Annotated in this window: 41 protein-coding genes and 1 pseudogene; 28 read left to right on the top strand and 14 right to left on the bottom strand. The window is 45.2% G+C overall.

Annotated elements, in window-relative coordinates:
* Positions 1-4 precede the first annotated feature (4 nt).
* The 13 genes and pseudogenes from P8O70_02830 to P8O70_02770 all read left to right on the top strand — a co-directional run bounded on the left by P8O70_02830 (position 5) and on the right by P8O70_02770 (position 14445).
* Positions 5-1390, top strand: a pseudogene (locus P8O70_02830) (DASS family sodium-coupled anion symporter).
* A 94-nt stretch (positions 1391-1484) separates the two neighbouring features.
* On the top strand, positions 1485-2924 hold the full coding sequence (proS, locus tag P8O70_02825; GenBank protein MDG2195819.1) for a proline--tRNA ligase: 1440 nt from the start codon (positions 1485-1487) through the stop codon (positions 2922-2924).
* 74 nt (positions 2925-2998) lie between these two features.
* A complete protein-coding gene (locus P8O70_02820; GenBank protein MDG2195818.1) occupies positions 2999-4495 on the top strand; it encodes a Do family serine endopeptidase in 1497 nt (498 codons plus the stop codon).
* 73 nt (positions 4496-4568) lie between these two features.
* Positions 4569-5807 (top strand): ribose-phosphate pyrophosphokinase, encoded by a 1239-nt coding sequence (locus P8O70_02815; protein ID MDG2195817.1) that lies wholly within the window; start codon positions 4569-4571, stop codon positions 5805-5807.
* 4 nt (positions 5808-5811) lie between these two features.
* Positions 5812-7194 (top strand): Trk system potassium transporter TrkA, encoded by a 1383-nt coding sequence (trkA, locus tag P8O70_02810; GenBank protein ID MDG2195816.1) that lies wholly within the window; start codon positions 5812-5814, stop codon positions 7192-7194.
* On the top strand, positions 7191-7520 hold the full coding sequence (locus tag P8O70_02805) for a hypothetical protein (protein MDG2195815.1): 330 nt from the start codon (positions 7191-7193) through the stop codon (positions 7518-7520). The genes trkA and P8O70_02805 overlap by 4 nt, the downstream gene beginning before the upstream one ends.
* A gap of 197 nt (positions 7521-7717) precedes the next feature.
* Positions 7718-8956 (top strand): cell division protein FtsA, encoded by a 1239-nt coding sequence (ftsA, locus tag P8O70_02800; GenBank protein MDG2195814.1) that lies wholly within the window; start codon positions 7718-7720, stop codon positions 8954-8956.
* A gap of 52 nt (positions 8957-9008) precedes the next feature.
* Positions 9009-10955 carry a cell division protein FtsZ gene (gene ftsZ, locus P8O70_02795; GenBank protein MDG2195813.1) on the top strand — a complete coding sequence of 649 codons (1947 nt, stop codon included), beginning with the start codon at positions 9009-9011 and terminating at the stop codon, positions 10953-10955.
* A 113-nt stretch (positions 10956-11068) separates the two neighbouring features.
* Positions 11069-11935, top strand: a complete 867-nt coding sequence (locus tag P8O70_02790) for an FHA domain-containing protein (protein ID MDG2195812.1) — start codon at positions 11069-11071, stop codon at positions 11933-11935.
* Positions 11936-11937: 2 nt separating this feature from the next.
* Entirely contained in the window at positions 11938-12885 is a 948-nt protein-coding gene (locus P8O70_02785) for an FHA domain-containing protein (protein ID MDG2195811.1), read from the top strand.
* Positions 12882-13361, top strand: coding sequence for a low molecular weight phosphotyrosine protein phosphatase (locus tag P8O70_02780; protein MDG2195810.1), 480 nt, complete (start codon positions 12882-12884; stop codon positions 13359-13361). Before P8O70_02785 ends, P8O70_02780 begins: the two co-directional genes overlap by 4 nt.
* Positions 13358-14212, top strand: a complete 855-nt coding sequence (locus P8O70_02775) for a fructosamine kinase family protein (GenBank protein MDG2195809.1) — start codon at positions 13358-13360, stop codon at positions 14210-14212. The genes P8O70_02780 and P8O70_02775 overlap by 4 nt, the downstream gene beginning before the upstream one ends.
* A 35-nt stretch (positions 14213-14247) precedes the next feature.
* Positions 14248-14445 carry a hypothetical protein gene (locus tag P8O70_02770; GenBank protein ID MDG2195808.1) on the top strand — a complete coding sequence of 66 codons (198 nt, stop codon included), beginning with the start codon at positions 14248-14250 and terminating at the stop codon, positions 14443-14445.
* Here P8O70_02770 and P8O70_02765 read toward each other — a convergent pair.
* On the bottom strand, positions 14442-15899 hold the full coding sequence (locus tag P8O70_02765) for a glycogen synthase (GenBank protein MDG2195807.1): 1458 nt from the start codon (positions 15897-15899) through the stop codon (positions 14442-14444). The genes P8O70_02770 and P8O70_02765 overlap by 4 nt on opposite strands.
* A 2-nt stretch (positions 15900-15901) precedes the next feature.
* Positions 15902-17131 (bottom strand): glucose-1-phosphate adenylyltransferase, encoded by a 1230-nt coding sequence (glgC, locus tag P8O70_02760; GenBank protein ID MDG2195806.1) that lies wholly within the window; start codon positions 17129-17131, stop codon positions 15902-15904.
* A gap of 185 nt (positions 17132-17316) precedes the next feature.
* On the opposite strand from glgC, the gene P8O70_02755 reads away from it, so the two are divergent.
* The gene (locus tag P8O70_02755; protein MDG2195805.1) at positions 17317-18690 is read left to right on the top strand and encodes an ATP-dependent 6-phosphofructokinase; all 1374 of its coding nucleotides are present in this window, start codon (positions 17317-17319) and stop codon (positions 18688-18690) included.
* Here P8O70_02755 and P8O70_02750 read toward each other — a convergent pair.
* The 3 genes from P8O70_02750 to aroC all read right to left on the bottom strand — a co-directional run bounded on the left by P8O70_02750 (position 18667) and on the right by aroC (position 21028).
* Positions 18667-19623, bottom strand: a complete 957-nt coding sequence (locus P8O70_02750; protein ID MDG2195804.1) for a DHH family phosphoesterase — start codon at positions 19621-19623, stop codon at positions 18667-18669. The two genes, P8O70_02755 and P8O70_02750, sit on opposite strands and share 24 nt — an antisense overlap.
* A gap of 6 nt (positions 19624-19629) precedes the next feature.
* A complete protein-coding gene (locus P8O70_02745; protein ID MDG2195803.1) occupies positions 19630-19818 on the bottom strand; it encodes a hypothetical protein in 189 nt (62 codons plus the stop codon).
* Between the two features lie 115 nt (positions 19819-19933).
* Positions 19934-21028, bottom strand: a complete 1095-nt coding sequence (aroC, locus tag P8O70_02740; GenBank protein MDG2195802.1) for a chorismate synthase — start codon at positions 21026-21028, stop codon at positions 19934-19936.
* Between the two features lie 86 nt (positions 21029-21114).
* Here aroC and P8O70_02735 point away from each other — a divergent pair, with 86 nt between their 5' ends.
* Positions 21115-21429, top strand: coding sequence for a BolA/IbaG family iron-sulfur metabolism protein (locus P8O70_02735; GenBank protein ID MDG2195801.1), 315 nt, complete (start codon positions 21115-21117; stop codon positions 21427-21429).
* Here P8O70_02735 and secA read toward each other — a convergent pair.
* Together secA and panC are read right to left on the bottom strand one after the other, a co-directional pair.
* Positions 21426-24176 carry a preprotein translocase subunit SecA gene (gene secA / locus P8O70_02730; GenBank protein ID MDG2195800.1) on the bottom strand — a complete coding sequence of 917 codons (2751 nt, stop codon included), beginning with the start codon at positions 24174-24176 and terminating at the stop codon, positions 21426-21428. The two genes, P8O70_02735 and secA, sit on opposite strands and share 4 nt — an antisense overlap.
* Before the next feature lie 78 nt (positions 24177-24254).
* The gene (gene panC / locus P8O70_02725) at positions 24255-25115 is read right to left on the bottom strand and encodes a pantoate--beta-alanine ligase (GenBank protein MDG2195799.1); all 861 of its coding nucleotides are present in this window, start codon (positions 25113-25115) and stop codon (positions 24255-24257) included.
* 246 nt (positions 25116-25361) lie between these two features.
* Between panC and P8O70_02720 the strand changes: the two genes are divergently transcribed.
* The 10 genes from P8O70_02720 to P8O70_02675 all read left to right on the top strand — a co-directional run bounded on the left by P8O70_02720 (position 25362) and on the right by P8O70_02675 (position 37721).
* A complete protein-coding gene (locus P8O70_02720; GenBank protein MDG2195798.1) occupies positions 25362-25874 on the top strand; it encodes a response regulator in 513 nt (170 codons plus the stop codon).
* Between the two features lie 35 nt (positions 25875-25909).
* The gene (locus P8O70_02715; protein MDG2195797.1) at positions 25910-26398 is read left to right on the top strand and encodes a response regulator; all 489 of its coding nucleotides are present in this window, start codon (positions 25910-25912) and stop codon (positions 26396-26398) included.
* A 57-nt stretch (positions 26399-26455) separates the two neighbouring features.
* On the top strand, positions 26456-27805 hold the full coding sequence (locus P8O70_02710) for an adenylate/guanylate cyclase domain-containing protein (GenBank protein MDG2195796.1): 1350 nt from the start codon (positions 26456-26458) through the stop codon (positions 27803-27805).
* Positions 27806-27840: 35 nt separating this feature from the next.
* Positions 27841-29844, top strand: a complete 2004-nt coding sequence (locus P8O70_02705; GenBank protein ID MDG2195795.1) for an ATP-binding protein — start codon at positions 27841-27843, stop codon at positions 29842-29844.
* A gap of 66 nt (positions 29845-29910) precedes the next feature.
* Entirely contained in the window at positions 29911-32109 is a 2199-nt protein-coding gene (locus P8O70_02700; protein MDG2195794.1) for a chemotaxis protein CheA, read from the top strand.
* A 28-nt stretch (positions 32110-32137) separates the two neighbouring features.
* Positions 32138-32623: a chemotaxis protein CheW gene (locus P8O70_02695; protein MDG2195793.1), complete on the top strand. Its 486-nt coding sequence runs from the start codon at positions 32138-32140 to the stop codon at positions 32621-32623.
* The gene (locus P8O70_02690; protein MDG2195792.1) at positions 32620-34029 is read left to right on the top strand and encodes a methyl-accepting chemotaxis protein; all 1410 of its coding nucleotides are present in this window, start codon (positions 32620-32622) and stop codon (positions 34027-34029) included. Before P8O70_02695 ends, P8O70_02690 begins: the two co-directional genes overlap by 4 nt.
* Positions 34030-34094: 65 nt before the next feature.
* Entirely contained in the window at positions 34095-35801 is a 1707-nt protein-coding gene (locus P8O70_02685) for a methyl-accepting chemotaxis protein (GenBank protein MDG2195791.1), read from the top strand.
* Between the two features lie 9 nt (positions 35802-35810).
* A complete protein-coding gene (locus P8O70_02680; protein MDG2195790.1) occupies positions 35811-36629 on the top strand; it encodes a protein-glutamate O-methyltransferase CheR in 819 nt (272 codons plus the stop codon).
* A gap of 45 nt (positions 36630-36674) precedes the next feature.
* Positions 36675-37721 (top strand): chemotaxis response regulator protein-glutamate methylesterase, encoded by a 1047-nt coding sequence (locus tag P8O70_02675; protein ID MDG2195789.1) that lies wholly within the window; start codon positions 36675-36677, stop codon positions 37719-37721.
* A 15-nt stretch (positions 37722-37736) separates the two neighbouring features.
* On the opposite strand, the gene P8O70_02670 is transcribed toward P8O70_02675, so the two are convergent.
* From P8O70_02670 to P8O70_02645, 6 genes are read right to left on the bottom strand one after another with little or no spacing between them, the layout of a single operon-like run.
* Positions 37737-39986 (bottom strand): ATP-binding protein, encoded by a 2250-nt coding sequence (locus P8O70_02670; GenBank protein ID MDG2195788.1) that lies wholly within the window; start codon positions 39984-39986, stop codon positions 37737-37739.
* Between the two features lie 6 nt (positions 39987-39992).
* Positions 39993-40427, bottom strand: a complete 435-nt coding sequence (gene ccmE / locus P8O70_02665) for a cytochrome c maturation protein CcmE (GenBank protein MDG2195787.1) — start codon at positions 40425-40427, stop codon at positions 39993-39995.
* Positions 40424-40567 (bottom strand): hypothetical protein, encoded by a 144-nt coding sequence (locus P8O70_02660; GenBank protein ID MDG2195786.1) that lies wholly within the window; start codon positions 40565-40567, stop codon positions 40424-40426. The genes ccmE and P8O70_02660 overlap by 4 nt, the downstream gene beginning before the upstream one ends.
* Positions 40567-41265, bottom strand: coding sequence for a cytochrome c biogenesis protein CcsA (gene ccsA / locus P8O70_02655; GenBank protein ID MDG2195785.1), 699 nt, complete (start codon positions 41263-41265; stop codon positions 40567-40569). The genes P8O70_02660 and ccsA overlap by 1 nt, the downstream gene beginning before the upstream one ends.
* Positions 41258-42688, bottom strand: a complete 1431-nt coding sequence (gene gatB, locus P8O70_02650; protein ID MDG2195784.1) for an Asp-tRNA(Asn)/Glu-tRNA(Gln) amidotransferase subunit GatB — start codon at positions 42686-42688, stop codon at positions 41258-41260. Before gatB ends, ccsA begins: the two co-directional genes overlap by 8 nt.
* 42 nt (positions 42689-42730) lie before the next feature.
* The gene (locus tag P8O70_02645) at positions 42731-43273 is read right to left on the bottom strand and encodes a polyhydroxyalkanoate synthesis regulator DNA-binding domain-containing protein (GenBank protein MDG2195783.1); all 543 of its coding nucleotides are present in this window, start codon (positions 43271-43273) and stop codon (positions 42731-42733) included.
* A 151-nt stretch (positions 43274-43424) separates the two neighbouring features.
* Between P8O70_02645 and P8O70_02640 the strand changes: the two genes are divergently transcribed.
* The 3 genes from P8O70_02640 to rpoD all read left to right on the top strand — a co-directional run bounded on the left by P8O70_02640 (position 43425) and on the right by rpoD (position 47775).
* Positions 43425-44384, top strand: coding sequence for a tRNA-dihydrouridine synthase family protein (locus P8O70_02640; GenBank protein ID MDG2195782.1), 960 nt, complete (start codon positions 43425-43427; stop codon positions 44382-44384).
* 172 nt (positions 44385-44556) lie between these two features.
* A complete protein-coding gene (locus P8O70_02635) occupies positions 44557-45573 on the top strand; it encodes an NAD-dependent epimerase (GenBank protein ID MDG2195781.1) in 1017 nt (338 codons plus the stop codon).
* A 414-nt stretch (positions 45574-45987) separates the two neighbouring features.
* Positions 45988-47775, top strand: a complete 1788-nt coding sequence (rpoD, locus tag P8O70_02630; protein MDG2195780.1) for an RNA polymerase sigma factor RpoD — start codon at positions 45988-45990, stop codon at positions 47773-47775.
* Between the two features lie 122 nt (positions 47776-47897).
* Here the strand turns inward: rpoD and P8O70_02625 are convergent.
* On the bottom strand, positions 47898-48624 hold a 727-nt coding region (locus P8O70_02625; protein MDG2195779.1), incomplete at its 5' end, for an alpha/beta fold hydrolase.

Here is a 48624-nt window from a genome sequence, read left to right as displayed (position 1 = left end):
AGCGCTGATCTTTGTGGCAGTGCCTCTCTTGGTACTCTGGTTACCCATGGAAATGCTTTAAGGAATTGACGTGGTACAAGTAAGAATGCCAGCTATCTTCATCCTGGCAGTTCTCTGCTGGGTACTTGAGCCTATCCCAATCTTTGCGACTTCTGTTTTATTGATCGGACTAGAATTATTGTTGATTTGCAACAAAGGGCCGATCTGTTTTAGGGACCCAAGTAGAATTGAGGAGATGGGAAAGTTACTTCCCTACTAAGATATACTCACAACATTTGCCTCTCCCATCATCATGCTTTTTTTGGGAGGCTTCTTTTTGGCGATGGCTGCGACAAAGTATCATCTGGGCGTAAATCTCGCTCTGGTATTCCTCAGGCCTTTTGGTGAATCTCCAAAATTTGTCATGCTTGGAATAATGATCATTACAGCGGTTTTTTCGATGTTCATGAGCAACACGGCGACCACAGCTTTGATGATCACGATCGTAACTCCTGTTCTCCGACTGTTCCCAAATGATGACTTGGGTAGACAGTGCTAGTTCTGTGCATACCCTTAGCCGCAAACATTGGAGGAATTGGAACACCTATCGGTTCGCCACCTAATGCGGTTGCCATGAAGTATCTGGTAGGTGAGCAAGCGATAAGTTTTGGTGAATGGATGGCTTTTGGGGTGCCCTTTTCAATCTGCTTACTTACAATTGCTTGGACCCTGTTAGTGGCCCTACTACCATCTAAACAAGATCGGATTAAGTTAGTAATTGAGAGTGAGTTTCGCCGAACTTCGCACGCGAGTCGTATACATTTGTTTTGCTCTGACCATCCTGCTCTGGCTTACAGGTTCCTTGCATGGGATGAACTCTTACGTGGTCGCGATGATTCCCGTAGCTGTTTTTCTGGTCAGCGGAGTAATCGGGGAGCAAGACCTCAAAAATTTGAGTTGGGATGTCTTATGGCTGATTTCTGGAGGAATCGCACTGGGGCTTGGTCTGGAGTCAACAGGACTCAGCCAAACTCTCGTCACCAATATTCCTTTCGCTGAATTGCCTCCACTGATGATCGTAGTGATGGCAACAGTGATGGGACTATTGATGTCGACTTTTATCTCCAATACTGCAACAGCAAATTTACTACTGCCGATCATGGCAACTCTTGGGGAAACAGTGAGCATCCTTGGCGAAATTGGCGGTTCAAAGTTGCTAGTTCTTCTGGTCACTTTTTCTTGTTCACCCGCGATGGCGTTACCAGTAAGCACAACTCCTAATGCGATGGCTTATGCAACAGGACTACTCGAAAATCGACAAATTCTGCAAATTGGTGCGTTGATCAGTGGGATTGGTTTGGTGGCCTCCTATCTATTGGCAATGCTGCTTTGGCAAATTGGATTCTTCTAACATTTTTCCTAGTTGTGCTTGTTAGTCTTCTGTAGATGCGGTACTTAAGGTTTTCAAAAAAGATTTGTAAATAAAGTGATAGAGAAATCATCTCATGGCCAAGAATATTACCCCACGAAGTGAAAACTACTCCCAGTGGTATCTAGATGTTATCAAAGCAGGTCAGCTGGCTGATTACGCTCCTGTCAAGGGATGCATGGTAATTCGCCCGAGCGGATTTGCGATCTGGGAAGCAATGCAGGCTCGGCTGGACAGAATGTTCAAAGAAACGGGACATGTAAATGCATATTTCCCGCTGTTGATTCCTCAAGAGTTCCTGAATCGAGAAGCTGAGCATGTTGAGGGATTCAGCCCAGAGTGTGTGGTGGTGACGATTGGTGGAGGTAAAGAGTTGGAAGAACCATTGGTCATTCGTCCGACTTCTGAAACAGTGATCGGGCACATGTATGCGCAGTGGATCAATAGCTACCGAGATTTGCCGGTTTTGATCAACCAGTGGGCTAATGTGATGCGTTGGGAAAAGCGAACCCGACTTTTTCTGAGGACTTCTGAATTCCTTTGGCAAGAGGGACACACCGCCCATGAAACTTACGAGGAAGCTCAGGAAGAGACACTCAAGATGCTGGAGGTGTATCGAAGCTTTCAGGAGGACGATCTGGCGATTCCTGTAATTCCTGGCAAGAAATCAGAGGCAGAGAAGTTTCCTGGTGCTCTATCTACTTACACTGTGGAAGCGATGATGCAGGATGGTAAAGCTCTTCAGAGTGCGACGTCCCATAATCTGGGGCAAAATTTTGCCAAGGCTTTCGAAATTCAGTTCTTGGATCGAAACAACCAGCAATCACTGGCTTGGACTACTAGTTGGGGGAGTTCCGCACGTATGATTGGGGGACTGATCATGACCCACTCTGATGATGATGGACTTATCCTACCACCACGTATTGCCCCGGTGCCAGTTGCTCTAGTACCCATCTTTTCAAACGATCAGGAACGGAGCCAGACGCTTGAATTTGCTGAGAAGATCAAGCAACGTTTAGCAGAACATTTGGATCACTTGAGAATTCAAATTGATGATCGAGACAATCTTCGACCTGGAGATAAGTTCTTCCATTGGATTCAGCAAGGAGTGCCAGTGAGAGTGGAAATTGGTCCAAGAGATGTCAAGCAGCAGTCTGCAATGGTTGCACGAAGAGATGTGCGTGATAAAAAGTTGATACCCTTAGATGAGATTGCAGATCACGTGATGATGCTGTTGCAGCAGATCCAGCAGGATCTTTATCAGCGAGCTCTTGATTTCCGTGAGGCAAATACCCGAACAGCCAAGAGTTATGGAGAATTCAAAGAGATTCTCGAGCAGGAAGGTGGGTTTATCAGGGCTCACTGGAATGGTTCGAGAGAAGTCGAGGATCAGATCAAAAATGAGACCAAGGCAACGATTCGATGCATCCCTATGAACGATCAGCCTGGAGCTGGTAAGTGCATGTTGACTGGGGAACCCTCCAAGCAAGAAGTAATTTTTGCAATTGCCTACTGACAACCGAAGAGAAGCAGTTACAATATTTGGGTGTCATGAAAATCATTCTATCTGCATCCAATTTGAGGTCGTTAATGATTAGCTACTCCCATCCGAAACTGTTTCCATCCTCCCCCATTTCGCTTCCTAAGACTTTCTTACTCTTACTCATCATTGCTGTTACAGCTGCTGTTACAGTAGGGTTTGTGCATGCTCAGTCAAAAGATGACCTGCAAGCTTTGATTCGGGCTTCGAAGACCCGAGCTGCTCTTGTACAGAATGTTAAGCAAGCTGTTGTGCACATCAAGGTTGAGAAGGAGATTGCAAACACTGGCAGAAATACTCCGAATAATCCTCGTGATCTTTACAATGATGAATTTTTTGAGCGTTTCTTTCCAGGTATGCGACCCCCAAGAGGTCGAGGCAATGACCGATTCCGTCAGGAAGGAATGGGATCTGGTTCAATTGTCCGTTCGGATGGCTTTATTCTCACCAATCACCATGTTGTTGGAGAAGCGGACAAGATCACTGTTCAATTGTTTGATGGCAGGGAACTTGAGGCCAAGTTAATTGGTACTGATCCCGAGTCTGACATCTCAGTTATTAAAGTTGATGAGGAAGGAATGCCCACACTGGTGATGGGAGACTCAAAAGAAATTTTGGTAGGAGAGTCCGTCATAGCTGTAGGAAATCCATTTGGTCTCACACAGACGGTGACTTTTGGAATTGTCAGTGCCAAGGGCCGCACCGGAATAGGAATTACTGAATACGAAGATTTCATTCAAACAGATGCTGCGATCAATCCCGGAAATAGTGGTGGTCCCTTGATTAACTTGGAGGGCAAAATTGTCGGAGTGAATACAGCGATCTTCACCAGAAGCGGAGGCTATCAAGGTATTGGCTTTGCGGTTCCGATTAACATGGCTCGCCGAATTATGAATGACCTGATTGATGAGGGTCGAGTTTCCAGGGGATGGTTGGGTGTTGGGATTCAAGATGTTACCCCTGAGCTAGCCAAGGCCTTCCGACTGAAGGATAACAAAGGGACACTGATCACGGGGGTTATGCCCGGGACACCCGCCGAAAAAGCAGGTCTTCAAAAGGGAGACGTGGTTCTGAAACTCAACGGTGAAGTTGTTGAGAACAGCAATGCCCTCAGAAACGAGATCGCTGACGCCCGAGCAGATGCAACTGTTGAATTAGAATTGGTTCGCGATGGTACCCCAATGCGAATGATGGTGACTTTGGATGAGCGTCCCAAGCAGCCATCAAGAATGGCAATTCCTCAGGAACCACCTACACCAACTCCACAACTTGGTTTCTCAGTTCAAGAATTGACTCCAGAGATGGCAGAACGCCTGGGCTATACACAGCTACAAGGCGGTGTTGTAATTACTGAAGTAGAACCAGATTCTTCGGCCTCTGAAGCAGGGCTGAGGGCTGGAATGCTTGTGGTGGAAATGGACCGCCAGAATATAGACAATCTAGCTGATTTTCGGCGTGTGGGCAGTGAACGTTCCCTGCAAGATGGAATCTTGCTGCTGGTGAGAACTCAACAAGGTTCTCAATATATCTTTTTGCAGGGGGACTGACCACGTTCTTCAACTTTTAGCCTGCCTTGATCTGTGAGGGATCAGGCAGGTACTTCTGCGAGCAAGAACTTTGATGGATCATCACAGCAATTATCTGCTTGTCTCAAATGTGAGTGACGCCTCATTTGCAATCGGTGTCGCCCACGCCCGCTCTCAAAAAATCGATATCTCTGATATTGTTGGCCTAAAAACCTTCGTCAACAGCGAGTTTTGTCCTCGTTTCCTGCTGGATGATCCTACTGAGGAGAATCTTGGCTTTGGGCTTCAAGGCAAGTCTGTATATATCCTCTCCACCAGTTCCGCACACTACACTCGCAATGAGTTGGCGATGCGCAATTGTCTACTCGCTTCAGCTGCCAAAGAAAATGGGGCTGAGTTCGTTGCCTTGGTCGAACCAGATCTTTTCTATTCAGCCCAAGACCGAGGACCAAGAACTCGTAACCATCCACAAGCTTTAGATTTTACTTCCAAGGTGAAATTTGTTGGGCAACCTTGTTCTGCAGAACTCTACGCACGGATGCTAAAGGCTGCTGGAGTTGATTTAGTGATGACTGTTCACAATCACAAGCCAGAGGTAGTGAAAGAGATTTATCAAAATGTTTTTGCAGGTGAGCAATCAACCGGGAAACCACGTTATATTAATTTGGATATCGCTCATATTGTTGCAAATTATGTGTTGAGATCCGGATTGGTTCGGCTGTGGAATTACGGTGAGCATGTTGGCTTTGTTGCCCCAGATGATGGAGCTGTTGATTTTGTGAGGAAGGTTCAGGAATTTTCTGGATTGCGAAACTCTTTACTTGTCACGATGAAGAAGACACGCCATGGTCAACGAGATGTGGAGATTGATGCTTCTAATGATGTGAGCCTTCTCAAAAATCGGGATGTCTTCATTCTAGATGATATGGTCCGTACTGGAGGCACCATTGCAGCCAGTGTGAAAATGTTGGCCGAAAATCCATCATGTGCCCCAGAGAAAATATTCTTCTACAGCACCCACACCTACATCTGTCCAGAGGCACGAGAGAATCTCAATTCTCCCTACCTGACACAATTCATCACAACCAACACTATTCCAAATGTTCTCAACCGGGACGATCAAGGTCGACTGCGCAAAAAGACTGTTGTACTGAAATTGGAACCCTGGATTGGGCATGCTGTTCAACATTGCCTGGAGTATGGAGAAAACCCAGATGAAATCTATGATGCTTCTAGTGTTGGGCATGCGGATGGATTCTATGCAGTAGACATTTCTTCCAAGAATCCGATTTCCGACCGCTCTCAACTTGGTCAATATGAGATGATGATCTGACATCATGGAAAATGAAAACGTCCTAATTCTTGGGCTAGGTGGGGTTGGCATGCATCTGACCAAAAGATTGAGTAACGAAGGACATGCTGTCACAGTGATTGAAACAGATCCCCATCTGCTCCGTCAAGCCAGTGAACAACTGGATGTTCGGATTGTCTCGGGCAACTCCATGCAATTGCAACTTTGGGAGCATGCTCGGGCGAAGCAAATGGATTTGATGCTAGCTGTCACAAATGATGACGCCACAAACATGATGGCTGGGCTGATTGCGGATAAGTACGGAATCAGAAGGAAGATTGCTCGGGTACGTTCGCTGGATTTTGAAAAAGGAAGCCTACTGCCGGCAGAAGAACTCAAGATTGATCTGATGGTTCACCCAGAGGAACTGGTCGCGAAGGAAATCGAGCGATTAGTATTGAGGGCTGCTGGAAATGACATGATTGATGTCTGCGAGGGACGAATGAAAGTGCTTGGTCTACGTGTGACCGAGCAAACTCCCATCGTTTGGAAAACTCCCAGAGAACTAGCTGCTGTTTATCCTTTCTCATTTCGCTTGGTTGCAATCGCTAGGGGCATCACTACGATGATTCCTGGAGCCAATGAGGTCGTGAGACCTTTTGACCAGGTCTTCTTGTTTGCTCTTGAACAAGACATCCCCCGCATCATGCGTGAGATGGGAGTGCAGCAGCGGACTCTTCAAAGAGTGATGATTCTAGGTGGTGGCCGGATCGGTCGTCGTGTGGCCCAACTGCTAGAAGGTTCAATGAGTGTGGTGCTGGTTGAAAAAGATATTCATACAGCAGAAGAATTGGCAGGGCTGCTGAGGAATACTCAGGTGATTCACGGGGATGGTACAGACGCCAATACATTGATCACCGCCAATCTTGATGAAATGGACACTTTCATTGCGACAACCGGAGAGAATGAGACCAACATCATCAGTTGTCTTCTATCCAAGCACCTTATGAATAAGCAGAATCGGGATCCAAACGGAAGTGTGGGGAAAACAATTGCGCTAGTCAATAAGGAGGATTACCTCGTGCTAGCCTCTACAATTGGTTTGGACATCGCACTGAATACCAAAATTTCTGCGGCTAATGAAATCTTAAAATTCATACGCCGGAGTGAATTGTTGTCAGTGGCACACTTGCATGGAGTGGATGCTGAAGTTGTAGAGTTGCTCGCCCCATCCGGTTCCTTGATTACTAAAAAACCTCTCCGAAAATTAGCGAATTACATGCAGGATCATAAAATCCTAGTTGGAGGTGTTGAATCAGGTGGTGAGTGGCAGGTGGCCGTTGGTGATACCCACATTCAACCAGGAGATCGGGTGATTGCGGTATGTCCATCGCTGAATTTGAACGATGTCCGTAGACTGTTTCAATGAAACAACTGGTGGTCGTCCTCGTGTTGGTAGCTTCAAGCTTAGCTGCATGTGCATCAGATTCGTACTATGTCTATCCTTCCGACTACTCAAATGAGCTAGAACACGTCTGTTTGCATGTGATGCAACGGGGCACTCGTCGGTTCATGGTCAATGATCAGCATGCGGTAATTCCATTGCAGGCTGCGGGAAGTAGCGTCTTGCCAGAAGTGCAGACAGATCTGGCACCTGGAGGGTATTTCTGTGGAGCCTTTGATGACAGGCAAGTCCCTTGCTCGAAAGGAAAAACCAGTAACTTAAATGGGACTACCTGTGCCTTTGCTCGATAATTTTGTAATGAACTCAAATTTTGAGTGGGCTTCACATCATTTTGGCTTCTCAAATGAAAGGTTTTAGAACTTTTCACGGTTTTTGCACTATTCTACGGTACACTTTGAGCTTCATGGAAGAAGACTGAGTGAGTAGTGGCTGTTTACACAGCTTGTCACCTTATCTACACTACCGGTCCCCCCGGAGAGGAGCATGGATGCCATCTAAGAGCAAAAGCACTAATCTGGTTGTTGGTTTAGATATCGGCACTACCAAGATTTGCGCAATTGCTGTCGATGCCAATAGTAAAGAACAATTACATGTTGTCGGTGTAGGAACTGCCAAATCAGAAGGTTTGCGCAAGGGCGTCGTCGTTAACATTGAAAAGACTGTCAATTCGATCAAGAAAGCTATCGAAGAGTGCGAATTGATGTGCGGTCAGCAGATCAATTCTGTCTATGCTGGAATTGCTGGGCATCACATCAAGGGACAAAATAGCCGGGGAATGGTTACGGTACACAATCGTACTGTCTCTGAAGAAGATATTCGAAGAGTGATTGATGCGGCACAAGTCTTGATTCCAAACGATCGCGAAGTTCTCCATATTTTGCCGCAAGAGTTCATTGTTGACGAACAAGATGGGGTTCAAAATCCCCTTGAAATGGCAGCAGCCCTACTTGAAGTAAAAGTCCATATTGTCACGGGATCTGTTACTTCAGCTCAAAATATCGTAAAATGCTGTAATCAGGCTGGTTTGGAAGTTGATGATATTGTGCTAGAGCCCTTGGCTTCCAGTCAGGCTGTCCTGAGTCCAGATGAGCAGGAAGTTGGGGTCGTTTTGGTAGACATAGGGGGTGGCACAACCGATATCACAATCTATTCGGAAGGCAGTATCGTCCATACAGCCGTGCTAGCCTTAGGAGGAAACCATCTCACCCATGACATTGCAATAGGCTTAAGTACACCTCTAGCTGAAGCAGAAGAGATCAAACATGAGCATGGAGTTGCCATGGTTGATCTTGTAGGGAGTGAAGAAACAATCCATGTCCCGAGTGTTGGGGGACGAAACAACCGTAGCGTTCAAAAGCAGGTCTTGGCTGAAATCATTGAAGCCCGTTTCCGTGAGATCTTCGAATTCATCGCCCAAGAGATTGAGAAATCAGAATATCGCAGTGTGATGGCATCTGGCGTCGTGATAACAGGTGGAACCTGCATCATGCCCGGGGCAGATGGCCTAGCTTCACAAGTCCTAAATCTTCCAGTAAGGGTGGGATTCCCAGAGAATGTTGCAGGTCTACAGGAACTAATCTACTCTCCAAAATATGCTACCAGTGTCGGCCTGGTGCGCTATGGAATCAATAGTAATCAAGGAAAACTGAACTTCAGTGGTGACGACACAAATATGTTCCACAAAGTCGCCCGAAGAATGAAGGAATGGTTGCATGAATTTTTCTAAACAAATTACCTCACCTATCTAGGGTGATTGAAAAGATCAGAAGGAGCATACGGTGCTTGATTTAGGATTTGCTAACATCCAACCGGTGCAAAGCGACACTCCAAACATCAAGGTAATTGGAATTGGTGGTGGGGGTGGAAATGCTATAAATCGAATGGTTGATGCAGGGGTAAGCGGTATCGAATTCATCGCTGCTAATACAGATTTGCAGGATCTTAATAAGTCCAAGGCGACTTTCAAACTGCAACTTGGGCGTTCCAGTACAAGGGGACTTGGTGCGGGTGCGAAGCCGGAGGTGGGTCGTGCAGCTGCGATGGAAAGCGAAGCCCAGATCCGTGAGAGTATTGATGGAGCGGATATGGTCTTCATCACTGCTGGGATGGGGGGGGGGACTGGAACTGGTGGAGCCCCAGTCATCTCAAGGATAGCCCGGGAATCACGCGCACTGACAGTTGGTGTCGTTACACTCCCATTCAATTTTGAAGCGAGTAAACGTCGTCGTTTAGCAGAAGAAGGCATTGAAGAACTGCAAAAGCACGTCGATACGCTGATTATCATTCCCAATAATAATCTGTTGGGAATAATTGATCAACGTACCTCCTTGATGGAAGCGTTCAGTTTTGCTGATGATGTCCTTCGGCAAGGTATTCAAGGAATTTCAGATCTGATCACGTTAGACGGCATTGTCAATCTGGACTTTGCTGATGTCCGTACAGTCATGGAAAACAAGGGCAAGGCGGTGATGGGGACAGGCCGAGCCTCCGGTGACAAGCGTGCTAGAAGAGCAGCAGAACGAGCCATACAAAGTCCACTTCTAAGTGATTGCAATATTAGAGGGGCTCGAGGCATTCTGATGAATGTTGTCGGCAGCGAAACCATGACACTACATGAAGTTCATGAGGCGTCATCATTTATTGAAGAACAAGGTCATGAAGATGCTGTGATCATTTGGGGTGCTTCCATTAATCCAAGCTTGGGTGATGAGATTTTGATTACGGTGATTGCAACAGGATTTGATAATCAACCATCTGTTTCAACGAAAAGTTCTGCTGAAGAAATTATCAAAGAGGTTCCAGAGTCGCCAATTGCCGAGGAGCAAATACCGGATATAAAAGAGGTAGAAATTGAGCCGGAGAGGATGGTTGGATTTGAGCCTTCAGAACCCACGATCGCTTTAGTGACTGAAGAAGAGGAAGAAGTAGAGGTAGAGGAAGTAAATGAATCAAATACCCCAGCGATCGTTTTCACCCTAGAACCAGAAGTGATTGAAGAAGAGGAATCATCATTTGCACCAGAGGAAGAGCCTAGAATCAGCTTCGTAGCCGAAACCGACCAGGCTGAGCATCTAATTGAAAAGAATGAAATTCAACCAGAACCGATTCCTACTCTAAGTCTAGATGCAGTAGAGGAAGGAATCCCAGAGGTTGCAGATGATGAATCGAAAGAACCTCCTTTTTATTCTCTAGGCGGAAGTGAAGTTGGTGATGAAGAGGTTGAACCTGTGATATATGTTGCCGCACCAACAAATCACTTTCTAGAGGAAAGGGTTCCGCTAGAGGAACCAGACGAAGCAGTAGGCCAGGTTGAAGCAATTCCAACAATCCAAAAAACAAATGCTCCACCGGATAGAAATGAAGACTCTGTTATCGTAGAAACTGTGGAACCAGTAATTGCAGTGGCAACTGCTTCAGGTGCAAGGATAAGGCGACCAGAAGTAGTAGAAACTGAGACAACCCCAAAGGAAATTTTTAACTCGTCTGCAGCTAAGAAGTTGACGGATGCTCATAAGCGGCGATCTCAAGAACTCAAAGAGATGTCCAGAACTACTGAAAGCATTGTAAATAATGTTGATGTGACGGGGAAGACTACGATCTCGACTGCTAATCCAACTCTAACTGCGCAACCGACCATTCGGGGGTTTCAGAACCGCAGGGACTTTCACAAAAATTTAGACATTCCGACTTTCATTCGTAAAAAACTCTCACCGCCAAGTAACTGATCCTAAGAAATTGACAACCGAAGAAATCTTTTGCAGTTTTTTTTGAACAAGGTGATGCTCCTCCCCTCAGTGCATCCCTGAAAGTCAATTTTCCTCAGCGTTTCAATCCTGCAATGAGACATTTATATCTGCCAAGTGTATTGAGTCTTGGGCTGCTTGGTAGCCTGTTAGCTTGGCTAGTGGCGCAATTTGTTTCAATTGTCGCTGAGAGCCTTCTTAGTTTGCCGGAGACGATACTTCCATTATTACATCACATTTTGGAAGGAGCATTACTTGGAGCTGGCTTGGGGATGGCACTCCAAATCCGTGAGATCTACTTTCAAGGATGTGAAATTGAATCCTTGGTAAAACAAGGAGTAAAAGGTTTATTTGATGGATTGTTACTAGGCTTAGGTGTGACTCTACTCTCTGTGACATTTTCTGAAAGATTTCCACAGTACCAATTTGGAACACTGCTCTATGCGGTTTTATTGGGAGGTGGCATCGGAATTCTAACTTCGAGAGGATGTAATGCTTGGAAGGTCCGCCTACAACTTGGGCTCTTAGCGGCTATCGGTGGCGGTGGAGCTCTCTATATTTTATCAACATTGCAGTCGGTTTTTCTGATTCAAGGATTTGCTAGTTGGATTCCGCTGTTGTCAATAGGTTTTGGTATTTCCCTGTTATTGGGACTGCCAGAAGCACTGTCTAATCGTTCCCGATTACATCTACTAACCGGGGAGCGTGAAGGACATGTTTACTGGCTCCATCCGTTTTATAGTTCACTAGGGTATAGCCTTCAAAACAATCTGATCCTACATCCCTTTCGAGAAGTACGTGGAGAACAAGCTTGTATCGAGCGAGATCGGGGTCAAATTTTGTTAACGAACTACGGTGATTCCCAAGAAGTACTGTTGAATTACAGGCCTGTTGTGCAGCAAGAACTCCAATCAGGAGACCTTATCAAAATCGGAACGGCGCTGCTGCAGTTCAACAAATAGCAATGCCTGATTCAATTCGTAACTGGCAACGACTTCTCATAGGAGTGTTGCTAGTGATGGGGCTGGCGCCAATGCATGCCAATGCGGACACGCAATCCCCAAGTTTACAATTTGTTCTGCACGAACCCACCTCATCTTCTGTTGATCTCCACAAAATTGCGCCCCCGCTTGAACCAATAGATCCCTTACAATTTGGAATCCTGATCGGTTTAATGTTGACCTTAGTTGGTTGCCTTTTCTGGTTTTGGCGATCGCGCAGCCAACCTGTACGCAAAACCGAAGTGGAGCTTGGTTTTGAAATCATTACTCCCGGAGAGAATAATCGATTTCTGCCCTTGGAGCTAAAGAACTACACCTTGGATTATCTGAACGATATTGAAACAAAAAATAAGCTCAGATTGTCTGCGAATTTAGAGAAGGTCGCATTGACTCCAAAACAGAATTCATTTTACTTGGAAGACCGGAATAGTAAGAACGCCTTGCTGGTGAATCGTCGGCGCATGAACAAAGTTTTGCTGCAAAACGAGGACGTGCTAGATATCGGTGAGTTAACTCTGCTTTTCAGAAATCGATTACCCGCCTTCGTGCTTCCCTCTGCTGAAGAAGGGAACCCCTTACTCTATCCAAGACGATCGTTATCTCCGAAAGGCCCCTTACCATCTTCAACGGCTTCTTTGCGCTTTCTCGGTAACCGTCAGGATTTTCCATTAGTACGAAACATCATGATACTAGGTAGATCTGAGACTTGTGACATGGTACTTGAGGATTCTAGTGTTCACCTCAGACATGCACGTATCTTTCGGTCGGGGACAGTTTACAAGCTCCAAAACCTAAGTACAGAAGGGACTTATCTTAATTCAAGACGTGTTGAGCAAAAAGAACTTCATGATGGAGATGAAATCGCTGTGGGACGTTATGTGTTCATTTTCCAAAGTGGAAAGAAACGATGAAGAAGCAGTCGCGGTTGCTTTTTGTGTGCATGGGCAATATTTGTCGTTCCCCAACAGCTGAGGGAATTATGCTCCACCTGATCAGGAAAAATGGGCTAGAAAATTTGATTGAATGTGATTCCGCCGGGACGCACGAATATCACGTTGGAGAGCCAGTTGATTGGAGAATGCTTAAGCATGCTCAGATACGAGGATATGATTTACCTAGCCGTTCCCGCAAAATTCATCCAGCGAGTGACTTTCCTTACTATGACTGGATTCTGGTTATGGATGATCGCAACTACCAGGATGTAATGGATTTGGACTCTTCTCGAGAATATGCGTCTAAAATCCGAAGGATCACTGATTTCTGCAAAATGATGAAGGCGAATAAAGTCCCAGATCCTTACTATAGTGGAGATGCAGGCTTTGAACTAGTGATTGATATTTTGGAAGATGCTTGTGTGGGATTGATGGAGAGATTAAAAGCTCAATGAATGTTGGCTTCCGTGAAAGTCTACAAGCGGTTCTGAGCCGACCAATTCAGAGCTTATTGCTGGTAACGGGTGGATGTATTAGTGATGCATGGCAAGTCAGAACAGCGGAGAAAACTGTATTCGTTAAGTTGTCAAAGGGCTTATTGCCAGGAATGCTTGCAGCAGAGGCAGGGGGGCTCCATGAGCTAGCAAAATCAGGTGAGATCCGTGTTCCTGAAGTCATCAGGCTGACGGAAGATTTTCTCATTCTAGAATTTATACCCACAGCCATTAATCCCCCTACAGATTTTTGGTCCAAGTTGGGTTGGCAGTTGGCTAATTTACATGCTTATTCCCAGAAAATTCCTGGATTCCATAAAGATAATTTCATTGGCCGGAGTCCACAGAAAAGTCACTGCACAGGAAGTTGGAAAGAGTTTTTCTGGCAAAGAAGGCTGTTACCCCAATGGGAAATGGCATTACTGCGTGGCATCCCAAACACAATAAAACTACATTGGCAGCAGTTGGAGATCCTTTGGCCAGCACCGTTGGAGGGCTCATCACTGTTGGCTTCTTTGCTTCACGGAGATCTGTGGAGCGGCAATGTTTTGGTATGCAACAATGGTGAGCCAGTTGTTATTGACCCAGCTGTCTATTATGGTGATGCAGAAGCAGATTTGTCGTTGACTTATCTTTTCGGAGGATTTCCCACCTCATTCTATCAAGCCTATCACGAAATACGGCCAAAGTGCGAAGGCTTTGCCCGAAGACAAAAAGTCTATCAACTTTATCACCTACTGAATCACTTCAATCTCTTCGGTAACAGTTATACGCAGTCAGTCGAATCCTGCCTTAGAGAGATCACCCGTTAATGATTCTTTGAAGTCACAGTAACTGAGTACACTCAATGGAAGTAGAACTCCTAAAAGCACTTTTACAAGCTGTACAGGAAAACAATTCAGAACTGAAAGCTATTCGCCGTTTGCTAGAATCTCAAAATCGAGAAGGTTTGGTGATGCCGGATAGTCCAAATCCACCAAATTCACATGAAACGGAGTCATGGAACAATGAGGTGGATCACTTGTTTCGTGGGGAGTTGGATTAATTGATAGGATTTTTCAGAGCTTTAGTATAGATGTATTCATATTGGGTAGCTGTGTTTTCCCAGGAAAATCTTTGACGCATTCCCAAGTTCATTCTGTTTTGGAATGAAGCAGGGTCATTGGTAAAACAATCAATCCCTCTCTTTATCGCCGCAAGAGTATCATCCGCATTGGGCTCTGTAAATACGAACCCAGTTCCATCTTCACCCAATGTGTCTTTCTCCCAAACCGTATCTCGGAGGCCACCCACGGATCTAACGATCGGAAGCGTGCCATAGCGAAGACTATACATCTGATTGAGTCCACAAGGTTCATAGAGCGACGGCATCAGGAAAAAGTCACTTCCGGCTTCAATGCGATGAGCTAAGGCCTCATTATAACCATCATAAAACTGCAATTTTTCTGGATTCATCTCACTCAATCTATCGATTTCCTCAAAAATCCAGCGCTCTCCACTACCTAGAATTGCAAACTGAACTTTCTCACTCAGGACTTTAGCAATCGCTGGTAAAGAGAAATCAAATCCCTTTTGTCCTGTCAACCTGCTAACAATACCAATCAAAGGAACTTCGGGAGCTACTGGTAGTCCCATCTCAGCTTGCAATGCCGATTTACATTCAAATTTTCCTGATAAATTCCCTAGATCATAGTTGGAAGTTAGATAGGGATCGTTTGCAGGATTCCATACCTCGTATTCACAGCCATTTAAAATTCCACTGAAAATATCTTTGCGTGCCTCGTAAGACTCATGTAGACCATGTCCTCCTAGTGGAGTTTTTAGTTCTTCAGCATAACCAACACTCACTGCATTCAATTGATCTGCAGCCCTCAACCCGCCTTTCAAAAAATTGATTTGTCCATGATCTTCAAATCCTGCTGAATGAAACCAATCATCTCCAATCTCCAGAAATGATCTTGCATAAGCAGAGCAATGTCCCTGATAGCCGCCATTGTGAATGGTCAGCAGAGAGCGTGTCTTAGCAAATTCAGGATAGGTTGTACGATACTTGTGCAGATAGAGGCAGGTTAACGCTCCTTGCCAGTCGTTAACATGAATGATGTCTGGAATGAAGCTTTCAGCTAGACAGAGTTGAAGCGCAGCTTTGCAAAAGAAACCAAAGCGTTCTCCGTTATCTGGATGGGGATTGCCAGCTACATCTTCGTAGGGATGACTACGTAAGAAAAAATCATTGTATTCAATGAGATAAACAGGTAATCGCTCTAGCTCTGTCTGTTGAACTGCGCAGAAAAGTTCTGTGTCTCCCATTGGAACTCCCAGTGAGGAGACTGCAGTTGAGTAGTTTTTGGTTCTTGCTATGGAGAGATAATTGGGAAGAACAAGTCTTACGTCATGGCCTTTCTGACGAAGTGCCAGGGGGAGAGCTCGAGCAACATCAGCCAAGCCGCCAGTCTTGATGAGTCCGGTAGCTTCAGAGGACAAGAAGAGAATTTTCATACTTAGTTGATTGTAGAACCTTTCGGAATTACCACAATCCCAGAGTCAGTCACATGGTAGCGCTGGTGATCAGCTTCTAAATCATAGCCAAGCACAGTATCTGGGCCAATCTTGACCTGCTTGTCGATGATAGCCCGCTTAATTCGACAATTTCTGGCAATATCAACGTCATTCATGATGACAGATTCACTAATGTGGGAGTAGCTATGAATTCGGACGTTATATCCCAAAACACTATTTATCACTAAGGCGCCACTGATGATGGATCCAGCAGAAATAATTGCATTGATCGCATGGCCCATACGCAGATCGCTGAAGTGCACAAATTTTGCGGGAGGCAAAGGAGGAGTGTGGCTTCGAACTGGCCACTTCTGGTTGTAGAGGTCGAATTCTGGTTTGATACCGACCAGATCCATGTTTGATTCCCAATAAGCGTCCAAGGTTCCTACGTCACGCCAGTAGCCAACCTCTTCTTCGACAGCACCAGGAACTCTATTTTGAGAAAAGTCATACACAAAGACTTGGCCCCGTGGGAACATTCTTGGGATGATATTTTTTCCAAAATCATGATCGGAGTCAGCGAACTGAGCATCCAAGATGAGTTCATTAACCAAGGCATTTCGTTCAAACACGTAATTGCCCATCGAGGCAAGTACATGGTGAGGATCATTTGGCATCGGCTTTGGAGGGATGATAGGCTTTTCCACAAAGCCTGTCATCCGCCATTTATCATCAACCTCAATGATCCCAAAATGTTTTGCTTCGTGAAGCGGCACGGGAATAGCTGCCACTGTTAATTCAGCATGACGCTTGGTGTGGAAGTGTAACATTTGGCTGATTTCCATCTTATAGATGTGATCTCCTCCAAAGACACAGACCAGATCAGGATCACTGTCATAAATCAGATTCAGGTTCTGGTAAATCGCATCGGCTGTTCCTTCATACCACTTCATACCAGTTTGCATCTGGGCGGGAATCGGATCAATAAAGACATTCGGAATACCCGAAATCCTCCAGCCTTGCCGCAGGTGTTCCATCAGCGAGTGAGATTTGAACTGCGTTAATACAAAAACCTGCATCAGTCCAGAATTGATGAAGTTGCTCAGTACAAAATCAATGATTCTATAGTTTCCACCAAAAGGTACGGAGGGCTTTGCGCGCACAGCTGTCAAAGGATGTAATCGAGTTCCCTCTCCGCCAGCTAGTATCATGGACAGGACATTGGTACTCATGGTGTAATCTCAGAAAAAGTCAGTTTTTTAAGGACTGTTTAGCAAGCCTGATAATTATGAAAAGTAAGTTAAACAAACAAGCGTAGTCTTGGAGGATCTGAAATTTCTAATAATTTTGCGTAATCGTTCATAAACTGATAGGCATGAATGGCCAAAACTTTTACAGGATCACCAAAAGGAAAGAAATGAATGAGCAGTTTGTTGTCCCTAGTCTGGGTAATTGTCGCATCCAATCACCTTTACCACTTAGTACAAGCTCCCAGGAGGACAACTTTCGATTTGTTGAGGATTCCCAGAGGGTTCTATATCAAGCTACTTTTAATAATCTTAATCAACATGAATTATTTGGAGGAGAGTCTCCCGTAAGCTTTGAAGCTGCTGGTCCAAGAGCGATGACTTTTTTTGATGCATCCAAGGTCAGGGCGGGCATTGTTACTTGTGGAGGGCTATGCCCTGGAATCAATAATGTGATCAGAGCTCTGGTAATGCAGATGTATCACAACTATAGTGTGCGTAAAATCTACGGATTCCGCTATGGTTTTCAGGGATTTATTCCAAAATATCGACATGATATTATGGAATTGATGCCAGACTCAGTTGTGAACATCCATCACCAAGGAGGCAGTATACTCTCAAGCTCAAGAGGGCCTCAAGATATCGGAGAGATTGTAGACTGCCTGGATCGGCACACAATTAAAATCCTGTTTTGTATTGGTGGGGACGGAACTCTCAGAGGAGCGCATGCCATTGCCCAGGAAGTCAAAGCTAGAGATCTCAAGATTGCTGTAATTGGCGTGCCAAAGACGATCGACAATGACATTTCTTACTGCTCAAAAACCTTTGGATTTGAAACTGCTTTTTCTAAGGCAGTAGAAGCCGTGCAATCAGCACATGTCGAAGCTTATGGGGCTGACCATGGAGTCGTTGTGATCAAGTTGATGGGTCGTGATTCTGGGTTTATTGCAGCAAATACCTCTTTGGCCTGTCCTGATGTGAATTTTGTGCTGATCCCAGAAGTTCGCTTTGACCTGCATGGCCCGGAAGGAATGATGGCGGCCATGAAAAATAGTTTTGATGAGAAACAGAAGAAAGGACAGCATCCGCATTCGGTGATCGTCGTTGCAGAGGGTGCTGGTCAATACTTGATGTCGAACAGAGTAGAAAAGAGAGATCCCTCAGGCAATATTCGTTATAGTGATATTGGCTTATTCCTAAAAGAGAGTATTCAGAAGCATTTTGAAGGGAAGGCCCCTGTTAGCGTTCGACTGATCGAACCAAGCTATTTAATTCGATCTTTACCTGCCAATCCACATGATGCAATTTTCTGTTATCACCTTGCAGATCATGCTGTACACGCAGGGATGGCTGGTCGTACAGACGTTATGATTGGTTACTGGAACAGTCATTTCACCCATGTTCCGCTGGAAGCTGTGGTGCAGCAGAAAAAACGGATTGATCCTAATGGAGATTTCTGGAGACAGGTGCTGTTTTCGACTGGACAGCCAAATCGGATGTGTCACGAGTTCTCTGAAGAATCAGACGCAAAATCGCTGGATTAAAGCCTGCTTAAAATCCTCAAATTTTGCCAATGGCAGGTCATTGATTCCAGCAGCGGCTGGTCTGCCACCACCTTCAAACAGAAGACAAATCTCATCAGCTCCAAAAGGGTGTTTTTTTGGAGAACGAACGCTGACTAGCTGAGTCTTTTCCGGTTTTTCCACCATCACAACCTGGGCTTGTTCAGGTTGATTTCTTGCCAACAAATTACTGAATGCACCCACGATTCGATGACTCCAAGCTGCATCAGGCAACTGATAGATGTGTAGATTTGAGTTTTCAAAAATGGTTTGTGTTTCTTCAGCGTGTCGTAAGTCCTCTGCATACCCTTCTCTTAGAGTCAAGAATTCTGGAGCCTGCCCGTAGAAATCCAGTGGACTCTGGTGTCCTTGCATTTTCCGAAACAGTTCTTCAGGAGAAAACCAGAGATCCTCGACTTTCCGACCATAGCCGTTGTAGTTCAGGAGTTCTCCCAACTCCTGAAGTTTTCCAACTTGGGATGAATTTAGATTAGTCTTCTGTGCTAGTGTTTTTGCAGTGTCTATCAGGTTATCTCCGAAGGCTGCTGTAATCGCCCAATCTCTGTATTTGCCCTCGAGCATTTGATCCACTATGACACTTGTGCAGACAGCAGGATCTGTATCAATATGGCTAATAAAATTCTTGTGCTCAGGAATGGGACCGGAGTTGTGATGGTCAATGTAGGTCAGTCGATGGCCGTCTTGGAGGAGACGTTCTGCATCACTACGATTGGCACGCAGTGAAATATCTAAGACAGTAATTTCCGTGGGATCAACTAAAGGAATCTTGCGAAGAAGAGCGGTCTCCCGTTTGGGACCAGTGACTAAGTGAGAGTCCTCTAAAGGTCGATGAAGCCTCAACTGCTGCAGGGCGCAGAGCCCGTCAGCATCCCCGTTGAAGATATCATAAGGCATTAATTGCTAGCTTAGGATGAGTATCTGTATCGCTAGCGAGCAAGCAAAACAAACTACGCCCATTGCAACAAACATCGCCGGTTGGTAGGGATTCCAGCCCTGCCGTGATGCTGGTTGATAACGACGGATTATCATCCGTTGGCTGAGAGAATCTGAAGAGTGGTGGGTGTCCTGAAACTTTTTTTGCTGATTCATGAGACCTTGCTGGCAAATCCTATTTGCAAATCGAGTGAGTTTGTCTTAGCACACTCAGTTTAGTTAAAATCTGCAAAAGAAAAGCCAAGAGTTTTGAACCGGCATTTTGGAGGTTTTATCCTTCTAAGTCTGCGAGTTTTTTATTGCGATTACGCAACCAATGGTCCAGCAGAACAAGATTGATCATTGCTTCAACCATAGGGACAGCTCTGGGCAAGACACAGGGATCATGCCGGCCTTTTGCTCGCAATTCGGTACTCTCGCCTTCACGAGTAACAGTCTCTTGGGCAAAATTGATCGTTGCTGTGGGTTTAAAGGCTACCCTTAGTTCGATGACTTCTCCATTACTAATGCCTCCCTGAATACCACCAGATCGGTTCGTATCAGTTTGAATACGCCCATCTTCTGTGTGAAAACGATCATTATGTTCTGATCCACGCATCAAGACAGAGTCGAAGCCAAGGCCAAATTCTACACCACGGGTCGCAGGTAGTGACATCAATGCTTTCGCTAGATCTGCAGTCAGTTTGTCAAAAACAGGCTCACCTAGACCAGGAGGAGTATTTCTGACTTGGGCTCGGATCAGGCCACCGACGCTATCACCTGACATCCGAGCTTTATCGATACAAGCGATCATTTGCTCAGTGATTTCTTGATCTGGGCAGCGGACCATACTGGCTTCGACTTGTTCCAAGGTCACACTCGTAGGATCCATAAGGGTTCGGATGTCATGGATTTGTTCAACCCATGCCAAGGTCTCGATACCTCCCAGTTGATGCAGAAGCTTCCGGGCGATAGCACCGGCTGCAACCCGACCTATTGTTTCACGTGCACTGGCTCGACCACCACCTTGCCAATTCCGGAAACCATACTTTTGATCGTAGGTAAAATCAGCATGGCTTGGACGATAAATCTCTTTCAGATGTTTATAAGCTTCCGGGCGGGCGTCTTGGTTATCCACCATGATGGAGATGGCAGTTCCAGTAGTTTTTCCTTCGAAGATGCCGGATAGGATTTTAGCAGTATCGGATTCCTTACGCTGTGTAGTAATCTTACTCTGCCCTGGTTTTCTCCGATCCAGTTCACCTTGAATGTCTTCCAGATCAATATGCAACCCTGCTGGGCAGCCATCAATCACAACCCCCACGCCTCCACCATGCGACTCACCCCAAGTTGTTATTCGAAAGGTGTGACCAAAACTATCGCCCATTTTTATCCCTTTTAGGTATTATTGCATTATTGGAAATCATATTCTGATGGATTGGTAATCCTTCGACTTCACAATTCAAGAGAGCTATGCGAATCCAACAAAGCATCGAAAACAAACTTCAAGATCAATTGGAACCTGATTTTCTTCAAGTGGAGAATGAGAGCCATCAACACAATGTTCCCTCAGGATCAGAATCCCATTTTAAGGTGACAATCGTCTCTGCTGCTTTTGAAGGAATTAATTCTGTCAAAAGGCATCAACAAGTCTACCGTGTGTTGCAGGAAGAATTGCAAGGCGAGGTTCATGCCCTCTCTCTCCGTTGCCATACTCCAACCCAGTGGTCAGAGTTAGGCGAACAGATTCATCTAACTCCTAACTGCCGAGGAGGCAGCGGGCACTAGTTATTGTCCTCTTCTTCAGCGGCTTCAGCAGCCTGGGTTTTTCCATGACACTGCTTGTATTTTTTCCCGCTGCCACAGGGACAGGGATCGTTCCGGCCAATGTGCACTTTCTGAATAGGAGTTGGTTTCAATTCCTCTGGCTTTGTATCAGGACTTTCCCCATGCACCATTGTCATCTTTTGCTCGGGCATAGTTTCCTGAATTGGCCGCACTGGACTTGGACCAACCTGAATTTTGTAGAAGAGGCTGACTGCTTCTCGGCTGATTCGAGCCATCAGGTCTGAGAACATGTCGAAAGCCTGACGCTTATATTCATCCAAAGGCTTCTTTTGAGCGTAACCAACTAGGCTGATGCCCTCTCGGAGGTGGTCCATTGAAAGCAAGTGATCTTTCCAGAGTCCATCATTGATCTTGAGAAGAATCTGACGTTCAAGGTCAACCACCATCGCATCAAACCGAGCAGACTGATCTTTGTCTTCTTCGTTAACCCCAGCAGCGGCTTGTTCAGCAGCAAGGTTTTGCCCTAGTTCGTTGTGGAAGTACGTCAGTTTTTCCCGGTAAAGATCCTCCACTTGCTGATGGAACTGTTCTCTGAATTCCTCAGCATCAAGCTCTTGTTCGTGCCAATTTTCCTTGGGTAGTTTGCCAAAAATATTGGTGAACGCCTGATTAAATCCTGATGCATCCCACTGATCTACGTACTTTTCACTACAGTGTTGATCAAATAACTCATCCACGACATCACTAGACATTTCCAGCATCAATTCCTGTACTGAATCTCCCAGGATTTCCCTTCTGCGCGAGTAAATGATGGATCTTTGCTTTTCCATCACATCGTCGAACTGCAGAACATGTTTTCGGATGTCAAAGTGATATCCTTCCACTTTTTTCTGGGCATTGCCAATGGCCTTGGTAATGAAGACATGCTCAATCTGCTCATCCTCATCAATTTGAAGCCGATCCATCATTTTGGAGATTCGTTCACCTCCGAATACCCTGAGCAGATTGTCTTCAAGGGAAAGCATGAATTGAGAGGAACCTGCGTCACCTTGGCGTCCAGATCGGCCCCGTAATTGGTTGTCAATCCTTCGACTGTCGTGACGCCCAGTCCCCAAAACGAAGAGCCCACCTTCTTCAAGAGCTTCCAAGGAGGGTTTAATATCTGTCCCCCGCCCCGCCATATTCGTTGCAATGGTGACAGACTTAACTTGGCCTGCCTTGGCAATGATTTCTGCTTCACGTTCATGATTTTTGGCGTTCAAAACTTCATGTGGAATCTTGGCTTGGCTTAGCAGTTTGCTGATTGCTTCTGAGACTTCAATGGATACGGTACCCACCAATACGGGTTGTCCTTTTTCGTGGAGTTCCTTGATGGTACTGACCACTGCACGATATTTCGCATCTACCGTTTTGAAGATCACATCAGGTAGATCTTTTCTCGTCACGACTCGGTTTGTTGGAATAACCACAACACCCAAGTTGTAAATTTTCTTGAACTCGTCTTTTTCTGTCTCTGCTGTTCCTGTCATTCCTGAGAGTTTGTCGTAAAGACGGAAGTAATTTTGGAAGGTGATGGTTGCAAGAGTCTGATTTTCACGCTCAATCCGAACTCCTTCCTTGGCTTCCAAGGCTTGGTGCAAACCATCACTGAAGCGACGCCCTGGCATCAGGCGACCAGTGAATTCATCCACGATCACAACCTGTCCCTTTTGAACCACGTAATCGACGTCTCGTCGGAAAACGTAATGTGCTTTCAGTGCCTGGTTGATATGGTGCAGCACCTCCATATTCTCATAATCGAAGAGGCTGGTGTTGGGCTGAAGCAAGTGCTCCACACGCTCCTCCATCAATTCAGAACCTCTTTCAGTGAGGTTGATTCCCCGGGAACGCTCATCTAATCCATAATCACCCTCGCGGACAGTCTCATTATCCTCCTTCTCCTGCCAATTGGGATCGATGTCGTGTTGTTCATGGGTTGGTAGTTTTGGTACTTCTTCACGACGGATTTCGCGGCTCAGTCTATGGACCAGTTTGTTGATGACGTAGTATTTCTCAACATTGTCTTCTGTTGGTCCACTGATGATCAGAGGGGTACGGGCTTCATCAATCAGAATACTGTCAACCTCATCGACAACTCCAAAATTAAAACCTCGCTGAACGTAATCTGTCAGCGCGAACTTCATGTTGTCACGTAGGTAGTCAAAGCCGAATTCGTTATTTGTTCCGTAGGTAATGTCACAGCCATAGTTGTCACGGCGACTTTGGTCACTATATCCATGCTGGATCAGGCCTGTGTTCATTCCAAGGAATCGATAAATTTGTCCCATCCAGTTGGAATCACGACGTGCAAGGTAGTCATTCGGCGTGATCACGTGCACCCCAAGTCCGGTCAAAGCGTTCAAGTAAACAGGGCAGGTTGATGCGAGGGTTTTTCCTTCTCCAGTCTGCATCTCAGAAATATTACCTTCGTGTAAGGCAATTCCCCCAATCAACTGAACATCGTAGTGTCTTTCTCCGATGACTCGCCTGGCTGCTTCACGGACCAAGGCAAAGGCTTCTGGGAGCAAGTCGTCAAGTGCTTCTCCATCTTTGTGTCTTTTTTGATATTCCTCGGTCTTATTTGGGAAATCAGCATCTTGCAACTGTTCCATCTGTGGTTCCAGTTCATTGATGCGGACCACCAGATGGCGGTAGCGTTTGAGGGTGCGATCATTTTCACTACCGAAGATCTTTTGGATCAGTTTCATGGCTTCCTAAATGTGCGAAACGCCAAGACAAGAAATCAGGGCTTTCACCAGATTTGGTGTGGGCCTGAGGCGGGTTCACTAGGTTTGAATAAGCAGATTGTCGATTAGACGAGTATTACCTACAAACGCTGCAACCATCAAGCAGACATTTCCGTTAAATTGTGAAACGGGTTGAAGTGATTCTGCATCAACGAAGCTGAGGTAATCGATCTTGATTTGAGGGACTGCATTCAGTTGGCTTGTAAGGGTTTGAGAAAGTACCTCTAGATTTTGCTTTGGTTTGTTTTGAATGATTGCTGCGGTCTGCTGCAATGTTTGGTAGAGGATCGGGGCTACTTTTCGCTCTTCTAGATCAAGATAGGTGTTGCGTGAACTCATTGCCAATCCATCCTCCTCCCGCACAGTTGGCAATGCTTGAATTTCAATTTGGAAGTCAAGGTCACTCACCATTTGACGGACTACTTGAAGTTGCTGAAAATCCTTCTGACCAAAAATTGCGAATGTTGGTTGAATGAGTTGGAATAACTTACAGACGACAGTGCAGACTCCACGAAAAAAATGTGGACGACTCCTACCTTCCCATCTTTCAACTAGTGGTCCGCTGGGAACGACATAAGTGGAAAAACCATTGGGATATAGATCCGTTACGGTGGGTGCAAAGATCTGGGTTGCTCCAGCTAATTGGGCCATATCAATATCACTGGCCAAGCTCCTAGGATAACTTTCGAGGTCTTCATTGGCAGAAAACTGTGTGGGATTGACAAAGATAGAAACGACGACTTCCTCCGCACAGTGGGCAGCATGCCGAATCAATTGAAGATGACCTTCATGGAGAGCTCCCATTGTGGGAACTAGGCCAACGGGATTCCTCCAATCTTGCCTCAGTAAACGAAGATGTTTGGACGTTTTGATTGGTACAAGTGGAGTTGATGAAGTCATTAATCCAAAGCAAATTGGAATCGGGTAGTGTCAGCCTTTAGTAAGTAATCCAATAATGGAACTAGCAGATTGTTAGGTAACAGCAAGCCGTACCCCTTTTGTGGTTTGAAATATCTGGGTATTCGTAGTAAATGATCGTTGCAGTTGATGAATATTTTGTGACCAATTGTTACGAAACACCATATCGCAAAATTAAATTTATTCGTTGATTCCACCTAACTGAATATTTCTTGTCGAGATTGGCCAATGAACCATCGCATTCTGGTGATTGATGATGATCCGAAGATTCTAGAAACCTGTCAGATGATTCTAGCTCCAGAGATTTCAAAAGCTGGGAAAGAACTAGAGTCTATGGCAGGTGAGCTTTTTGAGGAAGATGTTGAGAATGGTCTAGATGAAACCTTGAATATCAAATTTGAAGTAACGACAGTTAACGAGGGAAAGATTGGAGTTGATGAGGTTGGTAAAGCTATTCAAGCTGGACAGCCCTTTACAATGGCATTTGTTGATATCCGTATGCCTTACGGAATTGATGGTCTTGAAACCGCTCGTCAGATTTTGAGTATTGATCCGGACATGGAAATTATCATTCTGACTGGATACTCAGATACTCCTCGTCAGAGCATGGCGCAGCAATTGGGTGTCAGTAATTTTCAATTGCTAAAAAAACCGTTTGATCCTGATGAATTGATGCAAATGGCTCAGTTCTTGGCTCATCGACAGGATATGCATCAGCGCAGAGGTGAGCAAAGCAAATGAGAAAAAACATGAACAATGTTTAGGAGTTTTCAGCTATGCGTGTCTTAGTGATTGATGATGATCCTAATATTCTGGAGACCTGCCGCTTTATTCTTGGAGATGAGGATCAAAGTGCAAAACAGGATTTGCAGATGATGGCTAGTGCTCTCTTCGGTAGTGTGGAGGAAGTTGTAGAAGAGATGGTCAATAACTTTGAAGTGACTACCGTCAATCAAGGTTTGTTGGCATTGGAGGAAGCAGGTAACGCAATTAGCGATGGCAACCCCTATCAAATTGCGACCATTGACATGCGAATGCCACCAGGAATCAATGGTCTGGAGACTGCGAAGCGCTTGATTGAGATTGATCCCTCAATCGAAATTGTGATTGTGACAGCTTACTCTGACACCTCACGAATGAGCATGGCCAAGGAACTCGGTGATGGCCGATTTTTACTATTGAAAAAGCCTTTTGATCCAGACGAACTAACGCAGATCGTTCAATTTTTGGCAAATCGAAGAGACAAAGAAATCTTGGAGAATTAAAAGTTGCTCACTAAAACCCAAGTTCTGAATGCATAGCAGCTCCGAAGGTAGCCCCTCATGACTCATCGCATTCTCGTCATTGATGACGATCCAAAAATTCTGGAGACCTGCCGTTCAGTTCTGGTGCCTGAGGCTAACGTGGCAGGAGAGGAATTGCAGGCCATGGCAGATTCGCTCTTTGGTACCCAGCGAGTGGCTCCTGAAGAAGGTGTCGGCAGAGTCCGTCAGTGCTTTGAAGTAACTACGGTTAACCAAGGGTTGCTGGGCTTGGATGAAGCAGTCAGGGCGAACAAAATCGGTCAACCGTTTTCAATTGCTTTCATCGATATGCGAATGCCTCCGGGCATTGATGGTCTGGAAACTGCGGAACGGCTTGTCACGATTGATCCATTTATTGAAATTGTGATCGTTACAGCCTACTCAGATACATCTCGTCAGAACATGGCTGATCAACTTGGTGACAGCCGGTTCCTACTGCTAAAGAAACCATTTGATCCCGACGAATTGACCCAGATGGCTCAGTTTCTCATCTACAGACGAGAAATTGACCAATTGAACCGAGCTTATGAGCGTTTTGTACCCAAGGAATTCCTAAAACTGTTGAACAAGGAAAACATTCTGGAAGTGCAAATTGGCGATCACGCCGAAATGCCCATGTCCATTCTCTTCTCTGATATTCGCTCCTTCACATCCCTTTCAGAACGTCTCTCACCGGCAGAAAATTTTCGCTTCATCAATTCCTACCTTGGATTGATGGGGCCGGTAATCCGGAGGAATCGAGGCATCATCGACAAGTTTATTGGTGATGCAATCATGGCGCTTTTCCAAGTGGAACCAGACGATGCCGTGCGTGGAGCTCTTGAAATGATCCGTTCGCTTCGCTGGTATAATCAAGGGCGTTCACGTGCGGGTTATTCTTCGGTGCGAATCGGGATAGGTATTCATAGTGGAAATGTGATGCTGGGTACTATTGGGGAGCACTACCGAATGGAGAGCTCTGTGGTGAGTGATGCCGTCAATCTGGCTTCTCGCATTGAAATGCTGACCAAGCCTTTCAAGACTGATCTGTTGATTAGTGAAGGTACGTACGATGGTCTGAAAGACTCGAGTCAATACATGATTCGCTTAGTAGATATGCGCAAGGTGAGAGGTCGAAGTCTGCTGGTCAGACTTTATGAGGTTTTTGACGAGGAGTACGAAGACCTCCGAGAGTTCAAAAAAGAAAATTTAGAACTGTTCGAGCTAGCTGTGAAATCATTTCACGCCTCAGAATTTGACGATGCTCGCTCCCAATTTGAGCGTCTGGCTTCAATGGGAGTTGAGGACAACCTTGTTGAGCTTTACTTGGAACGCCTTAAACACATTGCTGAATATGGTGATGATGCACCGATTGATGAGCATTTCTAAGCCAATCCGAATCTTCTAAATCAACTGAGTTCTCGATGAAGTTTGTTCGAAGCCTACAGAACGAGATTGTAATTTCTTTTATCCTACTCGCCATGTTCCCAAGCCTCATTGGAGGCGCAGTGACTCTGATTTATTTTCAGAACATGATGGAGAAGGAAGCGCAACAAAATCTGGAACATATAGCAGAACTATGGGCGCTGGCATCTGATCAGTGGTATCAAAATGCGGCAAAGGATATTCGCCAGTTAGCTAATGCCCCCAATCTCTGGAAGGCGGAAGCATTTGCGCAGAGAAGCCTTTTTGAACCCGATCACTATGCTGGGATCTGGCAACTGAACTCTGAAGGCCAGTTGCTGCAAACGATCAAGTCAGGTGAATTGCCCGAAGAAACGAGATGGGAAACTCTCAAGGAATTCAATCAATCCGAACTTGGCTCTCTGCAGTTGCTCAAATCAGGAACAATTGTGCTGCCGATTCGGGTAGATGTAGCTAATGAGGAACTGGTTGGCCGAGATCGGACCAATTCGAAATTGCTAGCTTTGCTCAGCAGTCAATCAATGACGGAGTTGTTTACAGACAGAAATCAGGACGGACAAAGCAGAGGATTCTTTGCCGATTCAGCGGGGAATGTACTCTCGTTCATGCCTGATAGAAGCCTGTCTGACGAAACTTGGCAGCTGATTGGAAATTGTCGTGAAGAGGTTACAGGATCTGGGGTTGTGGTTAATGATTTTGGTGATGATGTAGTGACGGCTTATCGCTGGCTAGGCTACCCAAATGCTTGTCTAATCGTAGAAGTCGACCGGGAAATCGCTATTGGTAAGCTTGGGGTGCGTTTGCCGTTATTAGTGACTCTGATCTTCGGAATCATCATTGGAATTTCACTGTTGGGAGTTCGTTTTCTAAGTCGTCACTTGATGCAGCCTATTCATGAACTCGTCGGTATTGTTAACCAGGTGGCAGATGGAGATTTCACTTCGCGTCCGAAGGAAAGTCAATTGGTGGAGATCAAGAAACTCCATCGAGCTTTTACGGATATGGCGAATAGCTTGGAAACCTACAACCGTTACCTTGAAGAGCGAGTTTCCCAGCGAACCTTGGAATTGAATGAAAAAAATCTACAACTTCGTGAAACTATGCGTCTGCTGGATGAGGAAAAGAAGAAGCAGGTACAGCAGGCATACAACGCCGGTATTGTTGAACACGCAATCAGTGTTCTGCACAACATTGGGAACGCCATCACCCCCCTTGTAGTCCGACTCCAAAAGCTTCATCAGAACAAAGTAGAATCACAGTTTTCCAGCTATCTCCAACAGTTGTATAGTTTGTTGGAACAGCACCAGGGTGACTTGGGAGATTTTTTCAGTTCTCCCCGTGGTCAACAGTTTCTACCATTCCTCAAGCAACTCACCCAAACCTCTGACCAACAGGAAGAGGATGAACTTAAGTCGATGGATGTGATGGCACATCAGCTTGATCACATCACGGAAATTATTGCGTTACAGCAGAAGTACGCGACACAGCAGTCGAATACTGAAGAGGTTCAGATTGAACAGGTGATCGATGATGCGATGGAAATGATGAAGCCAGCGTTCGATAAGCGAAACATTATGGTTATCGAAGAAGTTCAACCAGAACTACCAAAAATTCAAAATGATCCAAACAAGCTCGTTCAGATCTTTATGAATTTATTCAAGAACAGCATCGAGAGCATCGATCAGAGTCTGCGTGCCTCCAAAGATGGGTATCAGGGGAGGGTCAGAGTGGGAGCCACGATACTGAGAAGTGACCAACTTCAGATGTATGTTGAAGATAATGGCCAAGGTGCTGAACCAGAGTCCCTGAAGCGGGCCTTTGAATTTGGATATTCAACCAAAAAGCGTGGTTCTGGGTTTGGTTTGCACGACTGCGCAAATTTTATCCGTTTTCACAAGGGTATTGTTGAGTTGACATCCGAGGGCATTGGCAAGGGGGCAAAGATCACTTTCACTCTGCCAATCACCAAATCAAAGAACGAAAAAGAAGAACAAGAGGCCTAGAATCTTCGTTGCTTTTGTTCTTCAATTCCAGAAATCAATAGATGTGGACAGATAGGTAATCAGTTCATGATGAACGCTGAGCAACAAAATCAAATTCAAATCAAACGTGATGCACTGAACATGAATGTGATGTCTCTGAAGCCAGAGCATTTTCAGGATTTGGCTCATGTTGGCGCAATCCTCTCAGAACTGGAAGAATTCACATCATTGATGGATAGACTGGAGCAGCCTCAATTCAGCAAGGTTTTGAGAGAATTGGGGCATAAGCTTGGCCAAATTGTGGCAGAGTTGTCTCCATACGAATCTGGTCTGGAAGAATTTCAGCAACTTCATGAGCAGTTTGATAATGCATTAGAACTCCTTTACGCGGGAGATCAAGAAGACGCCGATAAGATTCTGATCCGTGCATTGGATAGTAAATCAAAGGCTGTGAAGAGTTTAGCATCACAAGATCACTACAGTGACTACGCAGAGATTTTCCAGAATTGTACCGAAGAGATGAAAGGGGATGAAACCCTTGTGGAGTTCATTAGTGAGACTGAGGAAGGGCTACAGAATACTGAGGAGACTCTACTTAGATTGGAAGAAGATTTTGAGGATCAAAAAGCGATCTCTAGTATCTTCCGTGTCTTTCATACAATCAAAGGGACTGCTGGATTTTTAGGTTTGACGGATCTGGGAAGCTTGGCCCATCGGACAGAGGACTTGATGGTTCAGGTCAACGAGGGAGAACGCGAAATCACATTGGAGATCCTAAACGCAATCCTGTGTGCTACAGATGGTTTATCCAAGTTGATTAGTCAAATGAAGGCTATGATTGCAGGAATGAGTTCAGAGTCGGTGGATCTTCGAGAGGCTTATCAACTTTTGGATTATTTGCTAAGTGATGAGGTATCTAAATCCATCCCAGCTTCAGAAAATCCTACTCCTGAAATTATCAGTGCAGCCCCACTACCTCACTTTGAAGATCAAAAAACTCTGACGGAAGCTCACACTGAAGCGAGCCAGATTTCAACGAACACTTCGAAGTCTCCCACCACTGAGGTTTCAAAAACGAATGAGAACGTGGCAGCAACTCAAGTCATGGATATGCTGAAGATTCCAGCATTTAAACTTGATGAGTTGTCTGAGTTCATTGGTGAAATGGTGGTTGCACTCTCGGTTTTATCCCAGAACCCAACGATTGCCAATCTGGAAGATCGCGAATTACATGACCGATTAGATCAGTTGAACAAGATTACAGAGCAACTTCGGGATCGGATTCTCAGTATTCGCATGTTTCCGGTCAAGAACGTCTTTTCAAAGCTAACAAGGCAGATGCGGGATCTCTCAAAAAAATCTGGTAAGCAGGTCAAGCTCACTATTCAGGGAGATGAAACATTAGTTGATAAGACGATCATAGATAGCATCTACGCCCCCCTGATGCACATCATGCGAAATACGGTTGATCATGGAATTGAAACTCCTGAGGAACGAACAGCAGTGGGTAAGTCCTCAGAGGGAACCGTCAAACTTTCCGCACATCACTTGGGTGATTCCATTCTGATTGAGGTGCGTGATGATGGGCGTGGATTGGATCGTCAGAAACTGCTTACAAAAGCCCTGGAGCGTGGCTTGATCAATGAGCGAGAAAACCTCACTGATCAACAAATCTTCATGTTCATCTTCACGAGTGGTGTTTCCACAGCAAAGGAAGTGACTGACATTTCTGGCCGTGGGGTCGGCATGGATGTCGTGAAGAAAGAGGTTGAGAAACTTCGTGGTAAAATCAGCGTGGAGACTGAGACAGGAAAGGGCACTGCTTTCCTAATCAAATTGCCCTTGACGACCTCAATCATTGAAGGGTTGGTGGTGCGTTTGGGCGAAAATTGCTTTGTTTTACCCATTCTTGATGTACATCTGACGCTGATTCCAAAAAAGGATCAATTGTATGACGTTCAAGATCGAGAAAGTGAGTGTTTGATTCTGGCTGGAGAAGTCATTCCAATCATGCGGCTTCATGAGTTTTTTGATGTTGAGGCTGATGTGATGGTCCCAGAGGAAGCAATCATTGTAGTTGTCAAGTACGGTGAGAAAAAATATGGACTGATGGTCGATGAACTGCTGCACCGGCAACAAATTGTGGTAAAGAATCTTGGAGAAACCTTTGTCAACCTGCCTGGAATCACAGGGGGAACAATTCTTGGTGATGGGAGAGTCGGGTTGATTCTAGATCCAGAGACGCTGATTCATCGCTCACACAACATCAATATGACGATCAATTGAGCAGTCAAGATCAGCCGAGGTAAAACTGATGAATGATCTATTTGAAAATTCGGAAGGGAAGTTACTGACTTTCCTGCTAGGAAACCAGGAATATGGCATCAAAATTCTTGAGGCTCGTGAAGTTGTGGGCATGATGCACATTGATCCTGTCCCGCATACCTCCGATTTCATGAAAGGGGTGATCAATCTTCGTGGAAAGATCATCCCAGTGATTGATTTGCGGACCAAGTTCAAGATGCCTCAGGCGGCACCGACCAATGAAACCTGCATTATTGTTGTTGATTTTGGGAACGCCTTCACGGGAATCATTGTAGATTTTTTGATTGGGGTAACCCGGATTGAAGAGGTCAGCTTTGAAGAGACTCCACAGATGAGCGCTAACATTAGAGCCGAGTTCATTTCAGGAATGGCCAAATTGGAGGATAGGGTAGTGATTGTTCTTGAACTAAAAAATGTTTTGTCTGCAAAGGCAATGGTAAGTATCCCAAAAAATCAACCTGAGATCGCATTATGACTGTTTCCATGCGAGGGCTAATCAATTGTGGGTTCTGTGTATTAGCTTTGCTGATTCTACTTGGGGGGGAGTTGTTTCTCAGGAGAGAAATGTTGCTGTCGCTCGAAGCTTCCTCACTTGATGAAGCGACTTTAGAAACGCTGCATGGACTCTCGGCAACACACGAACTGTGGCTCATAGTACTTGCGGGAATCCTCGCACTGCTGTCAGTATTAATTTTTTGGAATACAGGAAGTGCCAGTATCAGACACCTGAAAAAGATGGTTGAGGAATTGATGACGGCTTCTTCACAACTTCGTAAAGCTTCTGAGCAAGTCGCAAAAAATTCTGCTGAGCTTTCTAACGATTCTCTGCAACAAGCAACCAGTGGAGAATTGGCTTCTAATGTGATGCACGAAATTGCTTTGCCTTCGATTGCTGTCTTTTCCTCAAGTTCTATCCAAGTGGCAGAGCAGATTGAGGATATCAATGCCCTTGCTCGCTCTGTTGAAGAGAATACAAGGCGTACCTTAGAACTCTCCGCAGAAGCCCGGGCAGCGGCAGAGAGTGGGGTTCAGGCAATGAGTGAGATTAGCAGCGCGATGCGAGGTGTGCAGGAAGGAAGTACTCGTATTACAGATATCATCGAGGTAATTGATACGATTACCCACCAGACTAAGATGCTTGCAACAAATGCAGCGATTGAGGCAGCCCGGGCTGGTGAGCAGGGGAAAGGTTTTGCGGTAGTTGCTGATGAGGTGTCCAAGTTGGCAGAAAATTCCAAAAAGGCAGCCCGTGAGATTGGTGAGCTGATTAGAGAAAGCGTTTCCAAAGCTAGAGATGGGGGAAAGCTTGCTGCCGATGGAGAAGCAGCCCTTCAAAATATCCTGCAAACTGTGGTTGAAGTTGTGGACCTCGTAAGTGATGTTGCCCTTTCTGCCTCTGAGCAAACAGATAAAATGAGAGAAGCTGAGAGGCTTATCATTGAAATCAAACAGGCTTCAACAGATCAAAATAAGCACACTCCTGAGTTGGCAACCGCTATTCAGGACATGATCAAAGTTGCTCAGAAATCAGCAATGAACGCCGATTCTGGAACCGTTGCAGCAGAACAACTTTTTGCACAAGTTCATATCTTGAGTGACTTGGTAGATCGCCTCGCTTCCCAGATTGGCACCTCCAAAAAATCTCAGGTAGCACCAATGCAAGCTCCGAAGCCCAAAAAGGAAGCTGTCAACAATGCTCGCTTACTGCCTGCTCCATCAAAAAAGTCAGGCCCCAAGTTTAATCCAGAGATGAAACGCCCACTGGCAATGAAAACTTCGACTTTAAATATCAATCAATCCAATCTGTCCAAACCAAAACCTGATCCTCAAAGCAAGCCCTCCGATATCATTCCCATGCGGGAAGACTTCTCAGAATTCTGAGAAATTTCTTTGCAGGGTTTCTCTCCAAAGCGAGCAATCTTCTTATGGTGTTTCGATGGGGGCTAATGTCCCGAATTCTGCTTGCCAGTAGTTTTGTAATAATTGTGCTTGCTCTACTACGATTAGGTGTCAATTGGGTTTTGATTGAAGATCAGGTGATGGAGGAGATTCTATCTGAATCCATAGCAGTGACACAGCAGGCTCATATTGTCTTGAAACAAAGTGCTCAGATTCATGCTAAGCACCTTGGGAAATTGGGAGAGAAGGAGCAATTAATCAGTCAGAATATAAGCAGTATTAAAAGCCTTTCCCCTAGCGTAATACCCATTCATTTCGCCCAGGAAGTCGCTCAGCAAGGATTGAAAAGTGAGTACTACAATTTACGAGTAATTCGAGAAAACACCTCAAATGAAGCTGTGCTCACAGATTTGGATGTCCTCAATCAAATGCGTGAGAATGAGCCCAATGAACTATTTCAAGTAGATGCAAAACAGAATGTTGTCCGCTATATCAGTCCCATTCGAGTGGGTCAGGAATGCTTAGTTTGCCATGGTGCCAATGAAAGTCTAGAGCAGGATCCATCATTAAAGAATGAATTGCGTGGGTGGAAAGTTGGAGAAATCCCAGGAGCCTTTGCTGTGATTGTAGATCTTCAACTTATTTCGGATCTTTTCCAAGAAACCATACCAAGACTCCTCTTGGTGAGTCTAATCGTGCTTTGTTTTGGGCTGGCGATAGCATTTATGGTCACTCATTCGATCTTGAGACGACTAAAAAGTTTTGTCATTCGACTGCATCAAATGGCCCACAATAAGGTAATAATCGCTGAACAGGTTAGGCAAAATAGTAATAGCGTGGCTTTGTCGAATGAGAACCAAGCTGCTCAGCTTCTGAAGGTGATGGAAAAGACTAAGGAACTTGGAACACACGCTCTGGAAAATCAAGACAAGGCCCAATTGAACATAAATTCCACTGATCAATTGAACGACTCGTTTCAACAGATCATTGCTCAATCCCAATCCACAGAGCAGGCTGTTTCAGGTATGAGAAATTCTATCAAAGAGGGTTCTGAATCAATGGTAAATATTATGAGTGTGTTACTTGATGTCAGAGATAGTGGCTTACTCATCAACAAAATTTTGGAGTCCCTGAATAGTATTACTCAGCAGACAAAAATGTTGGCTACAAATGCTGCGATTGAAGCAGCTAGGGCAGGTGAGCATGGAAAAGGGTTTGGAGTAGTGGCAAATGAGGTCGCTAAACTCGCTGAAAACTCAAAGCTTGCAACTCATCAGATTTCAAAACTGATCTCAGATTCAGCACAGCAAGGTATGCAAATAGGAGAGTTGGCTGATAGAGGAAATCAATCACTGAAGCAATTAGAGAATAAATTTGAAGCTCTTTCAGATTTTGTAGAAGACTTGGCAAAGTCTGTTCTTCTAAATAGCGACAATGTCACTGACATCAACGGTCGAGCTTCTAAAGTGAGTGAGTTGTCACTGTCCCAATCAAAGGAAACAGAAGGTCTGCTCTGTCTTCTTCAGCAGATGGATGAAAATGAACACCAAAACAAGAACTTCACAGATAAGACCTTGATTGAAGCCCATCAGCTACATGAAGGAAATTTACATCTGCTAGGACTGATCAAAGAGATTGAAGGGTTAATCTCAGGTGATGAAAATTCAACCCAAATTTCGAAAAACAGGCTGAATAATCAGAGCAAATTAGAACGTCTGCAGTTACCTTCAAATACAAAAAATTTGGGTGGTTGAACTTTGCAGATGTTACTTCCTCAAATGGATGATTCGGAGTTTGAAGACTTCCGAAAACTGATACATGAAAGTATCGGTATTAGCCTGTCACTACAGAAAAAGCAGTTGTTGATGACTCGGCTATACCGCCGGATGTATCAACTTGGAATCAACTCATACGGAGAGTATTGGGCGCACGTCCTGAATGATGAAACTGGTTCAGAAATGGTTTTGTTGTTAAACGCTGTTTCTACGAACAAGACGGATTTCTTTCGGGAAAGTGATCATTTCACTTTTTTAAAGAATGAGGTTTACCCCCACCTCCAAAAACAGCAAACAATCCGGATATGGAGTTGTGCCTGTTCAAGTGGTGAAGAAGCCTACACCATTGCAATGACGTTGCTCAATGCGTTTGGTGGAGTATTAGGTGGTCGAGATGCAAAGATTCTAGCTACTGATATCTCGACTCACATGCTGGATCAGGCAGAACTAGGTCGCTATCCAGTCAATCAGTTGCAATTAATACCGGAAGTCTTGCGCAATCGTTATTGTAAGATTCTCCCAGAAACTAATGGAGAAATGTTTCAGGTTAGTAGTCAATTGAAGGCGTTGATTCGATTTCGCCGCTTGAACCTAATTCAGGAATATCCGTTACGGACCCAGTTTGATTGCATCCTGTGTCGAAATGTCATGATATATTTCGACCGTGGTGACCAAGAAAAATTGATTGAACGTTTGAGTGGCTATATCAAACCTGGTGGATATCTCTTTGTGGGTCACTCGGAAAGTTTAATTGGTCTCCAGAATTCCTTGAAGTATGTACAAAGCTCCATTTACCAACGGATCTAACAGGGATGAATCCAACTCTTTATCCAAAATTCAGAGGCAAATGAAATGACAGGTGGGCCAGTCAAAGTGCTGATCGTGGATGACGCACCTATTGTAAGAAATGTACTCACAAAAGAACTCAGTCGTGATTCACGTATTGAAGTCGTTGGTGCTGCTGAGGATGCTTACCAAGCTAGGGATATGATCATTGAAAGGAATCCTGACGTGATCTCCCTTGACCTGCTGATGCCAAGAATGGATGGCTTGGAATTCATGGAGGTCTTGATGAAACACTGGCCCATGCCGATCATTGTGCTGAGTTCAATCGTCGATGATCACTGGGATCAAGCTCTAAGAGCCCTCGAGTTAGGGGCTATTGAAGTGTTCGCAAAACCCAACCCAGAAGATCCTGTGGCCTTCAAGGCAATGTTGGCCCGCTTGACAGATACTCTTGTCTGGGCAGCGAAGATTGACATGAACGAGTTGTTGCAGAAAAAAAAGATCCAGAGCAAACCAAGTCCTCTGAAATCCCCTTCTTTAGCAAGGGCTGCAGACAAAATAATTGCAATTGGTGCTTCGACAGGTGGGGCGGAGGCTTTGCGAAATATTATTCCACTGTTACCCCCAATGACGCCGGGTATATTGATTGTCCAGCACATGCCGGAGCACTTCACACATTCCTTTGCGCAGCGACTTGATCAGATGTCACAGATTGAGGTGAAGGAAGCAGAAGATGGGGATGAGGTTTATCCGGGTAGAGCGCTTTTAGCTCCAGGGGATCATCACATGCGATTGAAAAACAAGAATGGAAAGTATGTCGTGGATATCGTCAAGGGACCGCTCGTTTCACGTCATCGTCCCTCGGTAGATGTACTGATGCAGTCTGTGGCAGATACTGCTGGTGCTGAGGGGGTGGGTGTGATGTTGACCGGCATGGGGAACGATGGGGCCAAGGGGATGCTGTCCATGAGAGAACGAGGTGCCCGGACTATCGCACAAAGTGAGGAAACTTGTGTAGTGTTTGGTATGCCCCATGAGGTGCTGAATAACGGTGGTGCAGAAACCGCTGTGCCACTTTCTGATATTGCCAGTAAGTTGATGAGTTTAGTCTAGCCTTGGTAGCATTCACTATCCGATCGGCAACTCAATCGTGAAACTTGCCCCTCCGTCCTCTAGGTTCTTGAAGCGCACAAATCCGTTGTGGTCTGAAATCGTCTGATGAATGATTGTCAGCCCCAAGCCAGTTCCATCCTTCTTGGTGGTCGCATAAGGTTCGAACAATCGATTAATGATTTCTGGTTCGATTCCAGTGCCGTTATCTGAGACTTCAATTCTAGCGATACGCAACTCCTCAGCGAAACTTGTCTTGATTTGAACAGTACCTTGTCTTAGCAGACGTGATAGCCTGCCTTTATTCTCAACAGCTGTAACTGCATTATCTACTAGGTTGACCACCACGCGCTTCATTTGCTCTGCATCAATGGACAATTTAGGCATGTCCGCACAAAAATCAGCCACCAACTGAATGCGAGTGGGCAGGTTCCCTTCATAAAGATCCACCACCTCTGATAGCACACCATGGAGATCCGTAGGTCGTAAGTGAGATTCTGGAATTCTGGCGAACTGTGAGAATTCGCTAACCATTCGTTTTAGTTGTTCCACCTCGTTGATGATTGTCTGGGTGGCCTGCTGGAGTGGTTTTGGGTCATCAACTTTGTTTGCATACTTTCGACGAATTCGCTCTGCAGAGAGTTGAATCGGGGTCAATGGGTTCTTAATTTCATGCGCAATCCGCCGGGCAACTTCACGCCATGCTTGGGAACGCTGTAGACGATGAATTTCTGTGATGTTGTTGTAGACAGCAATCACTCCGATAGGTTCATTATCTCGATTCTGTAGTGTCAGTAGAGTAACTGCAACCTGGATAGGCTGTTGTTGGTGAATCAAAGTCAAATGACGATAGACACTCTGAGCCTGATGCTCCTGCAATTGTCCCCACATTTCGATAAATGCTGGTAGTGCGTCCTCTGATAGCATTTCATCAATACGATTATTTTCACTAACCTTGCCTTCTCGCCAGGGCAGCAATTGGTTAGCAGCTCGATTTACACGACGGAGCCTACCCTCCGGATCCAGCAGGACTACCCCAGTACTGATATTCTCCAAGACTAATTCCAATAGTCGGTGCTGTTCTTCCAAAGCTTGATGGCTTTGTTGAAGGTGCTCCGTTGTACGCTCAAGGGCGATCTGATTAATTTCTAGATCTTGACTCATCGAATTGAAGGCTCGAACCAACAAACCAAAGTCCTTGTCCAAGGTGGACTTGGGTTTGACCTGATACCCTAATTCCCCATCAGCAACTCTTTGAGTGGCTTGAGCTAGATCTTCAATTGGCTGAACAAATCCACGTGCAAAATAAAAAGCCAGCCACGTCGCAACAAAGACTATACAGAGCGTCATCAGCAGAAAGATCACTAGATAATACCGACGCAACAAGTCCTCGGACTCTGTAAAGAATCTTGAATTTCTCTCCTGTTCGATGATTCCGTTGATTGCTTGAGTAATCGGTTGAGATGCTGGATGGAAGAGTTCGAGCAATAACTCCTGATCTTGAGGAGCTTTCAGTTTGTGCAAAGATCGATAGAGAAAACGATTTTGTTGCTCTTCCACAAGCCATGACTCTTCATGTTGGAGAACTTGGTACCACTCAGCGGTACTCGGTGCTTTCCAAGAGCGCTTGGCTTCTTCGGTACGAATTTTTTGGTGGATAATTTCTCCCTGAGGATTATAGATCGTGAGTCCATCACCCAAGGATCTTCCGAGTCGCTCATCCAGTTCTTCTAGATTTGCGAAGAGGTCGGGGTTCTGCTGAAGGGTCTGCCGGAGAACCCAGCTTTCCAATGCGAGCATCTCTTTCAAGTCACGATGGTAAACCTCAGAGACCTGGCGTGCGTTATCAACTACTGACTCATGCTGTCCAGTCAACCAGGATTCCAACGTAGTAGAGATGAAACTACTCGCAAAGAGATGGAAGGCCATCGCTGGCAAGGAAAGAAGCGTGAATGCCGCAATCAACTTAGTCTTCAGAGTAACACCTAGCACCTGCTTGTGCCGCTCAACGACAAGCTTCAGCAGGTTTTTGGCGATCATGTAGAAGACAACCGCCAACAAGACGATGTTGATGTTGATTGCTACAAAGAGGATCAGGCGGGAATTTATGCTACCTGTGTCAGGCAGGCCTTGGCGAGTATTGAAGTAGACGAGAAAAACAATCAGTAGCAGGAGGATGGTGGTGGCCAACAACCTGTGGTGGATGCGAGGGTCGGCCTCGAGAAGTGTGGTGAGGCCCGCCCGCGCTTCGGCGAGGCGGAGACGCATGGCAACTTATTGAATGACGGACTTGTAGTAATCTTCCTTGGAGGCCACTTGGTTGTGGTCTACTTTGTATTCCTCACTGTGTTTGACGAGCAACTGTTGTGCTTCAAAGATTCCGTTCTGCATCCGACCTTCGACCACCACTCCCTGGCCCTCTCGGAACATATCCGGTTTCACACCCTCATATATCACTGGAATGGAGTGCATGGAGTCTTCGGTGATGTGAAATGCCAGTCGAATACTACGTGCATCCCATTTGACAGTACCTGGTTGAACAAGAGCACCGATTCGAATGGTTTTTTCTTGAAAATCGGTGGGTGCCGCCAGAACTTCCTGGGGTGTGTAGAAGTAGACCGTCATCTCTTGTAGCCCCTGCACAGATAAGGCCGCTAAAACACCAAAGATAACAGCACCTCCAATTACGAATTTGTGACGAGTCTTCATTTCTGGCGTTGGGTTTCCTTAAGGGTTTTCAAAGACTGTTGGAACACCTTACGTTTCTGTTTGATCCAAGGGATGTAAATCACGAAAGCCAAAACCCAGAGTCCATAGCTGATTAGCACATATTCCAGATTCATGGGCATCAGTTGACCTCTTGGGCAAGTGCTTCATGAAGTTGGTCCTGGTTTTCTTCCATTTGCCATCTTAGCAGCAGCAAGTATCCATAAAATAGCAGCATGGCAAACATGCTTGCCAATAGAGGATAAAGTAATTCTGGAGGCATAGCAGGTTTGGCGGCCCCTTCCTGTACTTTGAAGAGTGTAGAAGGCTGGTGCAAGGTGCGCCACCACTCCACCGATTTATGTACAATTGGGATGTCAAGAAAGCCGATAATACCTAGCACCGAGGCAAATCGGGCCTCTTTCTCACGATCTTGAACGGAAAGTCGCAGAAGGAAGTAGCCGAGAAAAATCAGAAACAACAGCAAGGTGGTGGTAAGGCGGGCATCCCACACCCAATAAGTTCCCCAGGTCGGACGACCCCAGACTGCCCCCGAAAGCAAAACCATTGCGCAGAAAATCAGGCCGATTTCAGCGGAGACCTTGGCGATCCGATCAAAGACAAGAAGGCGTTTCCACAAATAGGCTATTCCGAAGGCAAAAGTCACAAAGAAGGCTAAGTAGGTGACGATGACAGAGGGTACATGAATGTACATAATTTTTTGGACAAAACCCTGCTCGGTCTCTGTGGGAGTGAAGACAAATACCCAGAGGCCACATGCGAATAGTGTTAGTGGTGCGATGATTTCTAGCCGGGCTGTCCAGCGAGCGGCACTATCCATTGAGTAGTTCCTCTAGAAGCTGATTCACAACCTGTGGGTTTGCTTGTCCCTTGGTTTCCTTCATCACCTGACCAACAAAAAATCCCTTAATTTGGGTTTTGCCAACTCGGTATTGTTCAACCTGCTTTGGATTGTCTGTTAACAATTTCTCTAGCAAAACTCGTAGGGCACCCTTGTCAGAAACTTGTTTCAATCCACGAAATTCAATGATTGTAGCCGGATCTTTACCAGACTGCACCATCTCATCGAAAACAGTCTTGGCAATTTTTCCACTAATCGAACCTTCCTGCAAAAATTGAATCAGACTAGCGAGGCTTTCGGCGGGAATGCCAACATTGCTGATATCCACCTTGTTTTCATTCATTAGTCGCATCAGTTCACCACTGATCCAGTTACAAACCAATTTGGGATCAGCTTTGGCTGCAACTACTTCCTCAAAGAATTCTGCGACCTGTTTGTCTGCGACTAGCACTTCAGCATCGTAGGTGCTCAGTCCAAATGACTCCATGAAACGCTGTTTTTTGGCGTCTGGCAATTCTGGGAGTTGATTGCGGATCTGCTCAACAAAATCTGAGGATATTCTGACAACAGGCAAATCAGGATCTGGGAAATATCTGTAGTCATGTGCTTCCTCCTTGGAGCGCATACTGTAGGTGTTCTTCTTTACTGAATCCCACAACCTGGTTTCTTGGACGATTCGCTTGCCATCTAGAAGATCTTCTGTTTGGCGAGCAATTTCATAGGTGATAGCCTGTTGAACAAAGCGAAAGGAGTTGAGGTTTTTGGTTTCCGTACGGGTCCCAAATTTTTCTTGCCCCATAGGTCGTAGTGAGACATTGGCATCACAGCGAAAATGACCCTTTTCCATATCTCCTTCGCTGATTCCGAGATACGTGACGATGGAATGCATCTTCTCCATGTAGGCTTTTGCTTCCTCGGGAGTACGGAGGTCTGGTTCACTGACAATTTCCAGAAGTGGTACTCCAGCCCGGTTCAGATCGACAAAACTGGAGTCACCATCTTCCTCATGAACCAGTTTCCCAGCATCTTCTTCCATATGAATGCGTGTGATACTGATTCTGCGAGTTTGCCCATCCACCTCAATGTCTAGCCAGCCATTTTCACAGATGGGACGGTCAAATTGAGAGATCTGGTAGGCTTTCGGCAGGTCAGGATAGAAGTAGTTTTTGCGGGCAAACTGTGAATCCAATCGAATGGTGCAGTGAGTCGCCAAGCCCAGTCTAATGGCAAATTCTACAACACGACGGTTCAAAACTGGCAGTGCCCCGGGTAATCCAAGACAGACGGGGCAGGTGCTTTCATTGGGGGGCTTGCCAAATTGGGTTGAGCAGGAACAAAATATTTTGGATTGTGTGGCAAGTTGGGCGTGGATTTCTAGCCCAATTACTGGTTGAAATTGCATGTTGGTGCGGAGAAAGTTTGACGTATGAGCGGGAAGTGGTTCTCAGTCCTTGAGTTCCTCTAATCTTGCTTGAAGTTCACGTACCTGGGCCTGTATGCGCTGACGTTCTTGTTCTTTGTTTTTAGAGGATTCTGACGTTCTTGTTCTGGTTGACGCTTTTGGTTTTGAATCAAGAAATGGATTGAAGAAAGGCATCTTCATTTCACCACCCATCAACCAGGGATTCGTGAAACTTGAAAGTTGTCGTTGCATCGCATCGCGAGTGTACAAATAAGAATCCAACATTTTTGGCACAAAGTCTGTGAAAAATTCGCCAAGGATTCCCTCACGATTACGAATGACTTGGTGAAGAAAAGACGTAGAGAATAGATAGATGCCATCACGCTCCATGACGATTTGGGTCAAAATGGCCTGAGTGATATCTTCTTTTGTTTTGGAATCGACCACCTGTACATCGAAGCCTTGTTGAATCAACTCTCCCAACTCTTCAATGGTCAAGTAGCGACTATGTGCCATGTCATAGAGCCGCCGATTCGAATACTTCTTTATTGTGATTACTGTATTGTACGATACTTTTCCCCCCATGCTTCTCCAAAAATTCTTTGTTGAAACAGATATCTAAATGTAGAGCAGGACGCCAACAGGCTCAAGTTAATTTAGGTAAAGGAATCATCACTCAATATTTTTGAAAAATTCAGATACAATTTTAAAATTTACTTCATCCACAATATCCTCAATGACTTGGAAAGATTTCCCTCGCCCCCTCGTATGCTTGGCTCCAATGGATGGGATCACAAACACAGCTTATCGCAGAATAGTTCGTAGCTTAAGCAAGCGTACCCTTCTTTTTAGTGAGTTCACCAGTGTAGACGGCTTGCTACGGAGCGAGCGACTCCGAGAGAGAATGGGCTATCACCCAAGTGAGCATCCATTCTTCATGCAATTATTTGGAAACGATCCTCAAGCCTTTGCAGAAGTCTCCAAAATGGTCGAAGATCGTGGAATTCTAGGGGTTGATATCAACATGGGATGCCCATCCAAAAAAATTGTGAATTCTCAACACGGTAGCGCTTTGATGAAAGATGTGGATGGTGCTTGCAGAATCATCGAAGCGATCCGTAGTGCCTGCAATCTTGAAGTTTCCGTAAAGACAAGGCTTGGGTGGGAAAATGCTGACAACTTGATTCCTTTTGCAAAATCTTTGGAAGCTGCCGGAACTTCTCTGGTAACGATTCACGGACGCACTTATCGGCAGGCGTTCAAGGGAGACGCGAATTGGGAACCCATTTATGAACTGGAACGAAACTTATCCATTCCAGTTGTGGGCAATGGGGATGTTCAGGATTATTCAGACGGCATCAAGAAAACCAAAAACCTGGATGGCTTCATGATTGGGCGGAGTGCAATTGGAAATCCCTGGGTCTTCTGCAATCCAAACGAGCGATCTAGTCCATCCTTGTCCGAGAGAGTTGAAACTGCCATACGCCACTATGAACTCTTACGAGAATTCCAGACAGAGCACAGGGCGTTAAGAGAATTTAGAAAATACCTTGGAGAATATATTCAGGGATTTCGGCATGCGAAGGAGCAGCGCAAGCAATTGATGACCTGTGAGCGTGAAGAAGATTTTCTCAACCAGATGCGTGAGATAGCCAGCTGGAAGGTTTCTGACTCGGAACTGGCTTTTGCCAGCTGAAGCAAAAATGCTTGTACCTATCTCAAACGATAGAGAATGCTACTAAAGTGCTTGCAAGAAAAACAATAGTTCCTACCAAGACACGTCTAAAAATGTGGCCCATAATGACTTGATTTCGAGCCAGCTTAAAAATTATTTACTCCCCTATTTTGCTGATCCATCAGTTAGAAACATGAATATTTTAGTAACTGGAGCCGCCGGTTTCATCGGGTTCCATCTGACTCGTCGGTTACTCGACCGAGGAGATACTGTCGTCGGGTTGGACAACCTAAATAGCTACTACGACGTGAGGCTTAAGCGAGATCGTCTCATGCTGCTGGAACAGGAAAAAAACTTTAATTTCATTGAAGCTAACCTCGAAGATTCCAATTCCATTCAGAATGTTTTTGATCAGCATGCTTTTGACCGAGTCGTGAATCTCGCAGCACAGGCAGGGGTTCGCTACAGTTTAGAAAATCCCAGGGCTTACATCGATGCGAATATCGTAGGTTTTCTGAACATCCTTGAAAATTGCCGCCATTATGAGGTTTCACATTTGGTATATGCTTCTAGTAGTTCGGTATATGGAGCCAACACGAAAATGCCCTTCAGTGTTCACCAAAACGTAGACCACCCAGTGAGTCTCTATGCCGCAAGCAAGAAATCCAATGAGTTGATGGCTCACACTTACAGCCATTTGTTTGGGTTACCAACCACAGGCCTCCGGTTTTTTACAGTCTATGGACCATGGGGTCGTCCGGACATGGCTCTGTTTTTATTTACCAAAGCAATCCTGAACAGTGAACCTATCCAAGTTTTCAATCATGGCAAGATGCGTAGAGATTTTACCTATGTAGATGACATTGTAGAGGGCGTAATACGAGTCACGGACAAAATTCCAGCAGGAAATGACAATTGGAGTGGGGATAAGCCCGACTCGGCTACTAGCAAAGCACCCTATCGAATTTACAACATTGGTAACCACAAACCAGTTGAACTACTCCATTTCATTGAAGTACTCGAAAAAGCTTTAGGGCAAGAAGCTCAAAAAGAATTTTTATCTATTCAACCTGGTGATGTTCCTGCGACGTATGCGAATGTGGAAGCACTAGAGAAAGATGTAGACTTTCGTCCAAATACGCCAATTGAAGAGGGAATTCAGCGGTTCGTCGCTTGGTACCGAGATTACTACAAGATTCCAGTTTCCTAATGGTTGACCATTATACTGGTACTACTTAAGTAGATATCAGGCTTTCTCGATTCCAGTTCAATGAAACTTGATTCGCCCAAACGACTCTCCCTATCTATAGTTCAATTATCCCATTGGCACTCTTGGCCTCCAGAATTCTTGTTGATTCCAATTCCCCACGTAATTTTGCTAAGTTTTGTTGAGGTTTAAAGCTTTACCGCGCCTTCTATATTCAATTAATGAAAAAATAAATCATAAATTCAGTTAAATATGTTAATTTTTCATCAGATTATTCAATCAACAGAAAAAATTTATTTTGTATATACGAAATTATTGACTGCGATCAATGAAAATGAGATCATCTAAATCAGCAACAGTGTTTAATATATTCATCCTCACTTGCTTCCCCTCCCAATACCCAAAAACGGAGTCGCCATGATGACCGAAGATAGGGAAAGTGCCAGAACACAGAGCCTAAAATCAAAAGTGATGAAAAGTCTTTTGGACGATGGCAAAGCGAAAGGCTATTTGACTTTAGACGACATCAATAGCCACCTCAGCGAACAAAATGGCGGAGCCAAGGCAGATAATAGCCAGATGGAGCAGATCTTTAACGCTCTAACAGGTGCTGGGATTGAAGTATTGGAAGATGAGGATTCTGAAGAAAAAATTGCCCTTAAGGATAGTGACGAATTAGAAATCGATGATTCCTTAAGCAGTGCGGACTTAGCAGCGATTAACAATGATCCTGTTCAACTTTATCTCCGAAAGATGGGGTGCATCAGTTTGCTCACCAGAGATGAGGAGTTACAGATCGCCCAATCAATTGAGGAAGGGAATTACGCTCTGCTTCAGATTTTTGCTCGTTCAATTTTGGTTCTGGAGAATCTGAGTCAATTGAAAAGGAAGCTGAAAGAGGGTCATGTTCGTGCCAAGAACTTAATTGCTGGCTTGGACGAAGATGACAATGTTATTGAGGATGATGAGCGAGCATCAAAGAAACTCCAAGATGTCTTGGCTCAGATAGATGAGCTCCGCCAACAAATGTTGCAGTTAGAAACCGATCCGACTGCCAAGAAATTTGACAAATCAGAACTGGAATCTCTGCAGAAAAAAATCCTCAACAGACTTGAGAAAGCAAACTTCAATTCTCGTCAATTGGAAGCCCTCTGCTCTACAATGCTTCAGCACCACTCGAAGATTCGGACATTAAAACGAAGAGTGCAGATTTATGAGATGCAACTGCAGATTGCTCCAAAGGACGCCTCACGTTGGTTAGAGAAATGGAAGAAAGCCCAGGGAGAGCGAAGGTGTGAGCGCTACTATGAGAGAAAGTTCGAAAAAGGAACAGGTATGCGCTTCCCTGTGGCCCGAAGGATCTTTGAAAAATGGCAGTTGTGTCGTCGACGTATCGATATGCTTCAGCAGCAAGCCGGAGACAATTGGTATGACTTTGATACTGAAATTGAACATCTGAAAAAAGCAGAACTTCAAGTAAAACATGCCAAGAGTAAACTGATTGAGGCCAATCTGCGCCTTGTGATTAGTATTGCCAAGAAGCACACGAATCGGGGACTGCAATTCTTGGATTTGATTCAAGAGGGAAATTTAGGGCTGATTCGAGCTGTTGACAAATTTGAATATCGAAGAGGCTACAAATTTTCTACCTACGCCACGTGGTGGATTCGGCAGTCAATCACAAGAGCGATCATTGACCAGGCGAGGACGATTCGTATTCCTGTTCATATGATTGAGACTCTCAACAAGCTATACCAGGTATCAAAGCAACTCACGAATCAGCATGGAAGAGAGCCTAGTATTGATGAACTGGAAGAACATCTCGGTATGCCTTTGGATAAGGTTCGCGATGCCATTCGTATTTCCCGAGATCCAGTTTCACTCGATTCTCCGATTGGGGATGATGAAGATTCGCAGTTAAAAGATTTTATTCCTGATCAGAATGCTTTGGATCCCGCTGCCAAAACAACTACGAAATATCTTGAAGAGACGATCCGTCACTACCTGGGAACATTGAGTGAGAGAGAGGAAAAAGTTGTCAAAATGCGCTTTGGAGTCGATGAGGTGAAGGAGTATACTTTGGAAGAGATAGGTCTAAATTTCGATGTTACCCGTGAGCGTATCCGCCAAATTGAGGCTAAAGCTTTGCGTCGGCTCCGACATCCAAGTCGGAGTGGACCTCTGCGCTCTTACTATGATGAGTGAGTATCTGTTGGATTAAGCCTGTCTCTGATGTCTCTGGAACTTTCTTCTCCCAGAGACATCAGTAAACTCTCCGAATTTGCGAACAACCTCTGAAATCCTTCCAGCCCCCTAATCAGAAATCATCAGTGAAAATTTGTTTCAAAGAAGCTGTGGACAATCCGAGAAAGCCAAGACCACTCTTTCCCTGGAAAGGAACCTGACACAAAGCCCACATGACCTCCTACTGGAACGAAAGCCGTCTGAATCAGATCTGACAATTCAGTTGCCTGTGGAACAACTTCAGGAACCATGAAAGGATCATCCAGAGCGTGCACCAGTAAGGTTGGTACTTGAATGCTTTTAAGATACTGACGACAGCTGGCTTTTTCATAGTAATTATGGACATTCTTGAAGCCGTGCAAGGGAGCTGTCAGTAAATCATCAAATTCCCAGAGTGTCTTTAACTCATTGATCTGCGAAAGGTCAGATAGCCCCAATGCATCTTTCAACAAGGCCCACTTTCGCACTGCAGAGCGTTTCAGCCGTCCCATCAAATATTGCTGATAGATTTTTGAAAAACCTTGATTGAGTCGATCAGCGCAGGGCGATAGTTTGTAGGGAACGGAGATAGCACACGCTGCCACAATGCTTCTAGCCTCATTCTGACCAAGCCAGTTGAGCAGAATACTACCGCCAATGGAAAAACCTACGACTCCAATCGGTGCTTCTGGAAAGCGCCCCTGAAGAACTTCAACGGTCCAGTCTAACTCCTGCCAGCGCATCGCATGATAGCTTTGCGCAAGACGGTACGGTTTTTCTCCACAATTGCGGTATTGCATAACGACAACCCGCCAGCCCAAGGAACCTAGT

This window comes from SAR324 cluster bacterium (assembly GCA_029245725.1).
Lineage (GTDB): Bacteria > SAR324 > SAR324 > SAR324 > NAC60-12 > JCVI-SCAAA005.
This window is presented reverse-complemented; position numbering and strand designations above follow the sequence as displayed.

Excerpts from the sequence above, each read along its gene's own strand:
- trkA (MDG2195816.1), top strand. The coding sequence starts at position 5,812 with ATGGAAAATGAAAACGTCCTAATTCTTGGGCTAGGTGGGGTTGGCATG.
- P8O70_02765 (MDG2195807.1), bottom strand. The coding sequence starts at position 15,899 with ATGAAAATTCTCTTCTTGTCCTCTGAAGCTACCGGACTCATCAAGACT.
- P8O70_02640 (MDG2195782.1), top strand. The coding sequence starts at position 43,425 with ATGACTTGGAAAGATTTCCCTCGCCCCCTCGTATGCTTGGCTCCAATG.
- P8O70_02690 (MDG2195792.1), top strand. The coding sequence starts at position 32,620 with ATGACTGTTTCCATGCGAGGGCTAATCAATTGTGGGTTCTGTGTATTA.
- P8O70_02635 (MDG2195781.1), top strand. The coding sequence starts at position 44,557 with ATGAATATTTTAGTAACTGGAGCCGCCGGTTTCATCGGGTTCCATCTG.
- P8O70_02790 (MDG2195812.1), top strand. The coding sequence starts at position 11,069 with ATGAGACATTTATATCTGCCAAGTGTATTGAGTCTTGGGCTGCTTGGT.
- P8O70_02705 (MDG2195795.1), top strand. The coding sequence starts at position 27,841 with ATGAAGTTTGTTCGAAGCCTACAGAACGAGATTGTAATTTCTTTTATC.
- ccmE (MDG2195787.1), bottom strand. The coding sequence starts at position 40,427 with ATGAAGACTCGTCACAAATTCGTAATTGGAGGTGCTGTTATCTTTGGT.
- P8O70_02780 (MDG2195810.1), top strand. The coding sequence starts at position 12,882 with ATGAAGAAGCAGTCGCGGTTGCTTTTTGTGTGCATGGGCAATATTTGT.
- rpoD (MDG2195780.1), top strand. The coding sequence starts at position 45,988 with ATGATGACCGAAGATAGGGAAAGTGCCAGAACACAGAGCCTAAAATCA.
- secA (MDG2195800.1), bottom strand. The coding sequence starts at position 24,176 with ATGAAACTGATCCAAAAGATCTTCGGTAGTGAAAATGATCGCACCCTC.
- P8O70_02685 (MDG2195791.1), top strand. The coding sequence starts at position 34,095 with ATGTCCCGAATTCTGCTTGCCAGTAGTTTTGTAATAATTGTGCTTGCT.
- ccsA (MDG2195785.1), bottom strand. The coding sequence starts at position 41,265 with ATGGATAGTGCCGCTCGCTGGACAGCCCGGCTAGAAATCATCGCACCA.
- gatB (MDG2195784.1), bottom strand. The coding sequence starts at position 42,688 with ATGCAATTTCAACCAGTAATTGGGCTAGAAATCCACGCCCAACTTGCC.
- P8O70_02785 (MDG2195811.1), top strand. The coding sequence starts at position 11,938 with ATGCCTGATTCAATTCGTAACTGGCAACGACTTCTCATAGGAGTGTTG.
- P8O70_02675 (MDG2195789.1), top strand. The coding sequence starts at position 36,675 with ATGACAGGTGGGCCAGTCAAAGTGCTGATCGTGGATGACGCACCTATT.
- aroC (MDG2195802.1), bottom strand. The coding sequence starts at position 21,028 with ATGGGCGATAGTTTTGGTCACACCTTTCGAATAACAACTTGGGGTGAG.
- P8O70_02820 (MDG2195818.1), top strand. The coding sequence starts at position 2,999 with ATGATTAGCTACTCCCATCCGAAACTGTTTCCATCCTCCCCCATTTCG.
- P8O70_02750 (MDG2195804.1), bottom strand. The coding sequence starts at position 19,623 with ATGCCTTATGATATCTTCAACGGGGATGCTGACGGGCTCTGCGCCCTG.
- P8O70_02745 (MDG2195803.1), bottom strand. The coding sequence starts at position 19,818 with ATGAATCAGCAAAAAAAGTTTCAGGACACCCACCACTCTTCAGATTCT.
- panC (MDG2195799.1), bottom strand. The coding sequence starts at position 25,115 with ATGACTTCATCAACTCCACTTGTACCAATCAAAACGTCCAAACATCTT.
- P8O70_02700 (MDG2195794.1), top strand. The coding sequence starts at position 29,911 with ATGATGAACGCTGAGCAACAAAATCAAATTCAAATCAAACGTGATGCA.
- P8O70_02670 (MDG2195788.1), bottom strand. The coding sequence starts at position 39,986 with ATGCGTCTCCGCCTCGCCGAAGCGCGGGCGGGCCTCACCACACTTCTC.
- glgC (MDG2195806.1), bottom strand. The coding sequence starts at position 17,131 with ATGAGTACCAATGTCCTGTCCATGATACTAGCTGGCGGAGAGGGAACT.
- P8O70_02680 (MDG2195790.1), top strand. The coding sequence starts at position 35,811 with ATGTTACTTCCTCAAATGGATGATTCGGAGTTTGAAGACTTCCGAAAA.
- proS (MDG2195819.1), top strand. The coding sequence starts at position 1,485 with ATGGCCAAGAATATTACCCCACGAAGTGAAAACTACTCCCAGTGGTAT.
- P8O70_02695 (MDG2195793.1), top strand. The coding sequence starts at position 32,138 with ATGAATGATCTATTTGAAAATTCGGAAGGGAAGTTACTGACTTTCCTG.
- ftsA (MDG2195814.1), top strand. The coding sequence starts at position 7,718 with ATGCCATCTAAGAGCAAAAGCACTAATCTGGTTGTTGGTTTAGATATC.
- P8O70_02815 (MDG2195817.1), top strand. The coding sequence starts at position 4,569 with ATGGATCATCACAGCAATTATCTGCTTGTCTCAAATGTGAGTGACGCC.
- P8O70_02645 (MDG2195783.1), bottom strand. The coding sequence starts at position 43,273 with ATGGGGGGAAAAGTATCGTACAATACAGTAATCACAATAAAGAAGTAT.
- P8O70_02770 (MDG2195808.1), top strand. The coding sequence starts at position 14,248 with ATGGAAGTAGAACTCCTAAAAGCACTTTTACAAGCTGTACAGGAAAAC.
- P8O70_02775 (MDG2195809.1), top strand. The coding sequence starts at position 13,358 with ATGAATGTTGGCTTCCGTGAAAGTCTACAAGCGGTTCTGAGCCGACCA.
- P8O70_02735 (MDG2195801.1), top strand. The coding sequence starts at position 21,115 with ATGCGAATCCAACAAAGCATCGAAAACAAACTTCAAGATCAATTGGAA.
- P8O70_02755 (MDG2195805.1), top strand. The coding sequence starts at position 17,317 with ATGAATGAGCAGTTTGTTGTCCCTAGTCTGGGTAATTGTCGCATCCAA.
- P8O70_02720 (MDG2195798.1), top strand. The coding sequence starts at position 25,362 with ATGAACCATCGCATTCTGGTGATTGATGATGATCCGAAGATTCTAGAA.
- P8O70_02660 (MDG2195786.1), bottom strand. The coding sequence starts at position 40,567 with ATGCCCATGAATCTGGAATATGTGCTAATCAGCTATGGACTCTGGGTT.
- P8O70_02805 (MDG2195815.1), top strand. The coding sequence starts at position 7,191 with ATGAAACAACTGGTGGTCGTCCTCGTGTTGGTAGCTTCAAGCTTAGCT.
- P8O70_02710 (MDG2195796.1), top strand. The coding sequence starts at position 26,456 with ATGACTCATCGCATTCTCGTCATTGATGACGATCCAAAAATTCTGGAG.
- P8O70_02715 (MDG2195797.1), top strand. The coding sequence starts at position 25,910 with ATGCGTGTCTTAGTGATTGATGATGATCCTAATATTCTGGAGACCTGC.